This is a genomic window from Pseudarthrobacter oxydans, assembly GCF_030812335.1.
GTDB lineage: Bacteria > Actinomycetota > Actinomycetes > Actinomycetales > Micrococcaceae > Arthrobacter > Arthrobacter oxydans_B.
On sequence record NZ_JAUSSN010000017.1, the window covers coordinates 1 to 54,535 of the forward strand.

General features: G+C 63.1%; 41 protein-coding genes and 6 pseudogenes. 30 read left to right on the forward strand and 17 right to left on the reverse strand.

Translation table 11 applies throughout. From position 1 onward, the window contains the following. On the forward strand, positions 1-285 hold a 285-nt coding region (locus J2W14_RS20250; protein ID WP_307465898.1), incomplete at its 5' end, for an aldehyde dehydrogenase family protein. Between the two features lie 559 nt (positions 286-844). Next, complete coding sequence (locus J2W14_RS20255) at positions 845-1,882, forward strand: LLM class flavin-dependent oxidoreductase (RefSeq protein ID WP_307465900.1); 1,038 nt, start codon at positions 845-847, stop codon at positions 1,880-1,882. 84 nt (positions 1,883-1,966) lie between these two features. Here the strand turns inward: J2W14_RS20255 and J2W14_RS20260 are convergent, their stop codons facing one another. Beyond that, positions 1,967-2,530: a DoxX family protein gene (locus J2W14_RS20260; RefSeq protein ID WP_307465902.1), complete on the reverse strand. Its 564-nt coding sequence runs from the start codon at positions 2,528-2,530 to the stop codon at positions 1,967-1,969. Between the two features lie 366 nt (positions 2,531-2,896). On the opposite strand from J2W14_RS20260, the gene J2W14_RS20265 reads away from it, so the two are divergent. Beyond that, positions 2,897-4,414 (forward strand): CYTH and CHAD domain-containing protein, encoded by a 1,518-nt coding sequence (locus J2W14_RS20265; RefSeq protein WP_307465904.1) that lies wholly within the window; start codon positions 2,897-2,899, stop codon positions 4,412-4,414. Positions 4,415-4,796: 382 nt separating this feature from the next. Here the strand turns inward: J2W14_RS20265 and J2W14_RS20270 are convergent, their stop codons facing one another. From J2W14_RS20270 to J2W14_RS20280, 3 genes are read right to left on the reverse strand one after another with little or no spacing between them, the layout of a single operon-like run. After that, complete coding sequence (locus J2W14_RS20270; RefSeq protein WP_307465905.1) at positions 4,797-5,384, reverse strand: hypothetical protein; 588 nt, start codon at positions 5,382-5,384, stop codon at positions 4,797-4,799. 13 nt (positions 5,385-5,397) lie between these two features. Next, positions 5,398-6,546 carry a zinc-dependent alcohol dehydrogenase gene (locus J2W14_RS20275; RefSeq protein ID WP_307465906.1) on the reverse strand — a complete coding sequence of 383 codons (1,149 nt, stop codon included), beginning with the start codon at positions 6,544-6,546 and terminating at the stop codon, positions 5,398-5,400. 59 nt (positions 6,547-6,605) lie between these two features. After that, a complete protein-coding gene (locus J2W14_RS20280) occupies positions 6,606-7,754 on the reverse strand; it encodes a glutathione-independent formaldehyde dehydrogenase (protein WP_307465908.1) in 1,149 nt (382 codons plus the stop codon). A 628-nt stretch (positions 7,755-8,382) separates the two neighbouring features. Here J2W14_RS20280 and J2W14_RS20285 point away from each other — a divergent pair. The 4 genes and pseudogenes from J2W14_RS20285 to J2W14_RS20300 all read left to right on the forward strand — a co-directional run. Continuing rightward, positions 8,383-8,508, forward strand: a pseudogene (locus tag J2W14_RS20285) (IS21-like element ISMyma9 family transposase); the annotation flags it as partial. 1,487 nt (positions 8,509-9,995) lie between these two features. Next, positions 9,996-11,099, forward strand: coding sequence for an NADH:flavin oxidoreductase (locus J2W14_RS20290; RefSeq protein WP_307465909.1), 1,104 nt, complete (start codon positions 9,996-9,998; stop codon positions 11,097-11,099). 660 nt (positions 11,100-11,759) lie between these two features. Beyond that, positions 11,760-12,050: a hypothetical protein gene (locus tag J2W14_RS20295; protein ID WP_307465911.1), complete on the forward strand. Its 291-nt coding sequence runs from the start codon at positions 11,760-11,762 to the stop codon at positions 12,048-12,050. Between the two features lie 85 nt (positions 12,051-12,135). Next, a complete protein-coding gene (locus J2W14_RS20300; RefSeq protein ID WP_307465913.1) occupies positions 12,136-12,303 on the forward strand; it encodes a hypothetical protein in 168 nt (55 codons plus the stop codon). Between the two features lie 312 nt (positions 12,304-12,615). Here the strand turns inward: J2W14_RS20300 and J2W14_RS20305 are convergent, their stop codons facing one another. Beyond that, positions 12,616-13,419, reverse strand: coding sequence for a gamma-glutamyl-gamma-aminobutyrate hydrolase family protein (locus tag J2W14_RS20305; protein ID WP_307465915.1), 804 nt, complete (start codon positions 13,417-13,419; stop codon positions 12,616-12,618). 1,322 nt (positions 13,420-14,741) lie between these two features. Between J2W14_RS20305 and J2W14_RS21270 the strand changes: the two genes are divergently transcribed. Continuing rightward, on the forward strand, positions 14,742-14,972 hold the full coding sequence (locus J2W14_RS21270; protein WP_370871363.1) for a SpvB/TcaC N-terminal domain-containing protein: 231 nt from the start codon (positions 14,742-14,744) through the stop codon (positions 14,970-14,972). A gap of 234 nt (positions 14,973-15,206) precedes the next feature. Here the strand turns inward: J2W14_RS21270 and J2W14_RS20310 are convergent, their stop codons facing one another. Both J2W14_RS20310 and J2W14_RS20315 read right to left on the reverse strand, forming a co-directional pair. Continuing rightward, a complete protein-coding gene (locus J2W14_RS20310; RefSeq protein WP_307465917.1) occupies positions 15,207-15,926 on the reverse strand; it encodes a pentapeptide repeat-containing protein in 720 nt (239 codons plus the stop codon). A 302-nt stretch (positions 15,927-16,228) separates the two neighbouring features. Next, a complete protein-coding gene (locus J2W14_RS20315) occupies positions 16,229-16,693 on the reverse strand; it encodes a hypothetical protein (protein WP_307465920.1) in 465 nt (154 codons plus the stop codon). A 19-nt stretch (positions 16,694-16,712) separates the two neighbouring features. Between J2W14_RS20315 and J2W14_RS20320 the strand changes: the two genes are divergently transcribed. The 3 genes from J2W14_RS20320 to J2W14_RS20330 all read left to right on the forward strand — a co-directional run bounded on the left by J2W14_RS20320 (position 16,713) and on the right by J2W14_RS20330 (position 19,116). Then, entirely contained in the window at positions 16,713-16,991 is a 279-nt protein-coding gene (locus J2W14_RS20320; RefSeq protein WP_307465922.1) for a hypothetical protein, read from the forward strand. A 685-nt stretch (positions 16,992-17,676) separates the two neighbouring features. Next, on the forward strand, positions 17,677-17,910 hold the full coding sequence (locus J2W14_RS20325) for a hypothetical protein (RefSeq protein WP_307465924.1): 234 nt from the start codon (positions 17,677-17,679) through the stop codon (positions 17,908-17,910). Between the two features lie 51 nt (positions 17,911-17,961). Next, on the forward strand, positions 17,962-19,116 hold the full coding sequence (locus J2W14_RS20330; protein WP_307465926.1) for an aminotransferase class V-fold PLP-dependent enzyme: 1,155 nt from the start codon (positions 17,962-17,964) through the stop codon (positions 19,114-19,116). 238 nt (positions 19,117-19,354) lie between these two features. Here J2W14_RS20330 and J2W14_RS20335 read toward each other — a convergent pair whose 3' ends face one another. Then, the gene (locus J2W14_RS20335) at positions 19,355-19,903 is read right to left on the reverse strand and encodes an AMIN-like domain-containing (lipo)protein (protein ID WP_307465927.1); all 549 of its coding nucleotides are present in this window, start codon (positions 19,901-19,903) and stop codon (positions 19,355-19,357) included. 775 nt (positions 19,904-20,678) lie between these two features. Between J2W14_RS20335 and J2W14_RS20340 the strand changes: the two genes are divergently transcribed. The 10 genes from J2W14_RS20340 (at position 20,679) to J2W14_RS20385 (ending at position 34,375) form a co-directional block, all read left to right on the forward strand. Next, positions 20,679-22,247, forward strand: a complete 1,569-nt coding sequence (locus J2W14_RS20340; protein ID WP_307465929.1) for a TIGR02677 family protein — start codon at positions 20,679-20,681, stop codon at positions 22,245-22,247. Beyond that, positions 22,244-23,461, forward strand: a complete 1,218-nt coding sequence (locus J2W14_RS20345; RefSeq protein WP_307465930.1) for a TIGR02678 family protein — start codon at positions 22,244-22,246, stop codon at positions 23,459-23,461. Before J2W14_RS20340 ends, J2W14_RS20345 begins: the two co-directional genes overlap by 4 nt. Then, entirely contained in the window at positions 23,458-27,534 is a 4,077-nt protein-coding gene (locus J2W14_RS20350; protein ID WP_307465932.1) for a TIGR02680 family protein, read from the forward strand. The genes J2W14_RS20345 and J2W14_RS20350 overlap by 4 nt, the downstream gene beginning before the upstream one ends. Further along, positions 27,531-28,760 carry a TIGR02679 family protein gene (locus tag J2W14_RS20355; protein ID WP_307465935.1) on the forward strand — a complete coding sequence of 410 codons (1,230 nt, stop codon included), beginning with the start codon at positions 27,531-27,533 and terminating at the stop codon, positions 28,758-28,760. Before J2W14_RS20350 ends, J2W14_RS20355 begins: the two co-directional genes overlap by 4 nt. Positions 28,761-28,986: 226 nt before the next feature. Then, positions 28,987-29,838, forward strand: a complete 852-nt coding sequence (locus J2W14_RS20360; protein WP_307465937.1) for an AAA family ATPase — start codon at positions 28,987-28,989, stop codon at positions 29,836-29,838. Positions 29,839-30,056: 218 nt separating this feature from the next. Next, positions 30,057-30,446 carry a hypothetical protein gene (locus J2W14_RS20365; RefSeq protein ID WP_307465939.1) on the forward strand — a complete coding sequence of 130 codons (390 nt, stop codon included), beginning with the start codon at positions 30,057-30,059 and terminating at the stop codon, positions 30,444-30,446. Further along, entirely contained in the window at positions 30,431-30,835 is a 405-nt protein-coding gene (locus tag J2W14_RS20370) for a hypothetical protein (RefSeq protein WP_307465940.1), read from the forward strand. The genes J2W14_RS20365 and J2W14_RS20370 overlap by 16 nt, the downstream gene beginning before the upstream one ends. Before the next feature lie 1,036 nt (positions 30,836-31,871). After that, entirely contained in the window at positions 31,872-32,330 is a 459-nt protein-coding gene (locus J2W14_RS20375; RefSeq protein WP_307465942.1) for a hypothetical protein, read from the forward strand. 1,137 nt (positions 32,331-33,467) lie between these two features. After that, positions 33,468-33,680: a YegP family protein gene (locus J2W14_RS20380; protein ID WP_307465944.1), complete on the forward strand. Its 213-nt coding sequence runs from the start codon at positions 33,468-33,470 to the stop codon at positions 33,678-33,680. A 5-nt stretch (positions 33,681-33,685) separates the two neighbouring features. After that, positions 33,686-34,375 carry a PAS and ANTAR domain-containing protein gene (locus tag J2W14_RS20385; RefSeq protein ID WP_307465946.1) on the forward strand — a complete coding sequence of 230 codons (690 nt, stop codon included), beginning with the start codon at positions 33,686-33,688 and terminating at the stop codon, positions 34,373-34,375. Positions 34,376-34,545: 170 nt separating this feature from the next. Here J2W14_RS20385 and J2W14_RS20390 read toward each other — a convergent pair whose 3' ends face one another. Together J2W14_RS20390 and J2W14_RS20395 are read right to left on the reverse strand one after the other, a co-directional pair. Continuing rightward, complete coding sequence (locus J2W14_RS20390; RefSeq protein WP_307465948.1) at positions 34,546-34,926, reverse strand: hypothetical protein; 381 nt, start codon at positions 34,924-34,926, stop codon at positions 34,546-34,548. 157 nt (positions 34,927-35,083) lie between these two features. After that, a pseudogene (locus tag J2W14_RS20395) lies at positions 35,084-36,006 on the reverse strand (transposase); the annotation flags it as partial. Between the two features lie 125 nt (positions 36,007-36,131). On the opposite strand from J2W14_RS20395, the pseudogene J2W14_RS20400 reads away from it, so the two are divergent. Continuing rightward, positions 36,132-36,483: pseudogene (locus J2W14_RS20400) on the forward strand (recombinase family protein); the annotation flags it as partial. A 9-nt stretch (positions 36,484-36,492) separates the two neighbouring features. Continuing rightward, positions 36,493-36,681 (forward strand): helix-turn-helix domain-containing protein, encoded by a 189-nt coding sequence (locus J2W14_RS21275; protein ID WP_370871364.1) that lies wholly within the window; start codon positions 36,493-36,495, stop codon positions 36,679-36,681. A gap of 2 nt (positions 36,682-36,683) precedes the next feature. Here J2W14_RS21275 and J2W14_RS20410 read toward each other — a convergent pair whose 3' ends face one another. The 4 genes from J2W14_RS20410 to J2W14_RS20425 all read right to left on the reverse strand — a co-directional run bounded on the left by J2W14_RS20410 (position 36,684) and on the right by J2W14_RS20425 (position 40,922). Then, complete coding sequence (locus tag J2W14_RS20410) at positions 36,684-37,472, reverse strand: hypothetical protein (RefSeq protein ID WP_307465950.1); 789 nt, start codon at positions 37,470-37,472, stop codon at positions 36,684-36,686. A 1,301-nt stretch (positions 37,473-38,773) separates the two neighbouring features. Beyond that, the gene (locus J2W14_RS20415) at positions 38,774-39,040 is read right to left on the reverse strand and encodes a GlsB/YeaQ/YmgE family stress response membrane protein (RefSeq protein WP_307465952.1); all 267 of its coding nucleotides are present in this window, start codon (positions 39,038-39,040) and stop codon (positions 38,774-38,776) included. Positions 39,041-39,132: 92 nt separating this feature from the next. Beyond that, a complete protein-coding gene (locus J2W14_RS20420; protein ID WP_307465955.1) occupies positions 39,133-39,666 on the reverse strand; it encodes a hypothetical protein in 534 nt (177 codons plus the stop codon). Then, on the reverse strand, positions 39,663-40,922 hold the full coding sequence (locus J2W14_RS20425) for a serine/threonine-protein kinase (protein WP_307465957.1): 1,260 nt from the start codon (positions 40,920-40,922) through the stop codon (positions 39,663-39,665). Before J2W14_RS20425 ends, J2W14_RS20420 begins: the two co-directional genes overlap by 4 nt. 302 nt (positions 40,923-41,224) lie before the next feature. On the opposite strand from J2W14_RS20425, the gene J2W14_RS20430 reads away from it, so the two are divergent. The 4 genes and pseudogenes from J2W14_RS20430 (at position 41,225) to J2W14_RS20445 (ending at position 47,527) form a co-directional block, all read left to right on the forward strand. Then, positions 41,225-41,407, forward strand: coding sequence for a hypothetical protein (locus J2W14_RS20430; protein WP_307465960.1), 183 nt, complete (start codon positions 41,225-41,227; stop codon positions 41,405-41,407). Positions 41,408-42,414: 1,007 nt separating this feature from the next. Continuing rightward, positions 42,415-42,876, forward strand: a complete 462-nt coding sequence (locus J2W14_RS20435) for an ester cyclase (protein WP_307465963.1) — start codon at positions 42,415-42,417, stop codon at positions 42,874-42,876. Between the two features lie 2,143 nt (positions 42,877-45,019). Beyond that, positions 45,020-45,990, forward strand: a pseudogene (locus J2W14_RS20440) (IS3 family transposase). An 865-nt stretch (positions 45,991-46,855) separates the two neighbouring features. Then, positions 46,856-47,527: a response regulator transcription factor gene (locus J2W14_RS20445; RefSeq protein WP_307465964.1), complete on the forward strand. Its 672-nt coding sequence runs from the start codon at positions 46,856-46,858 to the stop codon at positions 47,525-47,527. Here the strand turns inward: J2W14_RS20445 and J2W14_RS20450 are convergent. After that, positions 47,524-48,885: a sensor histidine kinase gene (locus tag J2W14_RS20450; protein ID WP_307465967.1), complete on the reverse strand. Its 1,362-nt coding sequence runs from the start codon at positions 48,883-48,885 to the stop codon at positions 47,524-47,526. The two genes, J2W14_RS20445 and J2W14_RS20450, sit on opposite strands and share 4 nt — an antisense overlap. A 797-nt stretch (positions 48,886-49,682) precedes the next feature. Between J2W14_RS20450 and J2W14_RS20455 the strand changes: the two are divergent. Beyond that, positions 49,683-49,820 (forward strand): annotated as a pseudogene (locus J2W14_RS20455) (IS3-like element ISMysp3 family transposase); the annotation flags it as partial. Between the two features lie 145 nt (positions 49,821-49,965). Here the strand turns inward: J2W14_RS20455 and J2W14_RS20460 are convergent. Beyond that, positions 49,966-50,672 (reverse strand): annotated as a pseudogene (locus J2W14_RS20460) (DDE-type integrase/transposase/recombinase); the annotation flags it as partial. Positions 50,673-51,303: 631 nt separating this feature from the next. Here J2W14_RS20460 and J2W14_RS20465 point away from each other — a divergent pair. Together J2W14_RS20465 and J2W14_RS20470 are read left to right on the forward strand one after the other, a co-directional pair. After that, positions 51,304-52,473: a CBM96 family carbohydrate-binding protein gene (locus J2W14_RS20465; RefSeq protein WP_307465969.1), complete on the forward strand. Its 1,170-nt coding sequence runs from the start codon at positions 51,304-51,306 to the stop codon at positions 52,471-52,473. 295 nt (positions 52,474-52,768) lie between these two features. Then, positions 52,769-53,671, forward strand: coding sequence for a metallophosphoesterase (locus J2W14_RS20470; RefSeq protein WP_307465971.1), 903 nt, complete (start codon positions 52,769-52,771; stop codon positions 53,669-53,671). Between the two features lie 393 nt (positions 53,672-54,064). Here the strand turns inward: J2W14_RS20470 and J2W14_RS20475 are convergent. Further along, positions 54,065-54,535 (reverse strand): hypothetical protein (locus tag J2W14_RS20475; RefSeq protein WP_307465973.1); only part of this gene is annotated, 471 nt, incomplete at its 5' end.

The window sequence follows — 54,535 nt, forward strand, 5'->3', positions numbered from 1 at the left end:
CCGATCATCACCTTCGACACCGAGGACGAGGCCATCCGGCTGGCGAACAACACCGAGTACGGGCTGGTCGCCTATGTCTTCACCCGGGACCTGAACCGTGGCATCCGGATGGGCGAACGCCTGGAGACCGGCATGCTGGGCCTGAACGCCGGCGTGGTCTCCAACGCCGCAGCCCCGTTCGGCGGGGTCAAGCAGTCCGGCCTGGACCGTGAAGGCGGCCTCGAAGGCATCGAGGAATACCTCTACACCCAGTACATCGGCATCGCCGACCCGTACGCCGGCTAACAGCGGCGGCCGACTTACACCCCAACACCGCAAGGGCTTCCCGTCCTCGCAGAAATGGCAGTCCTGTGTTGCGCCGACAATTCTGGCCATCGAGTGCGGGCCACAAATATTCTGGAATAGAGAAGAAGGTCGCGCAATATACAGAGTCTTCGGCTCAACGAGCCGCACGCGTCCACCAATTACCATGCGTGTGCGTCCCCCGCCGGATCCTGCTCTTACGTACATCGGGCTCAAAATGGAGATTGAAGGTGGAAGGGAACTGATTTGTGAAGGCAACGTGGCCATCGTCAAGACGGAGTTCGAAAATATCCGGCTTTGAGGATTGAAGGATCCAAGTCCGCTGCATGGAACCCCCACGATGGCGTCGTAGACCGGCAGACCTATGACGAGTCAGGTGGGGTGGTCTTAGTTGGGGACATTTCCGTGCAGACGACTCGCCCCTGTGCGACCGGCAAGGGAGTCGACGGACGTGCCGCATCTCCGGCCCTGGCGGAGGCGGCCCGTGCCACGGGAGGGGGTGCCAGGCTGAGACCCCGAGGGAATAAGGACTCCCGCCAACATGTTGGTCTTTGGTGTGAAAAACATCGGATTCCTGTCTTTCGGCCATTGGACCGACCACCCGGAGTCTGGCACGCGCAACGCGTCGGATGCGCTGCTGCAGGCGATCGACCTCGCGGTCGCGGCCGAGGAGTTGGGGGCGGACGGCGCCTACTTCCGCGTCCACCACTTCGCGCGGCAATACGCCTCCCCGTTCCCGCTGCTCGCTGCGATCGGGGCACGGACAAGCCGCATTGAGATCGGTACCGCCGTGATCGACATGCGCTACGAGAACCCGCTCTACATGGCGGAGGAGGCTGGCGCCGCCGACCTGATCTCGGGCGGCCGGCTGCAGCTGGGCATCAGTAGGGGTTCACCCGAGCAGGTCATCGACGGGTGGCGTCACTTTGGCTTCGCCCCCGCCGAGGGCGAGTCGGACGCCGACATGGGCCGCAGGCACACCGAGCGTCTGCTCGGGGTGCTCACTGGCGAGGGCTTCGCGGCGCCGAGCCCCCGCCCAATGTTCCCGAACCCCCCGGGCCTGCTGCGCGTGGAGCCGCACTCGGAGGGCCTGCGCGAGCGCATCTGGTGGGGTTCCGGCTCGAACGCCACGGCCATCTGGGCGGCGAAGCTCGGCATGAACCTGCAGAGCTCCACCCTCAAGGATGACGAGAGCGGCAAGCCCTTTCACGTCCAGCAGGCCGAGCAGATCGAGCTCTACCGGCAGGCCTGGAAGGAGGCAGGGCACAATCGGGAGCCGCGCGTCTCGGTCAGCCGCAGCATCTTCGCACTGACGGACGAGCGGGACTGGCAATACTTCGGACGCGACCGCCACAGCTCCGACCAGGTGGGCAACATCGACGAGAAAACGCGCGCGGTCTTTGGCCGGTCCTACGCAGGTGCCCCAGAGGAGCTGGCCGCGGAGCTGGCCGAGGACGAGGCGATCGCCACGGCAGACACCCTACTGCTCACGGTCCCGAACCAGCTCGGCGTCGACTACAACGCCCACGTCATCGAGTCGATCCTGAAGTATGTGGCGCCGCAGCTCGGCTGGCGCTGACCCCGCGTGGCAGATTCCCCCTAGAGGACTGCTGAATTGGTGGCTTGGTTGGCCCATGGGTGGCTAAGGCGTGTCGGCATGGCCTCAGCTTTCTTCCACCGGGGATCCGGTATCCGGTGCCACCGTGTCGTTGGCCAGCGCTTTACGCCGGCGGTAGATCTGGATCCCGATGGCTGCCGGTATCACGGCTAAGGCAGCCGCCCGCATCCAGGGCCGGTCCAGGACATGACCAGTGATCGAGTCCAGGGAGAAGGGTCCGGGTCCCCCGATGGTGAACGATGCCGCCGCCAGGCCCAGCACCGCGGGGTACTCAAGGCCGCCCTCTGTGGCGAAGAAGCCGTTAGGGGCGTGGACGCTGGCCGCGACGCCCATCGTGGTGGCAGCGGCGGCGCCGGCGGCCGGAGTGGCGAGTCCCAGGGCCAAGGCGACACCGGCTCCTGCTTCACCCACGCCTGCGAGGATGGCACTGGGTTTTGCTGGGCGGAAGCCCATGGCGTGCATGCCCTTGCTGGTTCCTTCGATGCCCCCTCCGCCGAACCACCCGAAGAGTTTCTGGGATCCGTGGGCGATGAGCACGCCCCCGAGTGCGACCCGGAACAGGGTCTGTGCGGCGGCGGCAGCCTCTGGGCTGGTCGATGCATGGCTCATAGGGGTCCTCCTTAGGATGGGCCGTGGCGCTGCGCCGGCCGGCGCTCCTTGTCCAGCACGATTCTACGTCGGCGGGACCAGCCAGTCACGGGCGTCCTCGGCGGTCAGTTGTTCCAGATCGAGGTCGGAGCCCAACTGGGGTTAGCGCGGCCTTTTAGGTGCCGCTCCGCCCTGCGCCCAAGACTGGACGAATCGCTCTGGCCCCTTAGCCGTCGCCGCCCTAGAATCAGTACACGACCGCGGCAGCATTCACCCGGGCCGCTGCCACTTCCCGTTGCCCAGGCGAGGACCTGCCATGACGAACACCCCTATTTCCGGTGCCGACCTCGCAGCTGGTTGCCCGGCCACGTCGGCGGTCTGAGCGTCATGGCATCCCGGGACAGTACTGAATCCGAGCGTAAGTACGCCCCCCGCCACACCGCAAAGGTCCCCGTGTTCGCGGACATTGCCGGGGTGGAACAGCCCGGAGAACCCACAGAAACATTCCTGGAGGCGGTCTACTACGACACCGCAAGGCTCGAACTCGCTGCCCGGGGCATCGTTCTGCGCCGCCGCACCGGCGGAGCAGACCACGGCTGGCATCTGAAACTGCCGATTGGACCGGACAGCCGCCGGGAAGTCCAGACGCCTCTCGGCCAGCCTGACCGTGTCCCTGTGGAACTGCTCGACCAACTGGCCGCATTCACCCGAGGTCACAACCTCTCACCCGTGGCCCGCCTGACAACCCGGCGCAGCACCTATCAGCTGCACGGGGCCGATCGAGAACATCTCGCCGACTTCACCGACGACCGCGTCCATGCCGTCATCCTCCGCGGGTTGGGCCCCGAAAAGCACTGGCGCGAATGGGAACTCGAGCTCGTCCACGCCACATCCGAATTCTTCACCGCCGCGCAGCCGGCGCTGGAGGCTGCCGGGGCCGTACCGTCCACCCACATTTCCAAGCTCGCACGCGCCCTCGGCCCGTCCTGGCCCGAGGCCGCTACCGTGGAACCCAGGCCGGCGCGGAAGAAGGGCCCCGTCCGCGACGTCGTGACCGCCTACGTGAGCGTGCAAATCAACAAACTCCTCGCCCAGGACGCCGGCGTCAGGCAAGGCGTACCGGACTCCGTGCACCAAATGCGCTCCGCCGCCCGCAGGATCCGGTCCGTGCTGGGAACCTACCGGACCCTGTTCACGAAAGGCGCCCTCGTCGAGCTGGAAAGGGACCTGCAGTGGCTGGGACGGATCCTGAGCCGTCCACACGACGCAGAAGATATGAGAGGAAGGATTCTCGCGACCCTGCACGACCTGCCCGAATCACAGGCCTTCGGGCCCGCTCTTGGACAGCTCGAACACGAACTCGGCACCGCCTACAACACCGGATATCAGAGCGCTCTCGCAACGCTCAACTCGCCTCGGTACTACCGGATCCTGACGGCCCTGGAACACTTCCGCGACAACCCGCCCGCGAATTCCAAGGCCTCCAAGCCGGCCCGCAAGACCAGCGCACGGCTGGTCAACAAAGCCGCTCGCCGTCTGGACCGCGCCCATCGTGCCGCCGGAAAAGCAGCCGGAACCGCCAACTACGACACCGCGCTCCATCGGGTCCGCGAAGACGCCACACGACTGCGTCACGCCGCAGAATCAGTCACCGCCGTCCACGGGAAGCAGGCACGTGCCCTGGAAAAAACCGGCCGCCGGATCCAAGGCGTTCTCGGCGACCACCAGGACACCGTCGCCGCCCGCGAACTCCTCCACCGGCTCGCCACGGCACCAGACGTGCCTCCGGGCACGGCCGCCGTCTACACGGCCCTGACCAGACAGGAAGCCGAAACCGCCGCTAAAACCGAGGCAGCCTACCGAAAACTGCGCAAGAAGACCCGCGGCCGTCGGCTGGGACGCTAACTTCAGCACCGGCCTCAAGAATGATGTTTTTCCTGGCAGCCTGAACTGAACTCCAGGGCGTCAGCGGTGCGCATCCCGCGCTGCGACCGCTGACGCCTTCATCTAGGCAGAATCGGGCAGATCCGCATCGTCTTGGTCGGGCATCATGTCAGAGTCAGTGGCATTGGAGGCAACCCAAAAACTTTGCGGATCGGCGTCCCATCGATGGCTTCCGTCATTGCGTCAGGTGTCGATGCGCGCCGCCATCAACCAATAACCCAATACCCCGCCCGCGGACTCCAGCGTCGCGGTGCCGACGAGTGGAGGGCACCGCGACGGGAATCGCCAAGCGCTGGCGTGCTGTTGACGCGCCCGCGGTCCGCCGTGCTGGGGTCAACCGGTGTCAGGCTGCGCCACGCTTTCGCAGGGTCCTAAGCGTGGCGGCTGCGACTCCGCCGGCCGCCAGCGCCCAGGGGGCGCCGACGATGACGGGATCGATCCACTGATGGCTCAGGTCGGCGCGCTTCTTACCGAAGCGGGAGGAGATCCCGTGGCGGGAAAACTCGCTGAGCACCCCGGTCTCGGTGACCGGATTGTCCGGGCGCAAAGTGGCGAACGAGCTTAGGTGGTGTTCCCACGCATCAACCCGGTCCGCCGCGATGAGCAGCAGCCAGTGTGCGGCCCGACCCTCGCTGTACTTATAGGCGTACTTCCTGATGGACCCGGAGACCCCTTTGGGCGGGGTGGATGTCCCGAAAACGGGCGTAAGGAAAGCGTGTTCGACGGACCGCTCCCGGGGCCACTTCTCCGGTTGGCGATCAGGAAAGTCCCAGTGTGCGCCGGTTTCGATGCCGGGTTGTTCCCGGGGGTAGGCGGGCCTGTCCGCCGGGTCAAGGTCTGCGCCCCATCCCGGGATCCGTGTCCGCAGGTCCTCCGCGGACTTCTTTAGGGCAGGTTTGCCGGCCGTGTAAGGAGTGGGTATCTCAGGCATGATGCTCTTCCTTTCACGCCGCGGTGGGAACGATGAGGGGCTTGATGCAGTCATCGAGCTTCGCGGAGAAGATGTGGTACCCCTCAGCGATGTGCTCCAGCGGAATGCGGTGGGTGACAATGTCGCTTGGCTTCAGGTAACCGTTCCGGATGTGTTCGAACAACCGCGGCCACTGACGCTTGACCGGGCACTGATTCATTCGCAGCGTCAGCCCCTTATTCATGGCATCGCCGAACTTCACGGCGCTGAAGATGGGCCCGTAGGCGCCCACCACCGAGACGGTGCCGCCTTTGCGGACGGTGTCGATCGCCCAGTTGAGGGCGATGGGGGATCCGCCCTGCAGCTTCAGTTTGCTGCTGGTGACGTGCTGAAGGAAGTTGCCGTCCGCCTCGGCCCCCACGGCGTCGATGACGACGTCGGCACCCAGATAGTCGGTGGCCTTCTTCAGGTGCACCACAATGTCGTCGTGCTCCACAAAGTTGTACGTTTCGGCGTGTGCGAAGGTGCGGGCCTTCTCGAGCCGGTACTCCAGGTGGTCGATCACAATCACCCGTCCGGCGCCCATCAGCCAGGCGGACTTGGCGGCGAACAGGCCCACCGGCCCGGCACCGAACACCACCACGGTGTCGCCCTCAGCGATGTCGCCCAACTGGGCGCCGAAGTAGCCGGTGGGCAGTGCGTCGGTGAGCAGCACTGCGTCCTCCTCATCCAGCCAGTCCGGGATCAAACCTGGCCCGACGTCAGCGAAGGGTACCCGCACAAACTCAGCCTGGCCGCCGTCGTAACCGCCGCACGTGTGCGAGTAGCCGTAGATGCCGCCCACCGCCGTCGCGTTCGGATTCACGTTGTGGCAGTTCGAGTAAAGGCCACGGGAGCAGAAGTAGCAGGAGCCGCAGTACACATTGAACGGAACCATCACACGGTCGCCGGCTTTGAGCTGCTCAACTGACGAGCCGACCTGCTCCACCACCCCCACGAACTCGTGCCCGAACGTCATCCCCACCCGCGTGTCCGGCATCATGCCGTGGTAGAGGTGCAGGTCAGATCCGCAGATCGCCGCCCTTGTCACGCGCACGATCGCATCATTGGGATGCTCGATCGGCGGCATATCCTTTTCTTCCACGCGGACCTTGTAGGGCCCGCGATACACCATAGACCGCATTAGTACCACCTCCGGGAAACTGCTGGCTCCTGCATCGGGAAAGTCCTGTCCGGGCTACTTCAGGCGCTGGCCGGGTGGAGGACGACTTTGGTCCAGCCGTCTTCACGGTTATCGAAGTTCTTGTAGCCCTCGGGGGCCTGGCCCAGCGGCAGCTCGTGGCTGACAAGGAAGGAGGGGCTGGCCTTTCCGCCGGCGATGAGGTCGCGCAGCGCCCGGTTGTATTTCTTGACCGGGCACTGTCCCGAACCCATCGTCTGTCCCTTGAACCAGTAGTTCCCGTAGTCGAAGGCGACCTGGCCCTGCTGGGCGAGTTTGTCGGGGCCCCCGGGGTCCTGGGGCAGGAACACCCCTACGACGCCGATGCCGCCGACGAACCGGACGGAGTCCACGAGCCGGTTCAGGGTCAGGTTGGGCTGTTCGTTTCCGGCCGGGTCGTGCGCCTGGTAGCCGACGCATTCGCAGCCCCGGTCGGCGCCGAATCCCATGGTCTGGTCTTTGACGAACTCGACAGGGTCTACTTTTGAATCATCCACAGGGATGGCGCCGATCTGTTCCGCCAGCTTCAGGCGGTCGCTTTGGCGGTCCACGACCATGACTTTGCCGGCGCCTTTGATAATGGCCGAGTAGGCTGCCATGAGCCCGACGGGTCCTGCACCGTAAATGACGACGGAGTCGCCCGGATATACCCCGGCCATTTCGGTGGCATGCCAGCCCGTGGGGAAAATATCGGCGACCATGACGTAGTCGAGTTGTTTCTCCACGGCGTCCTCGCCCAGGAGCAGGCAGTTGAAGTCCCCGTACGGCACGCGCAGGTACTCGGCCTGGCCGCCCTGGTACGGGCCCATGTCCGCGAACCCGTAGGCCGCGCCGGCGAGCTTGGGCTCGGGCTGCATGGTCAGGCAGTAGTTGGTGAAACCACGGTTGCAGTTTTTACAGAATCCGCAGGCGATGTTGAACGGCAGCACGACATGGTCGCCCACCTTCACCTTGCTTACCGCCGGGCCGATCTCGACCACTTCACCAAGGTTCTCGTGCCCGAAGGTACGTCCGGGTTCGAAGCTGGTGCGGCCTTCGTACATGTGCAAGTCCGAGCCGCAGATGTTAGTTGTAGTGATCCGCACCAGCACGTCGGCGGGATGTTCAATTTTGGCATCCGGCACGTCCTCGACGCTGACGTCTTTCGGTCCTTTGTAAACTACTGCTTTCATTGTTCCGCTCTTTTCTAAATCCCATGCCCATCAGGCCAAGCGGGAGCAACGCTCGAGGCGTTACAAAGCGTTAGAGGGAGGCGCTGGAAGGCGGCACTGAGTCACTAAAACGCCTGACTTGGGCGGTCGAGCAAACGGGGTACAAGGGTTTGTATGAGGCCCGCCCGAAAGAGTTGGGAAGGCGAAGGATTTCAGCCGACTGGCTGCCCGGGAAACCGCAGTTGGTCGGTCTGTACGCGAACGAGAAACTCGCTGAGCAACAATGCTAAGCATGCTGCGCAAAGATGTCGAGGGGTAAACCCAAAAACATGTACCGATGAGACAGCGTTGCGCATGGTGGTCATTGGCGCATGTCGGAAGGAAAAGCCTCTAAGACGGTCATCGAGGCGCACGTGGACCCATCGCCCATACCTTCCGGGAACGGTACGCGTAACAGCGGGTTGGGAGTGATGCGGAACCTTCCCGCCACAGCCGCAGAACTGCCGGACCAGGACTGTAGGCCGTATCCGGGCTGGACCAGCCAAAGGCTCTTGCGGTGTCCCAGCCAGGAAGGGCTGGGACACGGGCACGGACAAGCCGCATTGAGATCGGTACCGGCGTGATCGACATGCGCTACGAGAATTCCTAGCCCAGGATGCCGGCGACGGTGATCGCCGAGCGGGTGGGCTGGTCCGGTTCCCCGGCGTGGTTTCGGGAGAACGTGGCACGGATCCGCCGGCCCGAGTACGCGCCGGCGGATCCTGCCGACCGGATCAGCTTGTGAGTTGTGGTGGCTGGACGCGTCGGGCTCCGTAGCGCCGTTGGTGTTGCGTGCTCACGTCGCGGAAGGCCTGGCTGTCGGTTGGTCATGTAAGTTGCGGTTCTTTTCGCCATGAGATGTTCGGAAAGGAGGAAACCGCCGCCATGATGGACGTCGACTTCCAGCATGAGATCCGCCCCTTAGCAGTGGTTGTTCCGGGCTGGCCCGGTTCGGGCGGTCGACTCTTCATATCGGGGCGCAACCGGGTGCAAGACACACCTGTCCAGCCCGGACGGCAGCTCAAACAATCCGGTTTGGGGCACCGAAGTGGGCGAATGGTGGGTGTGCACAATGTGCACACCCTGGGCTTCGGATCGGGTCGTACTGGTGTCCGACGGGGCCGGATTGCGGAGGTTTTCGGGGGAGTGGCGGAATTGCAGGGGCAGGAGTCCGGTTCGAGTCCCACCTCGGGCACAGTGTTTTCCCTGTTCAGGGGCTTGTGGGCCTCTGAGTGTGGACAAATGTTCACTTATGGCCCCTTGGGGGCCCCTTTTTTGTTGGTGGCCGGCTGTCTCCTTTCGGGGTTGGGTGGGTTGTCGCTGGCCATCTGTTCATGGTGGGGATGGCCGCTCACTGCATCACCTGACGCTCGCTGGGGGAGCGGTGCTGCGTTGGCTGGTTTGTATTTCTTGGTGTCACGACTGTTCATGGCGACGTTGCCGGGTAAGTACATGACCGTGTGCGTCTTGTTTACGGGTTCTGCGGGGCGTGGGGTGGCGGAACCTGGCCGATCCGGTCCAGGTCGGTCAGCCAATCCGGAGGATCCCATGTCGCAACTGGCAATAGAGATGCTCGCGCTCTTCGGCCAAATGGAACGAACCTTCGCCATTGAACGCCCTGCCATGCGCGTGCCTCTGCTGCTGCTAAGGGTGAAAGGATCGGCCGGCCCAGCGTCGTTGATCCAGCAAATCTCGCCTACGCCGTGCGCCTTCGCGGCGAGGAGAATCAGTCCATCGCCGAAATCGGCCCATCCACGGGCATCACCCGCTCAGCCTCTACCGTCACCTGCCGCCCCGGCCACCGGAGACACTGACCCCCTGGGGTTTCCTGACCTGCGCTGGTAACGATCACTTTTCTGCGGATTTTGCCGTTCAGTGGGTGCCCCCATATCCCTCAGCATTGAGAGTTGGTCAGGTTCCCCCGGGTTTCCGAATGCAAGTCGTGCGCGGTGATAAATTGGTAAGCGTGCCACTGCCGAGAACGAAGAATGGGCTGAGCCTCGCCGGCAAGTGCCGATTCCCCAGAGCACGCGCGCTCCACCGCTGTCCCTGCGTGAGGTGCAAAAACAGGCGACCCGCGAGAGGCTTATCGAGGCGGCAGCGGAAGAATTTCGGAACCGTCTGCATAATCCACTCGTTGACCAGGCCATTCCTCCTTACGCAATCGATTGGGTATGCGCCATCAAGATCCGCCGCGTCAACAAAAAATGTAAGGAAATTATCATGACGAACCTCAGCCCGCTCTGGTCACCCCTGCAGATCGGTTCCACACAGTTGCCCAGCCGCGTGGCCTTGGCCCCGATGACTCGCATCAGTGCAACTGAGGATGGGCTGGTGACCGAGAAGATGGTCTCCTACTACGAGGCTTTTGCCCGGGGCGGCTTCGCCCTGCTGATCACTGAAGGGATCTACCCCGACACCGCTTACAGCCAGGGCTACTTGTACCAGCCGGGCCTTGCCACGGATGAACAGGCCCGGTCCTGGGCTACGGTTGTCGACGCCGTCCATGCAGCCGGGTCCACGATATTCGCCCAGCTCATGCACGCCGGGTCCCAGGCGCAGGGTAACCGCTTCAAAGACAGCACGATCGGTCCCTCCGCGGTCGCCCCTAAGGGGGAGCAGCTGGACTTCTACCGTGGCGAGGGCCCCTACCGGGTACCCTCGGAAATCACCCGGGAGCAGATGGAGGAAGTTCGCAAGGGCTTCGTAGCCGCCGCGCTGCGCGCCAAGGAGGCCGGTTTCGACGGTGTGGAAATCCACGGAGCCAACGGCTACCTGCTGGACCAGTTCCTCACGGACTACCTCAATCTCCGCACCGACGAGTACGGAGGATCCGCCCGGAACCGCGTGCGCTTCCCCGCGGAAATCGCCCGCGCTGTGCGCGAGGCCGTCGGGCCGGACATGACGGTCGGCATCCGGATTTCCCAGTCCAAGGTCAGTGACCACGACCACCGGTGGGCTGGCGGGGCCGAGGAAGCGGAACTCATCTTCTCCACCCTGGCCGCCACGGGCGTCGACTTCCTCCACACCACCGAGTACAAGGCCTACGCCCCGGCCTTTGGCGACCATGGGCCCTCGCTGGCCGCCCTGGCCAAGCAGCACTCCGGGCTGCCGGTGATCGCTAACGGCCATCTGGATGACCCCGAGACTGCCGTATCAATGCTGGTTGACCATGCCGCCGATGTGGTGGCCCTGGGCAAGGCGGCACTGGGCAACAGGGACTGGCCCGACCGGGTCAAGAACGGCCGACCCCTTGATGAGCTGGACGCGAGCCTGTTTGCCCCGGTGGCCGACGTCAAGGACTGGGAGTTGGAACTGCTCTCCTGACCCTCCGCAGTGCCCCTGTCTCCTCGACCGTTGAGTCCAGCACGACCGGTCAAGGGCAGGGCACTTACGAGATGTTGCCAATCACTTTTCTCTGCCGGCACAGAGCTCCCGGGATTACCATCCAGCTTGAAGTCAGCATCATCGTGCCCGAGGAAGTGAGTCATGCTCGACGATACGGACCTCCTGCAGGCGCTGCGGCGTCACTGGGAGTTCTCAGGCAAGGACGAGGACATCGCCCACGAGAGTTGAAAACCTGATCAGCTACGACGGAGCGCCATGGATGTTCGCCCTCAGCCTGATGGAGTTCAGGGGCGACCCTGTTGCTCACGAGCGGATCTACATCATGGATGGGGCTGGGATGCAGCAGAGTGGCGCTCCCCCTGGCGCGCCAAGGAGCCTGCAGACCCGCCCCCGCCGCACCCCTGACTCAACAGTTGTGCTCGCTCTCTGACGCACACCGAGGACCATTGGGCCAAGCCGGAAGCGTGATGCCGGCAGTATCGATGAAACCGTCTGGGCACCCAACGAAGCGCGCCGCCCAGACTGGCCATTGCTCTCGATCAGATAAATGCGCCGTTCTGGAGAAAACCGACCGCCAGGTTTACGACACGCGCACCGCTTTCCCAGACATCACCAGCGGCCGGTGCCACCATCGAAGGTATGAGCGCTCCAACGGTGGAAGCAGCGATCAATGACCTCCTGGACTGGGCCTGGCAGGCAGTCGAAGAGCTCCTCGGGAAGCGTGGCCTCCTGGGCGCCGGGCTCGTCGTTGAGGACTACACCGGCATCATGTCCTGGCTTGAACGAGCGACCAGATACACCGTGGTGCATTCACCGTCGGTGGCGGTGCTGTTTGTGGACACCTTCCCGGTCGATGCCATCCTCTTCCACCGCGACCTCCTCGGTTCCGACGATCCGAAGTCCTACTTCACCCTCCAGCCGCGGACGTAGAGTGCGAGACCCAGCGCCGACCGGTGCGTGGCCTGCAGCGCGTCGACTGGCACACAAACCCGGCCGTGCCGTATGAATGATGGCTATGACGACCATGATCGAAGATCCGCCTCTCCACGCGCCCGACGACAGTGATGCCGCGCGGGCCCACCGTGCGCTTTTCTCGGACCCCGACGTCGCGGAGGCACCAGCCGCGCGCGACTTTGACACAGCCCTGGCCGCCCAGGCTCCGGTTTTCTCCAGCCCCTCCTGATCCCCGGCGCCGCGGGAGTATTCTGACCGCCATCGGCGGCGAAGAACAATCGCCACCCCGGAAACACGTCCACGAAGGCGTCTCCTTCTACACCGGCGGCAGGTCATCACGTCGCACCTAACGGATCTTCTGTCCGCTGTGGCAGAGGGCGCCTGATACCGGCTGGGCGGGGGAATTCCGTTCCGCAAGGTTTCTGGCGCAGAATACAGAGCTGCCGCGGCCCCCGCTTTGGGGAGCACGGCTGAAATGCTCTGGACTGGTGAAAAGTGGTGTGTGCATTTGCGCCCTATGGCTCAGGGGGTCAGGTAGGAGTTAGCTAGCAGCCATTTCGTTGGCGAACTCCAGGGACTGGACAGCAGCCGGGCGAAGCCGCGACAGCATCTTGGCGCTGGCTGCCTCCACGAATCCGTGGAACAGCGCTTTCTCTTCCGCGAGCTGTTCCGGGTGCCACTGCACCCCCACGCAGAAGCGTGTGCCGGGATGCTCAATTGCTTCGACTATCTTGTCTTGACTCCACGCGGTGGCGATGAGCCCTTCGCCAAGGCGGTCCACGGCCTGGTGGTGTGAGACTGGAACGGCATCCAGTGCGTCAGTCCCCAGGAGCCGGCCAAGCAGGGAATCGGGCCGGATGTCGACACGGATGCCATTGAACTGGTAGCCGCCCAGCTGGTAATGCCCGGTTCCCAGGGCGTCGGGAAGGTGCTGGTGCAGGGTGCCGCCGAGGGTGACGTTGAGTACCTGTTCACCCCTGCAGATGCAGAGAAGAGGGACGTCCTGGCGGATCGCTTCAAGGATCAGGGCGGCTTCCCACTCGTCGCGTTCCAGCCGGGGAGAGTCCGTTTCCGGGTGCGGCTCCTGGCCGTATCGGGTCGGATCCACGTCCCAGCCACCGGGAATGACCAGCCCGTCCAGCCTGCTGACCAGGTGCTCGATCATGTCCCCGGCCGTGGGCTGCGGCGGGAGAAGGATCGGAACGGCGCCGGCGTCAAGGATAGGCGTGAGATATTTTTCGGGGAGGAATGCGGCGCGCACGTTGCCGCAGCCGTCGGTGCCGGCCTGCTCAAGATATGTGGTCAGGCCAATGATCGGTTTGATTGCGGTGTCTGCGGCATCCATGCACATGTCCTTTCGGGAGAACTCCTACTGCAAGGCTACGAAGGGCATGTGTACTCCGTGTTACAGAGCCGTCACTATTGCGTGTCCATGCCAGGACGCCCACCAGTTCATGGCCGCGGCAGGTACTAACAGCATCCTGTTCCCGCTCAACCCGACGCTGGCTGGGTTAAATCAGATCGGTCTACAGGGACCCACAGAATCTTTGAAATCGCAGGCGGGTCATGCGATTTTCCGATTTCAGTCGATGAAAGGGTCTGAAGGGAGAGTGAACGGCCAGTGACAGATCTTGAATCCGCGCATGTGCTGCAACATCAGGGTCCGCAGCCGGGTGCCGGGCAGACGCGTGCGCAAGTCTCGTTGGCACACACAGAGCTGCCGCACCCCAGGTTGGGGAGCGCGGCGGTCGCTCTGCGTTACTCAAAATCTGTCAGAAAGGGGTGTGGACAATGTCCACAGTTTCAGCGTCGGATCGGGTCGTACATCGATCGGATCGGGCCGGATTCCGTTTGTTTCCGAGGGAACCCAGTGTTCTCAAGGGCTGGAATGCGGTTCGAGTCCCACCTCGGGCACAGTGTTTCCGCAGGTCAGAGGCCATTTTGGTGTTTTTCCGTGTGCACATTGTGCACACTCTCGCCCTCTGATCTGATGTTCCGGGTGTGTGGGGTCCCGGAACGGCCTATTCGGTTGTGTGGGGGAGCGGCTGCCTACGGCGGACCGGGTACCGCCCTGTGGGGTCTCTTCTGGGTGTTCATCCTCGTTCGTCCTTCGGTCGGGTTTTCGCTTTCACCCACTTCATGGTGGCTGGGGCCGCGTACAACATGATTTGCTGATTATTCTTTAGATCGACCGAGTGTTGCGGCCGGTCCAGCATTCCCGCTCTGATACCTGTTCATGCAGGAATGCGGGGGGAACGGCATGACATGGCCACTGATCTGTCCGTGCCGCCGAGTATCCGCTCCAAGCCGAAACACGCCTGGCAAGGCTCAAGACCACTGCCGCGGCGATTTCCCGGGCGTCGCACTTATGGGCGATGTACGTAATGCCTTTCCAGAACCTACGGACCCCGGAGTAGGGCACGGGTCACATGTGACCGGAATCCTTGCTGCGAGGTATGTCGTCGGGAGGACAGGGGAGCGGGGTACCCACCGGACGCCGCCAACCATTTCGGCGTCTGCGTCCAAGGCCGCAGTACGCGACGGCAGGAGGCGGGATGCAGAGCTCTTCGGCATGGTGGCAGAAGGGACACCCGCCGGCGGATACCGAGGCGGAGGGCTCGCTAGCCGCCGGTCAGAGTCGGGCGCCCTCGATCCAGTTGCCGAAGGGTGGCGGAGCGATCAGGGAATTGGCGAGAAGTTCGGGGCGAATCCCGTGACCGGGACGGGGTCGATGACAGTTGCCGATTGCAGCGATCCCGTGACGTTCGGGATTCGGGCCGCAGCTCTCATTACTCCGGGGCCGGCAACGGACCGTTTGGCTTCGGGTGGAGCTTGTCGTTGCCGACGGTCGTCCGAAAGACGGAGCGGGGGTTGCCGCAATACCCGGGACGCCGATGAGTCCGACGTGTACGTCGCCTCGGGCGCCGAGGAGCTGGTGCCCTTCCGGCAGTATGATGCCGGCGCGGATGCCGTGACCTGCGCGCGGATTGCCTTCACAATCGCCCGAACCCGCGGTGCCCCCTCCATCACCGGGCTTACCGGGGACTTGGCAACGCGTAGGAAGGACGACTTCCGTCTACCCGGAAGGTGCGTCCGGAGGGGATCCCGCGCCCGGAGGTGGAGTCACCTGCCCTAGCCTGCATAGGCGGGGATGAACAGGAACGGCCGAGGGTGGGGGAAGGAATCCCTGAGGCCACTTAGTGCGCGAGTCATAGCAAACACACCATTGAGGTTGGCGGTCTCCAGCCCCCGCGCGGCGGTCAAGTCCACGTTCTTGAGGAAAGCTCCCTCCAGGTTGGCCCTATCCATGTTGGCTTCGACCAGGATGGCGTCCTCTATCTTGGCATCCACGAGGACCGCCTCGGCGAAGTTCGCCTTTTCCGCCCGGAATGACACGAACCCTGATTGCCACAAATAGGCCCTGCTGAAATTCGCCTCCTTCGCGGCCACGTTGTCGAATGAGCCATGCTGGATGTCGGCTCCGACGAACTGCGCCTTGCTCAGGTTTGAGGCCGCAAAATCGGCTTTTGAAAGCCTCAGTAAGGAGAGGTTCATTCCTCGCAGATCAAGTCCCCCGAAGGGTTTCAAGAGATCCTCGTTGAGTTCGGAATGCTCCCTCACAAATCTGAGACTTTCGAGACGCTGCTCACGGTCAGAGCGCTGGTTGTCAACCCCGAGCTGTATCCCCGTGAAAAGCAGACCAAGCACTGCCACGGTGACGACGTCCCGGATGATCCAGTGCGGCTCACGGGTTCCGTGACTGGCTGCCTCTTGCACGCGCCTAGCCCTACCCCGGATAGCCCAGAGCGGTTCACGGGGCCTGGTGCGGGCCGTTCCCACGCGCCTGGACATGCCCGGAGCATAGCCCCGAACGTTCCGCAGGTGAAGGGCCACAACTCCGGCGCGGCGTCGACGGACTGAATATGTCAACCGTTTTTGGCCCAGGAGGACGGCCATCCTTGGCCCCACCAGCCTGTGACTTTGCGTTGGAAATGGCGGTTTCGGTGTGAAATGCGACGAACCCTCAACGGACATTGCGAACGTTTACCGATGTCGTTCGCGTGCGCGGCGTTTTGCGTCGGTCGGCGGCTGGTCCGTTGTCCCGATTATTGAACCGGTCAGGTGTATCGCGGTTTTCGGCCATCATTGGCTGCCTACGATGTCGGCCGCAACGAGGTGATCATCCGTTTGATATCCAGGTACTCGAGTGTGCCCATGTATAGCTTGGCCTTTTCGAGGTACGGCAGCGACGGATCGCCGGGAGTCTCATTGTTCACTGGGTCATAGCCCGCGCCGAAGCTCGCGGACGTTGGCGGCCATGTGAAGAAGTGAAAGATGGGGCACGCTACTTCTCCTGTGGGTGCGGTGGCTGTCTCGATGCCGTACGCAGCTACGGTGTTGATAGTCGGATATGGCGCCGTGACGTCTCCGCGGGTTTCAAAGACATACCGCGGTGTGGAGCCGCCTTGGGTCAGGGCGGCCATCGGCTGGGTTTCCAATACCGAATATGGGAACCGCTCCACGCAGGCGGACCCCACGGCCATGTTGGTCCGGAGTGTTGCCATCGGCTTCCCGGCCTGGTTGGTAACTTCCGCGAAGGCGCCACCACCTTCAGGCAAGTCCCCGGCGGGATCCCTAATGCTCCAGGCCATAGGCAAATCGAAGGTTAACTGGCCGTCGGCCGTGGTGTATTTAGTCCAGACTGCCGATGCGGTAAGACTGGGGGTTGGGGTCGACGACGCCGGCCGGCTCGGCGTCGAGCTGGAGCTGGATTCGGCAGGAGCCGTCGTCGTCGAGGTCGGCGGGGGCGCTGCCGGCTGGCCGCAGCCCGCGAGCAGCAAGGCGACGAGAAATGCCGCGGAAACCGCGACGCCGGACGTTGCTGATCTGCTCATGTCACCCTCCAAGGATCGATGAATCTCCCTTAAGTCTGGAGCCGACCGCGCCTTTGGGATCCGCTCCCGAGGCGATTGGCCCCGAATCGTAGCGGGGTATAACGATCGATCTGGCGATTTCATATAACGACGCTAGGTGCCGTAGCGCCCGCTACCGGAAGACCCACTCCACGCTGCAAGGGGCCGTAGGGAGTGCCGATCCCCAGTTCTTCGACCCTTTCGCTACGCCGATAACGGATCTTTCCTCGGGTCGCAGGGTCAGGGTCGACCCACGAGCGTTCGGACGTCGGCCAAGCGCTGCCGCACGTATCAGAACCCGAAGCTGCGCGGGCCCATCGTGCGCTCTTCTCGGACCCGTATGCGGCAAAGGAAACCGCTGCGGGTGACCTCGACATTTCAAGATTCGTTGCTCAGGCGCCCGTGTTCTCCAACCCCGAATGACACCAGCGCCGCGGGTATCTTGACGCCCATCCTGACCTTCACCCCTCGGACCTGCGCGCGCGGCCGGCTCTTGAGATGGCGAAACCTGTGGCGCGTGTTCCCAAGCCGGAAGTCCTTCCCTGCCGCGGCCTGTACGAGCCCAAATGGGACGACTTCAGGGCAGTGGACCCGCAGGCGAACGAGCCATGGAGGAGCAAAGTCCTTGACCGGCTCGCACGCGATATGCGGGCAGAGTTCCCGCATATGAGGGGTTTTCCCGGACCAACATGCACGCCCTCGCCGCGGCATGGAACGGCCCGGAACCAATTGTCCAGACGCCGTCTGGACAATTGACCTGGAGCCACAACGTTGTGCTCGTGGACAAGCTGGCCGACCACGAGCTGCGTCAATGGTATGGGTCAATCGCGCCAAACGTTCGGACGCCTGACACGCCAGCGGGAGCGGCGCCAGCCCGGTGTCCGTCAGTACTTGTGTCCGCGGCCAGGCTGGGCCAGCATTGAACCGGACCGGTGGCCAGTGTGGCGCCGGCGCTCCGGAGGAGGTGCGGCAGCATGTCCCAACGGATACACGGTGATCCCGACCCGAGGTTGCCGCCGCTAGTCAGCCCGGCCGATTTCGCCGGCCTGCCGGGGCTGTGCCACCTGGCGGCCGCGGGTGAGACGCCCATGCTCGCCTCCCAGGCGGCACTCTTCAGCGAATTCATGAACGACAAGGCCAAGGGGATGGGCGGGCGGGAACGCATCTACGCCAAGGTTACGCGGACTGCTGACTCGCTGGCCGCCCTGCTTGGCTGCCAGCCGGAAGAGCTGGGATTCCCCCAAAACGTGGCGCAGGCCGTGAACATGGTGGCGCGCAGCATCGACGTTTCCGGCGGCAACGTCGTCATGCCGCAGTGGGAATACCCGTCAGACATGTATCCGTGGCGGACCGGCACCACCATGGAAATCCGTCTGGTCCGGAGCTCGGACCACCTGATGGATCCCCAGAGGTTCGGCGACGCTGTGGACAGTTCGACCCGGGCCATCATGGCCAGTCTGGTCTCCTACTACACCGGCGAGCTGATCGATTTGAAGGACTACCGCGTGATTGCCGATTCCTGCGGCGCGGTGCTGATCGTGGACGTCTCCCAGGCCCTGGGTGTTGCGGGTTTCGACGTTTCGCTGGCTGATTTCGCCGTCGCGTGCGGTTACAAGTGGGCCCTGGGCACGCACGGCGCAGGAATCGCCTACTGCAATTCTGCCCGACAGCCTGGCTGGCAGCCGCGGGAATCCGGCTGGACCTCTGCGGTGTGGGTGGATGCGGACATCCGGGACACCTCGGTCACTCCGGTCCTGGACGGGCGGCGCTTCGAGCTCGGAAACCCCGCCGCGCTGTGCGTGCAGATGCTGGGAGCCGGCATCGACTACCTGCGCGCCAGCGGACTGGCCCGAATTGAGGCCCATGTGCGGGCACTGACCGACGTCTTGTGGACCGAGCTCGACGGCCTGGGGATGCGGATGCTCACCCCCGGCGACTCCGCCAGACGGGCGGGTATCGTCGCGTTCGAGGTCGACGACGAGGGCGTCTGGCGCCGCGGCCTCGAAGCCCGAGGTGTGCTTGCCTGGACCGGAGACAAACGGGTGCGAATTTCGCCCCACCTGTACAACGGGATGGCTGATATCCGGCAGGCCATCGAGGCCGTCGACGCTCTACGGAGGGCCAGCTAAGACGGCCAACTGGGCGGCAGCGGTATGCCTGGGATATAGTTTTTCGCTCCACCTTTGACCAAGTCTGGCCCACCCCTGCACCTAGTTAGGGTCGGCTTCAGCGAGCCTGTTCTCAGGAGAGTCCGCGGAGGCAACGACTTTGCGTGGTGAGTGGTGGTCAATAGCCCCTGGACAGCCGGGCCGGACAGAAAAGGTGCCGCACGCCGGATCAGGGGCGTGCGGCACCTTCTGGATTCCGTCACCAGAAGTGGGCAACGTCCACTATCAGCCGGGAACCGGACCCTGGCCCCTCGAGGGTGAAGACCCGGAAGGGCAGTCGGGCGCGAACGCCCAGGCCGATGCTGGTGGAACCCTCGAAGCTTCCGGCGTAAACCAGTTGCCGGAAGGTCTGGTAGCTGGCCACGTTGGACAGCTCAGCCTTTGCGGCCGGGTTGTAGGTGACGTTGCCAACGCTGTCATAGGAGGGTGCATTCACGGTGACCTGCAGGCGTGCCTTGCCGTACACCGGGATCGTGAAGCCGGAGCCGTCCTGGATGATCTCCGGGACGTACCCCACCGTGTAGCCCTTGACGGGGCCATTGAGGTCAACCACCATCCGGTCGAAGCAGTACTGCTGCCCCGTCCGTACGTTGGTAACGGATGCTGAGCTCATCTCGGGCGCGGCCTTATCCTGAGATCCCCATTCGAGACCGCAATACGAAGTGGCTGCCGACGCGGGCCCCGGCGCCAGGATGCCCAGCCCAACGGCCGCGAGGAGCGCGATGAGCCAGAGTAGGAGTTTTTTCATGAGGGTGCCATTCAGAGAGGTGGTGCGGTGGATAGCTCAAGATTAAGGAAGCCAAGCCCTCAAAACGAGGGCTGTTGCCGCTTCGGGGCGGAACCGTAACGAACACCGCATCCGGGTCACGCGCCAGTAAATCCCGGGCCTATTTGTCGGCCTTATTAACCGGACCCTTGTTGAATTGCGCTGGCCGGGATCTATTATCCGCGAGGCGCAATCGCCGATTTTGCGCAGCTGCATCGGCCAGCGACGGTCAATCCTGCAATGAGTGGTGATGCCGTCACGGTGAGGGCGAGACCGCCCAGGTCGTGGAAGGCCCTCTGCGGGTGGGTACCCGAAACCTCGGGCGACCCACCGGCGTGGTCGCATGCGAGCCTTCAAATGAAGGTTGGGTTTAGGGGTGCTGAAGGTTGTGTCTTATATCCTAAGTTTGGACAATAGTCAAGGATGCCCCTTGGATTTTCTTCGGATCTGTGCTTAGCTCTCTCCACTGACCCCGCACCACAGAGAGGTGGTAAACCGATGGGCACGATGGAAGGAATCCCGCCGACGACTTCGCTGGCGGCGGTTCGGTCATACTTGCTGGCCGAGTGCAACTACCAATCAAACGAGCCGGACCCGGGGTTTTTTCGACCATCGGTCCCGCAAATGGCTTCCAACTACCCCAATATCCCGAGGCGATTAAGCCAATACGAACCGACGCTGGACTTGCGGCGGGCGGCCAACGCCTCTGCTCGAATGCGCGCCAGAAAATGTCAGACCTCGTTGGTACGGTGCTCGCATGACCGGTGAATCAGTAGATCCGCGACAGCGCCAGACGCTAGGCGCCTTGCGCTACGCCGTCAACGAGGATGCGGCGACTTACCTGGCTATCATGCGCCTCTTCACGAGTGGAATGAGTGGCTTCTTGTCCGACCAGTCCGCGGACGACGTGACCGAGCGTCTCGCCGAGCTGGGACTCGTCCTCGACCGGGATACGGTCGACCTGCGGCTCTCGTACTTGGTGGAACACGGCAACCTTGCCCGGAGCCCGCGCGAGACCGAAGCGCGCAGCGTTCGGGACTACCTCTCCAACCGCGCGCGCTATCAATTGACACCGCGTGGGGAGCTGGTTCATCGCCAAGTGGAGGAGCTCCTCGCCCACACCGATAGGGTTCGGGAGGTCTCCAGCGAGATGCTTCCCGGAATTCTCGCCGGCATCGAGGAGCTTGCGCGGCTTGCGTCCCATAGGCTCGAGGCCGTTGATCCCCGCGACGTGGCCAGGCGCATCACCACCCTGTTCGCCCAGTTCGAGGTGCTGGTCTCATCCACCCGCCAGTTTTACTCCTACCTGACCCAGGTGCTGACTCGCTTCGACCTCGGCCGCGATGAGTTCGTGATGTTCAAGGGAGCACTGATCGACTATCTCCAACGCTTCGTCGACGAGATCTCGCGACACATGCCCCAGGTCGGCGACCGGCTGGGCCACCTTGAGACATTGGTCCCGGCTCTCTGTGCACGAGCCAACGCTGATGCGCGGCTGGTGGGACTCGATGGCGTTCAGGCCCGACGCGCCACCGGACTCGAGGCAGGTGACTGGGAGAGCCTGCATACCTGGTTCGTCGGGTCCCAGGGCCGCCGATCCGATGCCGAGAATGTCAGACGGCTTGCCACCGACGCGATGCGATCGCTGCTGACCAACCTGCGGCGGATCGCAGCTGGGGCCGACCGTCAGCAGAGCCGGTACGCCGATCTAATTCGCCTTGCTCGATGGTTTGACTCTGCTGACGACGACCGGGCCCATGAAATCTGGGCGGCGGCTTTCGGTCTATATTCGGCCCGGCACCTCTCGTTCGCGGCAGACCCCGACGGTGACCCGGTGCCAGCGACGCAGAGTTGGTGGATGGCCCCGGTCGCCGAAGTTCCGATCGGGCTTCGGACCCATGGTGAACGTAAGACAGGCGGCAGGGCCGGTGCCCGAGTCGACTACTCCGTCGCCAAGCAGGCACGACTGGCTGAGCGTGAGCTGGAGCAGCGCCGCAATACCGAGGCCATCCGCGAGCTTGCCTCCCATGCCGGGCCGCTGCGAGAGGCCCGGCTCAGCGACGACGCACGTGCCGCTCTCCTGGATCTCTATGCCCAGGCGCTTAGTCGCCACAGCCGCCCGCTGTCGACTGAGACCCCGACCTGGAGTGAGGCACGCGTCGATGACGCCGTACTTCGCCTTGAGCTGCGCGCGGCGCCCGGGACTTCGGTAAGCATCAAGAGTCCATCGGGCGCGCTAATCCTCCGCGACCTGGCTATCGACCTCACCACAACCAGTGCAGAGCGGCCGAGCGCCGCAATGGCCGAGCGGCGGGCCGAAGCATGAGCCATGATTTCGAGCGAGCTGCTGCCGCTACGGACCTGTTAGCCGAGGCAGACGTCCGCAACGCTGCACGGTCGATGCTGCGCACACCGTTGCTCCATGCAGACGCTCACCCCGACGAACTTGTCCTGGTTCGTCGTCACCAGGACGAGTTGATACGTCTCTTCGCCGACAGCCTGGGCTACCGCTTGGTCGTGGAGCCAGGACTCGCAAGGCTCTACAAGAGCGGACTGGGACCAGACGCGAGTCGAGGCCTGCGGCGCCGCAACGACGCAATATTCACACCGCGCCGTTACGCAATGCTCGCACTTACCCTTGCCGCGCTCACTCAGTCTCGCCACCAGATGATGGTCGACGAGTTGGTCGCTGCTGTTCGTTCGGCAGCAGCCGACGCAGGCATTGACGTCGATCTCGACAGCATCCATGAGCGCCGTGCGCTCCACTCGGCCCTTATTGCGCTCGTCGAACTCGGCGTGCTGAGTGAACGCGACGGCGATCTGGAGCACTGGGCCGAACGTCGTACCGAGTCACTCCTCGACGTCCACCGCGACCGGCTCGCCGTACTCGTCGCGGCTCCACTCGGGGGCTGCGAACGCCCTGAGGAGCTGCTCGCTGTGGCGGCGGTGCCCTCGTCCGCCGGTGGTGCCCGGGTCGCGATCCGGCGGCGTCTGACCGAACAGCCGGTGCTCTCAATCGAAGACCTGACCGAGGAACAGCTCGGCTGGTGGCGGCGCAACCGTGAGCGGGAGCGCGAGTGGTACCGCCGCTATCTCGGCCTCGACCTGGAGCTGCGAGCCGAGGGTGCCGTCGCGATTGACCCAGGCGGAGAATTCAGTGATTTCGGCTTTCCAGGATTGGGCTCGGCCAAGCATTTCGCTCTCCTTCTGCTCGACGAGCTAGTCGACGTGCTGCGCTGGGACAACGGCTCGGAACTGTACGGCATGACGTGGGCGCGCGTGGCTGCCTCGACCGCACGGCAGGCTGGCGACCGGGTCTTTGCCGCCTGGCAGCGGGGACTGCGCAAGGCACACCGGGATGACCCCGACTCTGTCTATGACGAGGCCCTTGCCGTGCCCACTGCAGCTGGCTTGGTCCGCCGCGACGAGGGCGGGCTGTTCGTGCACGCTGCCGCCGCTCGCTATGCACCACGACCAGAGCTACTCAGGGCGGAAGGGCCGTCCGGCGAGCGCTCCCTGTTTGAGGAGGACAACCCATGACCATCGCCTTATCCCAGCCGACTCACACAACGTCGCCGTGGGGCTCCCAGCGGTTCAGGCTTAACCGCGCCGGGATCCTCAACGTATGGCAGTACGACGATCAGGAGTTCGGCTTCGCCGACGGCCGGCTCCTGTTGCGCGGCGCCAACGGTGCAGGCAAATCCAAGACTCTGGAGATGCTGCTGCCCTTCGCACTCGACGGCGATAAGGCGCGCATTACCGCTTCGGCCAAGCATCACACCAGCCTGCTGTGGTTGATGACCGACGGCTATGAGGGCCAGGCGCGGGTGGGTTACATCTGGGTGGAATTCCTGCGGACGGCCGCCGAAGGTACAGAGGAGGTGTTCACCTGCGGTGTCGGCATACGCGCGACAGCGTCGGCACGGACTGCCACTGCTTGGCACTTCGCCACCAGCCGCCGGATCGGTCACGATCTCACCCTCGAGGACGACGGCGGTCCTCTCTCCCGGCCGCGGCTCGAGGAGATCCTCGGCAGCGACGGACAGGTCTTCGAGAAAGCGGCCGCCTACAAGGAGTATGTCGGACGCACCCTGTTCGGTCTCGACTCCGCGCAGTACGACGAGGTACTAAGGTTGCTCTACTGGCTGCGTCAGCCCCAGGTCGGCGAGGACATCGAGCCGGCGAAGCTGGCCCAACAGCTCTCGCAGGCACTGCCGCAACTCGACGAGCAGGCCGTCCGCGCCGCCGGTGAGACTTTCGATGAACTCACCGCCTTCGGCGAGCAAATCGAGCGACGGGCGGCCGCCGCTGAGGCGCTTGGTCTACTTGCCGGCGCCTATGCCAGCTATGCCCGGGCCGTAGTGGCCGAGCGGGCCCGCGACGTCGTGGAGGTATTGCAGGCCGAGCGCCGATTGCGCAACGAGGTCCGGCGCACCCAGAAAGGTATGGAAGCAGTCAGCGTCCAGCAGGCCGGTGCTGAAGGCGTGCGGGAAGCGGCCCGCAGAGGGATTCAAGACGATGCCGCGCGGCTCCGAACACTCGAGGCAAGCCCCGAGTTTCGCAACCAGGTCCGGCTGGGCGAACTGGAGGAAGTTTCCGCCCGGGACGCGGAATTTGCCGAGCAGGCGCTGCACCGCCTCACCCGCCAGACCGATGAGGTCAAGCGACGCTCCAACGCGCTTCGGAGCCGCGGCAATGATGCCCAGAAAGAGCTGCGGGATCACGGTGCAAGACTCCGGGAACTGGATCGGCGCCAACGCGAGACCGTCCCCGGTTCCAGCGTGCCAGTGCCGGCCGTACTCGACGGTGTGGTTCTCGACCGAATCGAGCAGTTCGATGTGCTCAGAGCTGCCTTGGACCAGGGCCTCGGGTCGGTGCAGCACGCACGCTCCTCCGTGAGCCGACGCACGGCAGGTGTAGGGGTCGTCCGCGGTGCCCTCGCGGACGCGGACATCGCGCTGGCCTCGCAGCGCCAGGCGGAGCGCGAGGCCGCCACCTCTGAGGTCCGCTGGGAAGACGCACGCGAGGCCCGGGTCAAAGCCGAGCTCAGCGCGGGGGCCGAAGCCGAGGCGCTCACCACCGCGCTGGCTGCTTGGATCAAAACGCCGCCCGCGCCTGATATCGTCCAGCTCGAAGAGCTGACCGAGGAGTCCGTGCTCGGCCTTGCCCCGTTGGCCAAGGCCAGCGCGGCACCGCTGCTGGAGACGTTGCATGAAGATCAGGGCAAGGCCGCTGCTCGCCGAGACAGCGCTGAGGCCGAAATCAAGCGACTGACGGAGGAACGGGCTAGGGCTAAGGCCGAGCGCGACCCGGCTCCGCCACCGCCCATCCTGGCCCGCACCGAGCGCATCGATGGCTGCGCGCTGTGGCAGGTCATCGACTTTGAATCAGGGCTTGACGCCGACGCCCGCGCAGGGCTGGAAGCCGCCCTTCAGGCCTCCGGACTCCTCGACGCTTGGGTGCGTCCCGGCGGGCTGCTGCTCAATCCGGGGCGCTTTGACATGGTCCTCTCCGCGACAGCATCGATTAGCCCCGCTGGCGACACACTCGCGGGGATGTTGGTCCCGGACCTCCCGGTCGCGTGTGACTTGACTGCCGACGACGTAGGGCAGGTGCTGGCCGTGATCGGCACCGGTAGCGACCCTGATGCCTTCGTCTGGATGAGGCCCGACGGTGCATGGCGGCTGGGGCCCACCCACGGCCGCGCCGCCAAACAGCGGGCCCAGTTCATCGGAGCCACCGCGAGGGCTCAGGAGCGGGCGCGGCGCCTCGCTATCCTCGATGCTTTGATCGCCGAGCAGAGGACAGTGCGGGATGCGGCGGCAAAAGGCCACGCCGGCTTCTCCACCGCCATAGCTGAGCTCGAGCATTGGGTGGCGGCCGTTCCGCCCGGGCAAGCCCTACTGAGAGCGTGGACCCGCCTGGAGGAACGCCGCGAGGTCGGGGAGCGCGAGGAACGTGAGAACCGCTCCGCTCAGGCTTCTGCACACGCGGCGCGAACGGCCGCGGCCCATGCCCACGAGACGCTGGAGCGCCGTGCAGCCGAGCAGGAACTGCCCGCCGACGGAGCTGGCCTCGAAGCCGTCGAGCAGGAGCTGCGGGGTCTCGACGCGGAGCTACAAGAGGCGGTGCGCCAGGATAGGTCCATCCGCGGCGGCCTGGCGCTGTGGAGAGAAGCCCTCGGCGAGGTTGAAATTGCCAAGGCTGCCCTGGCGGAGGAGCAAAGGGCAGAATTGGCGGCCTCACGCAATGCAAGCGCGTCGCGGGCGGCTCTGGAGACGTTGCGGGCCTCCGTCGGCGACTCAGTCCAGGAGTTGGAGCGCAAGATCCGCGGCGTGCGAAAGTCCCGGCAGGCCCATGAGGCGACTGAGGAGAATGCAACGAAGAAGGTCGAGGCGCTCATCAAGGCCTACGGCGAAGCCGCAGCCGATGCGCGAAACGCAAGGGAGCGTCTGATCGAGCACCTCGATGCGCGCTCTACCGTATTCGCAAACCTGGTCGCCGTCGGATCGGTCCCGGCAATGTTCGAGGCTGCCGGGGCGACGCGGGAGGATGCTGCGGTGGTGTCCGGGCTCAAAGGGCACCCGTCGGGTGAACCGGTGCCACGGCCGGTCGCTGCAGCCGCCGATGCGCTGGTCGGATTAAGTCAGGAGGATGTTAGCACGGCATTCACTCGCGTATGGCGAGCTCATAACGAGGCTGCCAGTGGCCCGGCCGCCGACCACCAGCCGGTCGTGTCTGAGTTCGGCGCCCTGCTCGCCGTCACCGGTCGCGACGACGTAGGCGAGGCGCCGGTCGTGGTATTGGCTCAGCGCGTGGGCGCGTCGGTCGAGCGCGACCGCGGCCTGCTCACGGATCGGGAGAAGCAACAGTTCGAACAGCACATCCTGGGCGAGCTCGGCGATGCGATCCGAAAGTGCCGTCGCGACGCCGACGAGCTCGTGGTCGCCATGAACGACCAGCTGGGCAACGTCGCCACGTCCCAAGGCATCCGGGTCAAGCTGGACTGGAAGCTGCGGGATGACGTCCCCGTGGAGGCGCGTGCCGCCGTCGGGCTGCTCACACAGCCTGTAGGCGCGCTGATCCCGGAGGAGCGGGCAAAGCTCCGTGACGTACTCCACCGCCTCATTGAGGCGTCGCGGGCGGAGCGACCGGAGCTGTCGTACGGGGAGCATCTCGCCGCAGCACTGGACTATCGCACCTGGTCGGAGTTCACCATCCGCTATAACCGCCCGGAGAAGCCCGGCCACTGGGAGCGGCTCCACCGGCGGTCGGCGCTGTCCCAGGGTGAGCAGAAAGTGCTCTGCTATCTGCCGCTCTTCGCCGCCGCCGCTGCCCACTTCACGTCGCTTGCCGGTGCTGCTCCGCACGCGCCGCGGCTGGTGCTGCTCGATGACGCCTTTCCGAAGATCGACGCGCGCACGCACCCGCTACTCTTCGGGTTGCTGGTCCAGCTCGACCTTGACTTCGTGATTACCAGTGAGCGGTTGTGGGGGGACTACCAGACCGTGCCGGCGCTGGCCATCTACGAAGCGCTGCGTGACCCGAGCCAGCGCGGGATCGCACAGTATGAGTATCGCTGGGACGGCCGAACCCTCCAAGCACTCGGATGACCGTGCTGCCGGGGTGGATTGCCGATCCTGTGCTGAGATCAGCGTGGGATCTCATCCGGACACGCTTTGAGCAGGCTGGACTCAATGTTCGCGGGAAGGTGCTCGTGCGACCGGCGACCCGCGACGAGCGTCATGCCATCGGGGCGTTGCTGGGTCGAACGATCACAAGTGACGCCGTTCGGGTAGACCTCGCGGTGCTCGACACGAGATTGAACGAACGCTCCGGTGTGGGAGGGCTGGAAGCCGTACTCGCGGCGTTGTACGGTACACCGCCCGAGGACCGGCCTGCCGTTCGCGCTGCGAGAGACGAGTCACGCGAACGCCCGCTCCAACTCGCCGCCGAGCTGGTGACGGCGCCCTGGTCATCGCAGTGGATTGCTGGCCTCCGGCGCACAGGGCTGCTCACCAATCGAGGAGACTCGGAGCAGACGATTCGAGAGGCTGCGACGGTGCTCGGCGAGCTGACCGACACGGAAGGAGCGCCGCTCGCGCAGTCGAGGGTGGAGCTCGGCGCGAGACTCCTCGGCGACGCACACGCACTCGACCGTGACCGACTGCTACACCAGGTCGTTATGCGTGGTTTGGCAGCTACTGCGGGTGTCCCTATCCCGGACGGGGCCCGCGAACGAGAGGACCTGTGGGCAAAACATGGCGTTGAGCCGGACCTGCTCTCACGGACCTGTCTCGTCTGGGGGCTTCGCGTCGGCACTGGTGAACCCACCGCGCGCCGACTGAGCGACGCGGCCGACGCGGGTGATCCGGTGCACGTGACGGAGTGGGACCTCAGGAGGGTAGGCTCCTTCGCGGTGGCCGCCGGAACGCGGATTCTCGTCTGTGAGAACCCACGAGTTGTCGAGGGTCTGGCCGAGCGGAGGGTGGACGGATGGGCAGCGGTCTGTACAGCTGGCGAGCCGAACCTGATCGTGGGCCAGGTACTCGGAAACCTCTCGGGTGCGGGAGCCGACCTGTACTACCACGGCGACTTCGATTGGCCTGGGATCGCCATCGCCAACCGAGTGATCACAAGGTTCAGCGCTCGCCCGTGGCAGATGACCTGCGATGACTACCTGCAGGAAGTGCGATCAGATGGACCTGCCCTTGCCGGCAACCAAGTCGAACCCGTGTGGGATCACGAGCTGGGGGCAGCTATGCGAAGCCACGGTCGTGCGTTGCACGAGGAGACGGTGCTTGCACTGATTCTCGACGGTCTAGCTGCGAGTCGGTAATTTAGGTCGACATCCAGCGCAAGAGTCGGCGAAGCTTATTGCCCGATGACGTAATCAAAGGGCTGCCTAAAGGCCAGTACATCGTGGGACCTCATTTGAGGCAGCGGTCCAGGGGCGTGGACGCGCCGGGGCCGGATGGGCCGGGGTTCCGTAATGTGAGTTGTTGTCGCTGGGCGCGGCGGGCTGCGCTGCCGTTGGTAGGGCGTGCTCATTTTCTGGAGGAAAAGTGGTTGCGTTCATCGATGGAAGGTCGGTGGAGGCGGAGGAGTTGCCGCGCCCGGGCGCCGTGGTCGCCGCGACGGCAAGCGCTTTCGACAAGTTCCACCTGCCTCGAGAGGCTCGATTGCTTGATCCCAACTTAACCCAGTCGAGCTATCGATATCTGGGTTTGCGAGATGCGAGAGGGCGCGTGTCCGCACGCGCAGGCATCTACAGGGCACTAGAGCAACTGTTCGACGTCAGAGATGAGAAGCAATCCCGTCGCCAACGCGTCTCTGAGGTCTTCCGATATCTCGGCTACAGCCCGACCGTGGAGGTCACCTACACCTGGACGCATCGCGGAAGGGACCTCGCGAGGGAAACCGGGATCGATTCGACGCGTGCGGTCGAGCGGTATCTTGAGGATGCGAAAAGTCGAGGGATAGGTCTGGTCCGAGACGCTATCCCGAAATACTTCTTTGGGGACGCGCGGGTCGCGCGGGAACTCGCAGCATCTGTTGACTTGTTACGGGGGTTCAGCGATGGTCGCGAAGTGCGATTGGTGGCCGATTTTAGGAGGCCGAACCCCGGGGGCGAAGACCAGCTAAGAATGGCGAGGCAGCTCACGCGCGCAGGAATCATCCAAATGTCGGAGGTGACTTTGTGGCGAGAAACTTCACGTCGCCGCGTTGAGATCACCGACGCCAGCTCCGGCGAATTGTCCTTGGTCGTCACGCTACTCGGCATCGCTTCATCGATCGAGGATGGCAGCCTGATCCTCATCGACGAGCCTGAGATCAGCCTCCATCCTCAATGGCAGTCTGAGTACCTTGGTCGACTGACGGGAGCATTCTCAGCTTTCGAGGCTGCCATTTCATAATCGCGACGCACTCTCCAACACTCGTGGCTGGCGCGGGCCATGGTCTGACAAATATTGTCAATCTTGAAAGGCCCGCCGCAGCTTCGAGCGAACCCTAGTCTGGTCGGTCGGTCGATGAAGTGCTTTTCAGCACCTTTGGGGTCGTAACGAAAAATAGTCTGCACCTCCGAGACCTCCTTGTAGCGGCGTTGCGGGGTGCCGAGGACGGCGAGCTCGCCATGGCCAAGTACGACGAAGAAATGGCCGCACTGCAAACAGCCCGACCGGAACTGCCCTCGGACGATCCGGCTGGCGAACTCATCGACAGCCTTGTCCGCATCCGAACTCAACTCGTGGATAAGGGCGTGTCGTGTGAACCCAATAGTGTACTGCGAAACATCTTCGCACTCGTGGCGCGGTACGACGCCGAGCCAGACAAGGCCTCGAAGTACTGGAGTGATGAAGAGGTGACCCCCGTCCGCTTGGAGATCAAGGCGTACTACACAAGGAGCAACAGCATCTTTGTTGCTACTGCGGTATCCCAGACCCGTCAACTCACGGGCTCGATTGGGACGTCGAACACGTCGTGTCGCAGAAGCGGCGCCCGGAGTTCTTGTTCACGCAGGTGAACCTCGGAGTCGCTTGCAAAGAATGCAACGGAATTAAGCGCGACAAAGAAACTCTCGTAGATCCTTCGGCACTCGGATATCCATCGACGTCTGATGCATTCCTTGTCGTCCACCCGCACTTTGATGAGTGGTCCGATCACATCCTGCGTGACCATCTCACATACGCTTCGTTCACAGATAAAGGGAAATGGACGATTAAGGAATGCAGGCTCACCCGCTTCGACGAGCGAGTGATCGGGCTACGGTATGCGATCTCGGACAGTCGCTACGAAGACGAGGTGCGAAGTCTCCTCGCTGGCGGTTCGACCCTGCAACAGATCGCCAACCTCATCCGGCTCTCTGTTCCCACCGAAAGTGCCGCGGGTTCTGACGACCGCGTCGCAAGCTGACTTAGACCCGTCTGAACTATCTTCACACCCGACGAAAGTCAGCAGCTCCCTCAAGTGCTGCTTAAATTGGTGACTGCCAACCCGTAGTCAGGATGCCTGCTCGGGCCCCGACGTTCGAGGCGGCGATGTGCACTCGTCCCGATAGAGGATCCCTTCCGGGCCGCACCCGGCGCCAACGCCGCAAAAAGACTTCCATTTGCCGCCGAAAGTCACAGGCGAGGGTTCCCGCACGAGGCCGGGAATGCCAAAGGCGAATGCACGAAGCTATAGGGTCTCTGCTGTAAAGAAGTTGGCCAGCTCAGCGTCAGTTGGTTCTCTCAGTTCGACCGGAATTATCGCCGGGATTGGGGTGAGATAGTCATTGATGGATGTCTGACCATCAAGTTGGGTGAGTAGTTGGTGCACTGCATCTGGGTGCATAACGGCCTTCCGGGTTCGTTGTTCAAAAATACCGTAGCCCCGGTGGCAGACAGTTGTGCTGCAACGCCGCCGGCAAGGGGCGCGCTGGGCTGCGGAGTCAGAGAGCCAGGGGTGCAGCGTCCCGAAAGTTCCAGCCGTGACGGGTCTTCGGCTCGGGACTTGTGGGACAACTTGCGGGACAGCCAGGTTACGCGGCACGCCGCCAAGTCTTGTACTGGGGGAGCATCCCACTTTGAATTTCCCGGTTCCAAGGAAATGGGACCCCCTTCGTCACAGGCGAACTGGTCAGCGTTATCCTCTGGGTCTTTGTCATCGAGGTTTGGCGCCTTGGATGGAGACTTATCTGCGAAGCTTCTTCCTCTGCTGGCCGCCAGGGCATGCGCGGCCGCGAGGTTGTCCTTCCATCGTTGTCCATCGTGGGAGCAGGCATGCAGGTCTACTACGCCTGGTTCCTGCGCGGCCTCGAAGAGTTCCGCCTGCGCCTTGCGCGCCTGTGGGCACCTGTCGTATCAGCCTATGTCAGCCGAAGTTAGGGGCACTTGGCCGTAGCCTTGTCTTGGCTATTCGGAGTATGGTTCACGAACCGCTGGGGGAACCACTTCAAAGGAGATGCGAAATGTTTCATCGACGCTCAGCCGCTACAGTGACCGGACTGACCCTGGGACTAGCAATGTTCTTTGCAGTGCCCGCCACGGCGGTTACGGAACAGACGCAAGAACTAAAACTGAGCGGCGATCCTCATGTCACGGCAAGCAGCCCGCTCACATTGAAAGCTAAGAAGATAGCATCGGGCACGCTTACCCTTGCCTGCTTCGATTTCACCTTCACCGGCGATCTGGTGGATCCCGGCGACGAGCTTATTCTCTCTCCAGACGGCGTGGGGGACTATGGTGGCGGCTTCTCTGCGGGCAGTGAACCGATCGCGACACGCACCATTTGTTTCAACGACCCGGTGTTCCTAGCGGATGTCGCGGACGGCAACAGTTCGGAGCAATTCACTGTGAGGGCCAACCCTTCGGTTGGTAGCGGCCCTTTCACCGTGTCGTCAGTGACAATGAGGCTGACATACGCCTAAAGCTCATCTGATACCGCCGCCCCGCACACTCCATCGCCACAGTCCCACGGCCGAGCTGTTGAGAAAGGCGACAAATAGATCGCCGACAGCAGGCCGCTCAACGATTAGGTCTACGGATACCAGCACCACCGATCCGACTGCGGCAACAGTGAACACCACTGCCAGGACCCGGCGGACCAGTGGTGACTCCCACGCACTACCGCGCCGAGCCTCCCTGCCGCGACCGTATGACTTCTTAGAGCCGCCGGAGGATTTGGTTGTACGACCAGCCTCCCAAAATGTGGAGTCCGCGGGATTCGGATGGCTATAATCGATCTGCCTCCCGCTGGGGAGGGCTGTGGACTCGATATTTTGGAGGCTGATGTGGACGAGAGTGTGACACGTGTTTGGGTTGCTTCCGCAGACAGTGAGTCCGCGGACTTTGCGGCTGATCAGGCGAGAATGGACCTACACGACGCAATGACGGAGGCCTTGGATGGCGGTGCGGATCCGCAGAGCGTTTGGGCTGCTTCCAATGCCACTGACTCTGACATGATGCGCGACCATGAGGATGCGGATCTGCCCGATTCCGCATAGCCGAAGGCCCCAGCGGTCGCACCGTGGAATGCGGCCGCTGACGCCTCAAAGTTAGGTTCAGGCTCAGGTCAGCGCACAGTGTTGGTGCCCCGATCGTCTTGGGATGGGATTTCGTGCGCCCGGATCAAGGGGCTCTGCCCGTCTGGTCGGAAGCGTTTGCGCTTCCTGCCGGTCCGGATGCCCCGATAGAGGATCGATCAGGGCGACACGTCACCGATACACCGTCGAGCATCTCAAATACGATCGATTACTGAGATGGGCGCGCCGCTTTTCAACGGCTCTCAGGAGTGTCGGGATTTGTCATTTTCAGAAGCTGACTGGGCAAACCTTCCCCGTGGCATTGGAGGAACCTGGACGAGTTGTCCGAACCCATCCGCCGGTCTTCCTGGTTGGCCGCCGCCTACTCGCCCGTACGCGGGTTCGTCCGTACCGTAGAAGTGGGTGTGGCTGGGGTCGCAGGGGGTTCGCCCTCTCCCGTTACCGGGCCAGCGCGGCACAGTGTTGCCTTTCGGATTTGATGAGGTCGCCTGGGTTTTCCGCCGGGCGTCCGGAGGGGTAACTATGATCGGAGCGTTCGAGCTCTTTCACGACGGGAACCTGTCTTTCGGGTTTACGTTGAAGGCTCCCGATGGGACGGTCGTGGCGGTATCCGGCCCGTTCCCGGACAAGGTGTCGGCTGTCGAGGGTATCCGTGTCGTCCGTGAGTGTGCCGGAATGGGTTTGGTCACCGATCTTTGCCCCATGCCGGGGGATTCCCACGGAGGACTGGTGTGAAGGGTATGAGTACTTTGGACAGCATGTTCACGTACTCCAGCGTGCTGGAGGCCAGTGATTGGACCGCGGGGGCGTTTCTCATCGATGCCGTGACCGGGGTGGTGGTGTGGTCCGATGTGCTGTACCGGATCCACGGATACCAACGCGGGGAGGTCGTGCCCACCGTTGAGCTCGTCCTGGCGCACAAGCACCCGGGCGACAGGGCAAAAATACGGGAATTGCACACCGACCTGGCCGAGGTAGGGGGGTACTTCTCCAGCTACCACCGCCTGATTGACTCCCGCCAGCGCGAACGCAGGGTACTGACTACCGGGGAGGCCGTCCTCGACGCGAACGGCAGGCTCTTTTCCATCACGGGAATCATGGTCGACTTGACCTCAACTGTTCGCGCCGAAACTGAACGGGCCGCCAGGGATGCCGTCGCCGGAGCCGTCCGCGCCCGCGCCGTCATCGAAAGAGCCGTGGGCATTCTTATGGGACGGCTCAGCATCGGTGCCGATGCAGCTTTCGCTCTGCTCTGTGTCCACAGCAACCACACCAACAAAAAACTGGCCGCTATCGCCTCTCAGCTTGTCGGCCTCGCCGAAGACGCCCGCAACGCGGCGGTGCTCACTGCGTTCATCCATGACCTTCAACGCCACACAGCTCATGCCGCTGCGGAACGCCGGGGCAGGCCCAGCGAGGGTTTGGCATAGGTATCGGAACCACCGCCTAGTGGTTAGTGCAGAAGGCTTCTAGTGGGAAGATGACACATTCCGTCTCAAATACGATCCCCTAGTGGACCGTGTCGCAGAGGGTTTCCCTCAACGTAACCCCGGAATGGTGCCAGTCTGTCGTGCTGCCAGCAACCCATTGGGTCACAACTCTAATGAGGTGCGACAACGATCTGGACGTCGTCTTCGTAGAGAACTTTTCCTGGATCATTCGAATAGAGCACCCGCCAGCCGACGCCATAGCGATGTAGAAGATCCGTGTAGAACTCCACTCCAGTCACCAGATGCGCAGCCGTACGCTTGAACCAGGACTGGGCTGCCGGGTTGATTGCACGGTCGTAGACGGATCCGTCCACCGTCGAGGGGTCCGCGTATGCGGCGTCGTAGTGATCGTTCGCGCTACGCCAGGATGCCCAGTCCTCGGCGCTAAGTCTCCCGTCCTTGGCCAAGCCGTTGGCGAGAGCGAAGACGCCTGGGTGGAATCCGCGGCCGTTGGGCATGCTTGCCTCATAGCGCACAAACTTCTCTTCCATGCAGCCCAGCCAATCACCTGCCCTCGTGTTTACGGCCGGATGTGGCTTAGTGTCGCGCGAACGTCCCATTCAAGGTTCGCCCTACGGACGTGTAGTGAGTCGTGCAGACGAGTGTGGACATTCCGTGCAGACGACAGAGAACCTTTTATGGTTGGTGTCAAGCAGCAAGTTGTTGCAGCTGCCGGAAAACGGCCCGGGCGAGGTACCGTTTCAGGACGCGCTTGATTTCCCGGTAGCTCAGTCCTTCGGCGGTGCGCCGTTGCACGTATTCTTTGGTTGTTTCGTCGAATCGCATGCGGGATTTGATGACCACGTCCAAGGCCATGTTCAGATGACGGTCTCCGTGGCGGTTGAGCCGGTGCCTGGTGGTGTTCCCGGAGGAGGCCTGCAGGGGCGCCACTCCGGCCAGGGACGCGAACGCGGCTTCGTTCCTGAACCTGCCGTGGTGTGAGTATGCGGTGAGGATGGTTCCGGTGGTCACCGGCCCCAGTCCTGGCTGGGCTTGCAGCCCGGGTGCCAGTTGTTCGTTGAGATCTGCAAGCCGGGCCTTGTTCTGCTTCAGACGGGCCTGTGCCGCGACGATGGTCCTGGCCAAGTCGATTGCTTCTTCGCGGGCGACCTGCTGCTCGATGCTGTCGGTGGCGCGGGCCCGCCAGCTGCTGATTTCGGCCACCTGCCGGTCAGTAAGGGCGGTGCGGGAGTCTATGCCCAAGTCGATGGTTCTTGCCAGCGCGTTCAGGGCATTGCACTGGCTGTCCGCGGCTGATCGACTCTGCGCCGGCTGGCCAGCAGTACGCTGACCGCGGCCCGCACCCCGTCCGAGCGTGGTTGCAGCAGCTGTTCCAGGTCCTTGCCCAGGATGCCCATGGCTGCCGCTGTGGCGTCGATTTCATCGGTCTTCCCGACCCCGGCACGGGCCTCCTTACGAGGTGGCTTGACCTCGACCACCATGATGTTCTCCTTGCCTAGGGTACGGGTCAGGGACGCACCATAGGATCCTGTGCCTTCTACCGCCGCGAGCACGGCCCCGGTGGTGTTGCGGCCGATCCATGCCACCGCGCGCTTCATGCCGGCGGTGGAGACATTAGAGGAAACTGACACGAATTTCGCGGTTCGACACGGACCGTCCCTATCTCAAAACCCGTCCAACAACACGTAGTCTCACAACCCCAAATGGATCGGCATTAAGAGAACACGGGGACCCCATGGCTGTAATCGGATGCGCGAGGGTTTACACCGCGGAACAGAACCTTGAGCTGCAGCTCACTGCACTCAAGTCCGCCGGCGCATCCCGGACCTTTGCCGACAATGGAGTCAGCGGATCCACGGTCGAACGCCCGCAGTTGTCCAAGACCCTGGACCGGCTGGAGACCGGTGACGTACTCACCGTATGGAAGCTCGACCGTTTGGGTCGCAACACCCGCCACGTCCTGGACCTCATCGAGGACATCCGGGAACGGGGAGCAGGTTTCCGTTCCCTGACCGAAGGGCTCGACACGACCGGACCCCATGGGCACCGCCATGCTCACGATCATGGCCGCATTCGCGCAGCTGGAGCGCGCCACGATGATCGAATGCACAAAAGCCGGGCTCGCTGCGGCCGCGGCCAACAACCGCCACGGCGGAAGACCCCGCAAAGTAGATGACGCTGCCGCTGCCCGGGCCAAGGAACTCAAAGTCAAAGGAATCAGTGCCTCCGACATCGGCAGGATGCTCGGAGTCTCCCGCGCCACCGTCTACCGGTACCTCATTTAGGCCTAGGGCTGGTAGTACTCCTCTGTCGGAGTAAAGCCCGCACGGTCCACTTTCCGGTGGTAGTGAACTCCGGTGAGCCCGCCCAGCACGGCGCCTATCAGGGCTGTGGTGGCCACCGCGATGGCCGCAATGATGCCGATTATACTCAGTTGGCCCTCGAGCAGTGGAAGGCGAAGGAAGCTGTTGAGGATGGTCAGGACATTGTGTTGGCCCGTGATCGCCAGCAGTGCCATCGCTGCGGCTCCGATGACGCCCCACAGCCACACCATGAGTCCCTGGCCGACGCCGTTGAACCGCGCCATCCGCCCGGCCACGTAACCACCCGAAAAGTAGGCGAGGAGCTGGAGCGACAGGAGCACGATCATGCCGGTTATGCCGCCTGATGATTCTTGGCCAGGTGGGGGGAGCGGGTCCGTGCCGGGCAGAATGCCGGCACTGGCGGCTGCCGCCACTAGAGCAACCAGCAAAACGGTCATTGCGGTCGAGACCAGCCAGCCGAAGAAGGCCGAGCCGATCTTGATGCCGCCGAACCGCTCCTCTTCTCGGGCAATCACGGTTTCGCGGAGAGCGGCGGCCTGGTCTCCTGGCAGAATATCGTCGCCCGGGCCGTCTGTGTCATCGAAGTACCTGGTGTTCTCGCGATAGGGGAGAACACTGTCAGTCTCTTCGTAGATGCGGTCGTCAGGACTGTGGTCAGAAGCGCGGTTTTCCGTTTGATTCAGGGGTTCCGGAGTGCCGTCACGGTCTGCGTCGAGTCCGCGCGCTTCGTCAGGACCGCTTGCGCTGCCCATCAGGCGTCCTGCCTTTCAATGATCTGCCGGGCTCGCTTCGGCGGGGCCCGGGCCGGACATATTACTAAAATTATTCGCACTCAGCCTGGTTCACGAGGGGCTTTGGGCCCGACTTTTGACTCTTGCCTGGACGCCATGCGAGAGCGCGGACGCGTCAGGTGATCCGGGTGGGACAACATCCGGGTTCCGCCACGCGACCCCCGACGACAGTCCGGAGAAGAAGTTGGCCGTTGCAACATCGCAGGAAGCAATTGAGCAGCTATTCCGTGGGCTGGGAGGGGCTTACTAAGCAATTGGAGGTGATCACTGGATTAGACCGGGTCGCATGAGAATGTCAATCTGTTTTGAGCCCAGGTTGGCGGTAAATCGCAGTCCTATCTGGACCCATGTGGCGGCCGGAGTCGCTAAGAGGAACGGTTGAAATGCCGCCGTCGGGGCTTTGAATGCTGGCGGGCACCGGTTTCGGCGATGAACATCGTGTCGCCAATGATGCATCTGGACCGGGGGCCAGGTGCCTGGCGAATCAGAGGACTTAGTGGCGGCGGTTCGGGGGCATCATGACCGATTTTTCATTTGACGACGGGAGCTCGGGCCCCACGCCGGCTTTGGGGCGATCCATATGGGGCCGGAGGGCCAACAAGTGTTTGGCCAAAGCGACTTCCGGTTGCTCGGGGTGCTCTTCCACGTGCGTCCTAAGTTGTTCCCGTTCGCCCGCACTCTCAGGATCGGTCAGTGACATCAACGCCGCGATGGCGGCTATGGCCTGCCGGCGTATGTCTGGAATTTTCTTCCCATCGCGTGATTCGACCCCGCTGGGGGGCACCAGGCGAAGAGGCGACGGGGCGGGCCCGCTCAGGCTCGGTTCCGGACGCGAAAATGGTCTGGTCGACATCTGGTGTCCCTTATTCCTGTTCCAGTTGAACCTGAAACGGATCCACGGCCATACGCGCTCCCAAGAGCGGGCGCTCAACGCGGAGGACTATAACATCAGTGTACGCAGGGGACTTCAGTTTACGCCCGGGCCGTAAGGCCTACTCCGGCTTGCCCTTGCCGACATGTCCGGGCCGCAGCTCCATGCGCCCTCGCCGCGCTCGCCATCCCGCTCACCGGCAGCGTTGGCGGCGGCGCAGGACGTTTCCCTCGTGGACTTCTCGGAGACGGCGATTGATGGTCCGCCGGGATTTTGCGGTTTTGTTCATTGTCATAGCCTCGTCGGCTGCCGCAGGACGGAGTTGCCTCAATCCGCTATGGGTCCGCTGGCTGGACCTCATGTCGGAGAGGTCCGGCCAGCAGTCTGTCCTCTATGCCCTGCTTCTGCGGCCGGCAACGGCGCCATAGATCAGGAGCACGATGACGGCACCCAGGATGGAGAGCAGCCACGTCCGAAGATCGAAGAAATCACCAAGGCCGCCGCCGAAGATTAGTGAACCGATCCAGCCTCCGAGGATTGCGCCCACGACGCCGAGAACGAGCGTGATCACCCAGCCGCCTCCCTGGGTGCCGGGAAGGATCGCCTTGGCGATGGCGCCGGCGATGAGACCAAGGATGAGAAACGCGAGAAAACCCATAACTGCACGTCCTTTCGAGTCACGGTCGTGGAAGGCGGCCGTTACCACGGTTCTATCAGCATGCTTAGTACCGCGCAATGACCCGGGCCCGGTCAGCCGTTCTTGTTTTGGCCCTTGCCCTCATTGCCCTTTCCCTCGTTACCTTTCTTCCGTTCCGGCGCAGGTATCGGGGCTACCGGTGCCGTGTATTCCTGGGCCGCTCTCGTCACCGCCTGCGCATCGGCCATGGCCGTCTCCCCTTCTGCGGCAGCAGCGGCTGCTGCTGTTTCCTCAGCCGCCTTTGCTGATGCGGCAGCGTCAATGGCGGCATTGATGTCGGCCCTGACGGCGGTGATGCTGGTCATGATGCTGCGGCGACGTTCCTCGGAGACGTTACCGCCGGCGGCAGACGTTGCCACGTCCGTTTCCAGAGAGTCGAGGCTTTTGAGTGCGGCTGCATGGTCATTGGCGGCCGCCGACTGGCTCACGCCCAGCACCAGTTCCTGGAAGTGCCGGGCCGAGTCGTGCGGCAGAGCGGTCTGGGCCGGTGCACAGCCGGCGAGCGAAGCCGCCAGCAGCAGGACGACGGCAAGCGTAAGCCCCCGGGCTCGAGGGCGCGGGCCATGGGAGGCCTGAAAGCGGATCATGGTTCCACACTCTTCTGAAGTTCCTGAAGGTGGTCACCGAGCGCGCCGGTGACCGTCGGGTAGGGGACAACAACTGAGGGGGAGGAGGGCGCCACGCCGGCTGTGAGCGCGATCGCACCGCCCCCCAGCGCAAGAAAGGTCAGGAGGGCGGCGCCCAGGAGCCGGCCCTTGCGTCCTCGACGGGATGATCGCGGTGCCGGGTGCGTTCCCGGGTTCCTGGTCTGGTCATTACCGGTGGCCGGCGACGGCTGCCGGGTGTGGAGGAAAAAACCCGCGCTGCCGTAGTCCTGGCCGCGGGTTTCTTCGATGGCTGAGGCGGCGGAGAGGCCGGGGGTAGTGAAGGGTGCTCTGGCGGGCAGGGCCGGCAGCACAGGCGCGGTTTCCGGCGGCAGTTCGCCGGGAGTGGATGCCGGTGAAACTAGTGCCTTGCGCAGCGCGGTCTCAACTTCGGGGGCTGTCGGGCGTTCCAGCGGCTCGAATGATGTCATCGACCGGAGCAGGTCCGCCCACTGTGCCGGGAGGTCCTCGGGAATGGTGGGCGCGCGGTGCAGCCTGGCCACCGCGGACTCCACTGCGCTGCCGGGGTACTCCATGGCCTGCTTGATGCACTCGAGCAGAACCAGTCCCAGCGAATACACGTCCGTGGCAGGGCTGAGTGGAGAGCCCATGGCTTGTTCAGGGCTGAGGTAGGCCGCGGTCCCCACCATCGCCCCGGTGGCCGTCAGACGTGTTGAATCGGCGATCCTTGCGATGCCGAAGTCTGTGACCTTTGCCCTGAGCGGCTCCCCGGGGCGGGTCTGCACGAGGAGAATATTGGCCGGCTTGATGTCCCGGTGGATGATGCCCAGGCTGTGGACGTACGCCAAGGCGTCCGCGCTCCCGGCTCCGATGACCGCGAGCTCGTCCAGCGGGACAGCGCTGTGCCGGATGCGGCTGCGCAGATCCTGTCCCTCTACGAGTTCCATCGTCAGGAAGGGGCGGGGTTCGTTCGGGATGCGGGCGTCGAGGCCGGCATCGAACAGTGTCACGAGGTTGGGATGGTTCAGTGTCGCCAGTAGCTGAATCTCAGCTTCCTGGCGTTTGAGCTCGTCCACATCCGGCGCCTGAGGAGCGAAGAGCTTCACCGCCACGTCCCGGCCCAGATTCTCGTCCCTTGCCCGGTAGACGGACGACGTGCCGCCACGGCCGATAACGTCGCCCAACCGGTAACGTTCGCCGACCACTTCAAGTCTGATGCTCGGCGATTCCGCCACCATATCCGTTCCTTCCGGTGCGCTTCGGCACAGTTTACCCCAAATCATAAGCCAACTTACTATGTTGCCGTGCCGGGCGCCCGCCAACCGCAGGGTTCGAGCTGGAAGTCGCCGCACCGGGTCCCGGTTGCATTACAGTTCCGGCACCACCGGAGGGCGCATCGGAGCTTCAGCCATAAACCAGCGACTAAATCAGCGACGTTGTGGACATAGGTAACCAGCGGGTCTAGCCTCTTGCCCCAAGGGCGGCCTTCCGACCGTCCGGTGCCCGTGAAGTGCCAGTGAGGCTTGACCCGGAGGACCAAATGGAAGCCATCGAAGAGATGGTCATCGTTGCCGTTCCGGTCAGCTGCGCTTATGCGGCTGGGCAGAATTTCAGTCTGTGTTCCTTTACATATCGGGCAGGAAGCCCACAAACCCTGCCGCGGGAAGTCATCACAGCGAAGGACGCGCACCGCGGCAGCTCCGTGGCGCTATTGGCCCGGTGAGTGAGCGGTGCATCTCATGGTCCGCCGTGTTCGCCGGGAACAGCCATACGGGCATCGCGGTGTTCTCCCCGCTTGATGAGGGCAACACCCGCGTCTCGGCACGCTTTGCGTGGCCTTCCAGTGCCTTGGGCCCGGACATCACTGGCGTAGAAGCCACATGTCATCGCGCTGCTCACCGCCAGCTTTCTCGCCTTAACGTCGCCCGCGACCGCGGCTGCTCCCTTCGACCGGGCCACGGGTGGTGGCACGATCCGCTTCGGGGACGGCACGGCCCACATCACCGTCAGCGCCCACGTGCCGTCCGCCGGAGACCGGCTCGAAGCCAGCGGCAACATCACCTTCAAGCTGCCCAGGGAGCCTGCCGTGCACGGAACCGTAGACTGCCTCCGCGTGGAGGGGATTGACGCTTATCTGAGCGGCCAACTGGACGACGGACGCTTTTTCCGGATCGGCATCCGCGACACTCCGAGCGTCGGCCCGGACGAGGCCACGATCGATCTCACCGAGAACCCTGTCGAGTGCGATGTTGAGCGGGTCCGCCAACGGATACTCAACGGAAACTTCCGCGTCGATGACAACTGTTCGGATGGGCCGAGAAAGGACTTCGAATGGGCCAGGGGAAGACTCGGTGTACTGGGCGTGACAGGCCCGGTTCAGGCACTCAGTCGCCGGTCGTGGCCGCCAGAATCGGCCGGACTGCTACTCACCCACGCGATGGGACCACCTCTGAGTGTTTTGTTACCATGGCCGACCTCCTTGGATTCGTCAATGAGCACCCGCTCGCTAGGTCAAGGACCGGGGTCAGTCCCGACCAGGGCCAGAAGGAATGAGGCGCTGGGTCGTGCGGATACCGATTCGGTCTGTTACCGCCGCAAACATGGCCTAGCTCAAGATCGTGCCCTTGCCGATTGGGGCGTCCGCCTCTGTGCCAAGGAGTTTCCTGTTGTGGCACGTGCGTGTTCGGAGGACGATTGTCATCGTCGGAGTCCCATTGAAAGGAGCCAATTGTGACCACTTCACAGAGCGATTCCGCCCCAGCTGGGGCGGCTGCTGCCAGCGTGCGGGTCCTCGAGGATCAGGTCGCCGCCATCAATGCGCACGATGTTGCACGGTTCGCTCCCTTTTACAGCGACGATGCCGTCGTCCGCGACCCGCAATACGCCGATCCGCTGCGCGGGCGAGCCGCGGTGGAGAATGATTTCTCGGCCTTCCTTGCCGCTTTCCCGGACCTGCGGGCGGAGGTGACGTGCAGCGTGGTCACCGGGTCGACTGTCGCGGCGGAGATGACCCTTGCGGGCACGCACAGAGGCCCGTTGACGCTCCCGTCCGGGGAGGTCCCACCTACAGGCCGATCCGTCAGGTTCGAGATGTCGTTCTTCGATCGCATCGATGATCAAGGCCTGATCGTCAACGAGCGCCGCTACTATGACGTCCTGAACCAGCTCGAGCAGTTGGGCCTCAACGGGTAAGCCTCTCCGGACGAATTGTCTCTGGCAGGCTGGGAGGCACGCCCGGCGGCCGCCGCCACATCAAGCAGCTTCAGGGGATGTGGCATGCGGGTAATTGGACTCTGTCCGCGGTCCACTTATCGGCGGTAAATATGGACAGAGCCGCCTTCTCGTGGCGGGTCGCCGGGTGTATCCCATGGATATGGTCCGGTCGTGCTGCACGCATGCTCAGGCCGGACCCCGGACGCCGGACGCGACGCCGGGGACCCGCGGCCGAGGCGCCCGTCCCGGGTCAGGGACTCGCCGCGCACCGAACGGGAAACACGGAATTATGGGTAAATCTCGCCCGGCAGCCGTGGTGGTCCTGGCCTTCCGCAAGTATTCGGCTTCGCCTAATCCGCTGCCCAGGCTTTGGGAGAACGCATCGCAGAGCCGTCGTACTCTCTTGCCCAAATTCCCCACCACCAGCGAGTAAGTCGCCGGCTCCGGGCGCGGCTGGACAGCGAGGAAAGTCTCATCGCCGATGTCCAGCTCCGGGGACGGCCACGTGATGTCGAACGCCAGGAGGCAAGACAACGCCGCATTAAGGAACTGCTAAGCGACCTTGACGAGGACCTAGCTCCACATGGTAGCGGTGCCTGTGACCGCTCACAACGAACCCAAGCCAGTGATCTGGACCGCGACCGCCCACCGTCCTCAAAAGTAGCCCGCGGCAGCGTTGCCCTCGAAAACCAATCAAACAAAACTGAGACAGACCACTAGAAAAGTCGGCTGAGTGACCTCACCCTCCTGTCGGCCCTACCCACGGGCTGAAGTCGCCGCCTCTTCCTTTGCTGCGTTCGTCGTCATCCTTGCCACATCGACGGCAGCGCCTATACACGCTTCCGTCATCGGCATGCTCGACGTGCCATTCGTGCCGCATGTTCAGCTTGCACAGCAGGGCCTGGATCATGGCTGCCTCCGATACAAATCGCAACGCTCTGTACCTCCAATGATGGCCTTCGCGCCTACAGGACGAAACAAACAAACCACGCCTAAATGCGAAGGGCCGGTTATGTGTGGGAGACGGCTGACCGACGTTTCACCTCAGGGTATGCGTCCGTCAAGCCAGGGGTAGAAGATCTGTAACCTCGTCTCACGTCGATCTACGTTCAGCTGAATGCTTGCACTCTTCGAGGGGTCCGCGGCGATCGACCTGGCCTATGGATCCGCTACTCGCTGGTGACTGCACGGGTTCCAAACTCTGCACAAACGCCGACACTTCTTCGCTTAAAACGCCTCCGGTCCTGTACCAGCACAGCCACTCGTACGTGCTGGTCAGACAGAAAAAGCCTCGCAGGCCAGCACATACGAGTGGAATGGCTCCCCATTACTGGTGGCGAACCTTTCTCATATGTGTATTCTCCTGAGAAACGTGACTGGCTCGGTCCGGAAGTCGGTAGCGGCAGGGCTTGTACGGTGTGAAACTCGCCCGTTCCCGGCAACGCATTTTCGGAGGCTGTACACAGCCTCCGCTCATCCAGGGTGAGATATCTGACCCGAGGCGACGCGGTGGTTGTGTGCAGCTGGTCGGGTGGGTCCCGTCGTCCAGATGTGTGCGGGAAAGGAGCGATTGGGCTTTTGCCGTGCCCATGACGCTCCTATGGTCGTCAAAATTATGAAGAGGGGACTCGAACGAGGCTCGGGAGCGAGCTCGGAGCGCTGGACTGTTACCGAAAGGTGAAGCTGCCTTGTCACTGGTTGTGGTGGCGCGCCCAGCGCCTTGACTGCGACAGGTTTGGGTGGCCCGGGTAGGACGGTCATGTCTGGCCCTACTTCGTGACTCGCCCGGAATCGTGTGACGGTTATTTGTGGCACCACCTTCAACGCTGACTCCATCAGTGGATGGATTCAGCGGAGGGTAGGTCTGGATGGAGTCGAGAGTGGAGTTGTTCGCGCGGATCCGAAGGGACGCCCGGTGCCCTCCGCTCACGTCCCATTGCGAGCTATCCCAGCAGCTGTGAGCTGTAGGCAGACACTGCTCTCAACTGCGAGGATCAATATCTCCCCAGCAGGAACCACGCGAAGATCCCTGCCATTACGGCAATGACGGCCACGATCCCGGCTAAACCCCACTTAGTGCTCATGATTTCTCCCAATCCCAGGAGGGCCCACATGCCCTCCTATCCAGCTTGGCGTGAGTGGGGGTAGTCCATCAAGAGCTGGCGATAAGGTGGCGCAGCTTGCGAAGGACTTCGGGCTTTCGGTCACGACGTTAAAGCGTTGGATGGCCATCGCCGAACGTAAGCACTCCGGGGCCGGCCCGGCAGCGGCCGAGTCAGCGGAGATCCGGGAGCTGAGGAAGCGGAACCGCCTGTTGGAGCAGGAGAACGAGATTCTTCGCCGGGCTGCTGCTTATTTGGCGAGGGACATCAACCCAAAATGATCTACCCTCTAGTCACTGATCTTGCCGCCGACGGTGTTCCCGTGGCGGATGAGCTTCCCGAGAAAGGGATCACGGCGGGCGGGAACAGAGTGCAGCGCCTGTGCCGAGACCACGGCATCTGGTCCGTATTCTCCAAGAAGCGTGGCCTGAACCGGAAGCCGGGACCACCGGTCCACGATGACCTGGTGGAGCGGGACTTCACCGCCGCGGCACCGAACGAGCTGTGGCTGACCGATATCACCGAGCACCCCAGTGCCGAGGGGAAGCTCTACCTCTGCGCCATCAAGGACGTCTATTCCGGGAGGATCGTCGGCTACTCGATGGACTCTCGGATGAAATCCTCGCTGGCGGTGGCCGCACTGGAGAACGCGGTGCGCTCACGCCGTCCGGCAGGGACCGTGGTGCATTCGGACCGTGGGTCCCAGTTCCGGTCTCGCCGGTTCGTTGGATCGCTCCGGCACCACGGGCTGACCGGATCGATGGGCCGGGTGGGTGCGTGCGCGGACAACGCCGCAATGGAGTCCTTCTTCTCGCTGCTTCAGAAGAACGTCCTGGACCGTCACCGGTGGCTCACACGCCAGGAACTCCGGCTGGCGATCACGACCTGGATCGAGCGGACCTACCACCGCCGGCGACGGCAAAGACGGCTGCGAAAACTCATGACAATCGAATATGAAACAATCAACCGGACCGCGCTCACAGCGGCCTAAGACCCCGAGTCAACAAAAGCCGGGGCAGTCCCGTCCTTCCGTTGGGTTTCGTGTTCACCAGTTCATGGTGGCTAGGGCCGCGCGAGGGTTGCGGCCGGTCCGGAATTTCCGCTCTGATACCTGTTCATGCAGGAATGCGGGGGAACGGCATGACACGGAAACTGATCTGGATCAGATCATTTGGTCGCTTAGCCTGGCCAGTGAGTAGGCGGAGCCGGCCTCGAGGGCGATTTCCAGGAACGGGTGGGGCCTGCTGCCATCGCCTTCCCGTCAGTTAGCCCGCCGCCGCCACCATTTTCCCGTCACCGCCGCATCCGGCTTCTGGTATCCGGCGTCGCTGCCCTCGCTGCCCTCGCTGGTTTGGCGGGGAGCTGGCCACGTTGCCCTCAATCAGATCCGACGAGCTCTGCCTCCCCGGCGTCAAAGGCTGCTGGTCGAGCAGCGCGGCCACGACATAGACCGGATCTTTACTGCTCGCAAGTACGTTCGCGGCGGTCGTTCGTGGACACGAGGGCGTATCGCATGAGGAGTCCGGTCGTGGTGTTGGATGCAGCGTTTAGCCGCCCCCCGTCACCGGGCATTTTGCGGGCGGGTCTTACGGGAATCGACCGACCGCGGAAACGCGGAGATCGTGATCTGGAATTTTTGGGTGGCGTTTTCGCCGGTGGGGTTCCGGCTTACGGGATGGACTGAGGGCTATATACGGGGTGCCCCTTACCGGACGGTTCGGCCGGTCGGGCCTTGACCCGCGGCGATACAAGGAGTGTGATCTCTTCGGGAGGCTTAGTCCGGCAACCTTCTGGAGTCGTCGTTCGTTCAACAGCACACTGATGCTTGTCGCAGTGCAGGTGAGAGGATGTCAACTGTGCGGGTTCTGCTTGTGGAAGACGAGGTCCTGCTGGCTGAGACGATCCGGCAGGGGCTGACGGCCGCCGGCTTCGTCGTGGACGTTTCCCATGACGGTGTTGATGGTTTGTGGGCCGCCACGGAGAATCTCTATGACGTCGTCGTACTGGATGTGATGCTTCCGGGGATGCATGGTTACGCGGTTCTGAAGCAGCTGCGGGAGCGGCTGAACTGGGTGCCGGTGATCATGCTGACGGCCAAGGACGGTGAATACGACCAAACCGACGCGTTCGATTTGGGGGCGGATGACTACCTGACCAAGCCATTCAGCTTCCTGGTGCTGGTCGCGCGGCTGCGGGCACTCATTCGCAGAGGGGCTCCGGAACGGCCGGTGACTTTGGCAGTGGGTTCGCTGAGGCTGGACCCGACAACGCGGCAGGTGACGCGGAACGGGCAGGAAATCTCCCTGACGGCCCGGGAGTTCGGTCTGCTGGTTTATCTGATGCGCAAGCCGGACGAGGTTTTGTCGAAGGCTCAGATCCTCGACAACGTCTGGGACCCGGAGTTCCGAGGCGGGGACAATGTCGTTGAGGTGTATATCGGGTACTTGCGGAGGAAAATTGATGAGCCGTTCGGTTGTAACTCGCTCAGGACTGTACGGGGCATGGGGTACAGACTCAGCGCCGATTAGAGTCCGATGGGCAGATCGGCATGGGGCGCGGCGGCCGGCCGGGCCATTTGCGGGAAACTGACCTCGAAGCGACACCAGCCCTGTGTCGTCTCGGTTGCAATAACGCGACCATCGTGGGCCTCCACGATGCCACGGGCGATCGCCAGACCGAGGCCGCTTCCGCCCCGGTGGCGTGACCGGCTCTCATCAAGGCGGACGAATCGCCCGAAGATCCTTTCCCTGTCGGCCACCGGTACGGGGGTTCCATCGTCATCGATGGTCACAACCACTGTCTGAACCATGACCGACAGCTTCACGGCGATGGTCCCTGCGGCATGGCGGTCGGCGTTGTCGAGCACATTCCGAAAGGCCTGACTCAGCCGGGCCGGGTCTCCCGCAATCCTGGCCGGAACCAGGTCAGCGACGATGCGGTGCTTGCTTGTGGCGTTCACCCTGCGCAATTCAGTGGCCAGAACATCGTCGAGGTCGACATCCTCACGGCGGACGGCCAGTCCTTCGTCGTCGGCCTTGGACAAGGTTAGGAGGTCTTCCACGAGGTCCTGCAACCGTTGCGTCTCTTCGGCAAGGATCGGCTGCATGCCCCGCCATGTCTTTCCGGAGGCGTCAGCGATGGAGATGTCCAAGCCTGTGCGGATTGTCGTGAGCGGGCTCCGCAGTTCGTGGCTGGCATTGGAGACGAACTGGCGTTGCCTTTGATCGGCTGTTTCGATCCGGTCCAACATGGAGTTCATTGTGGCGGCTAGGGCCTGCAGCTCGTCGCCCGTCCGGGGGACGTCGACCCGCTCGCTTAACCTTGAAGCGTCTATGTGGCTGACTTGTGTACGGATCGTGTCCACCTGGCGCAGTGAACGCCCGACGAGGAAATGCACGGACAGGCCCACCACGGCCAGCAGTAGCGGCATGGCAATCAGTAAGAATCCGGTGACAATCCGGACCGTGTCTGATTGGGGCTGAATGGTCCGGCCAGCCAGAACCCAGTACTTGCTGCCTTCGTCTTCGACGCCCAACACCACAAGGTAGCGCTCGTCGGCGTCCCCTAGGAGTCCTGGCGCCGATACGTTTTCGGTCGCGATCTGCTCCGCAGCCGGTCTGAGAGAACTCAGCGGAGCCTCCAATAGCCTGGGCTCGGACGCCGCGACAACAGTTCCCCTCCTATTGAGGATTTGCACCAAGGGGTCTTTATTTACGGTGCCGGCGACCGCCCGGTTGGCATCTTCGGCATGGTCATTTTGAATCAGGACCGCTACGTCCTGGACCTTGGACCGTAGCAGGCTGTCAGTACTGGAGACGAGCGCCGACTCCAGTGTCTGGAGCAGCAGTAGCCCTCCGGTCAGCATGGCGACGGCGACGACGGCCATGGCCGCGACAGTGGACTGCCATCGGAGTCCACGCCGCACGCCACGCTTTCGCCGTGGTTGCTTCAGTCCCCTCCCCGGAAGCGCGGCGGCGGGCGACGGATTCGGTTGAACCATAGTCCAAGGATTCAGCCTGAACCGTCCCGATGCAATGGGAGCCTATGCCGGTCTCAGGTTCCTCTCAGGAGCCCGGCCGCATTATGGAAGGGAACTGGATGTGGAATGACCAAATGCGACACGAGAGAGCGCCGGACGATGAATGTTCCATCAATGAAAATTCATGAAGTACCCGCAAGAGAGGAACTATGGAAATGAACACTTCGAATCAGTGTCCCGTTGCTGGCTGCGGTGAGACAGGCGTGAAGTTATCGCCTCATCACGACCCGTTTGGACCAATTACCTTTGACCAGCTAGCGGCTCGACCGATGGAACTCGCCTGTCCGCTTCATAGTGAAATTTTGTGGGAGCGATATAGGAAGGAAGTAAGTGCAGCCATGATGAGTGCCTCCCGACGTGGAACTGCTGCTGCGCCTACTGATTCCGTGGCTAGGGTTTCCTGGCGTCTGAACTCCCACAATGACCCCACATCAAAAGCAATCGCGTCCTTACTGGCACTGGGAGAGAGCGATGAATACTCGTCACCCCTGGAGCGGTGAAACTGAGGCAGACGCCGGCGGAGAAGTGTGGGGAAACCGAAATCCAAGGGTCCCGGTGTAGACCAAGCTGGACACATCGCCGGCCTTTAGTCGCCGGGATAATGCAAACAGGGCAGCGGAGGTCTGGCCCGCCCGCCTCGGCAAGGTATGGTCCATCACAGTGACGCCGGATCCCAATACACCTCGATCCGATTCGGAGAGGCACTTCTGCTCGAAGGCCTGGCGGCTTCCGTCGGCAGCATCGGCGACGCGTACGACAACGCCCTCGCCGAATCCACGATCGTCGGGTATTCGATAATTCTTGACGGGGGCGCTTCGGACACGAACGAGTGACTATCCACAGCGGGCATCTCTTATGACCGACGATCCATGCCGACGCCTGTTGCCGACAGGGGAAGCGGCTGGCCCAAGGGACTGGGGCTGCAACATCAGCCATGGTGTCCATGATTTCTCCGGTGAGTGTTCCCTTCTGAATCGGGCGTTGAAGGATTCGATGAAGCCGCTCAGCCAGGGTGATCCCGGGTCGATGAATGCTGTGTCGACGCCGGCGGAGTTGCACCATTCGATCAGTGCTGCGGCGGTGAATTCCGGCCCCGTTGTCACACCGGACGTAGGCAGGTGCGGTGCCGGTTTCGGCGATGATGTTCTCCAGCACGGCAACCACGTCGGCGGCTTTGAACGACCTGCGCGGGGATGATCGCTAGCGCGGGGCGGGTGTATTCGTCGATGACGTTGAAGAACCGGATGTGCCGGGAAGGCGGAGCGGTTCTGGCCCAGAAGAGCACAGGCGAAGCGTTCGGATGCCCCGAATTTCTCTACGGCCATGCGCACGGCACGGCGGCGGGGTTCGGGGCTCAGAATTTTCCCTTGGCCACGTCGTTGAGGATGTCGATGGCGAGTTCCTTTTCCGCCAGCAGGCGCTTGAGTCGGGCGTTCTCCTTCTCCAGCTCCTTGGTCCGTTTGGACGTCTCGGCGTTCTTCTCGGACCCGTACTGGTTCAGCCAGCGGTACCAAGTCGCCTCGGTGACCTGGAGCTCCTTGATGACCTCGACCCATCGGGCGTCCGTCATTGAGCATCTTCTGGCCCTGCCGGACTTTGGCGATGACCTGCTCGGGGGTGTGCCTGCGGGCCATGACTCGTGAATTTCCTCCTGCGTCCATTCCTTTCTCGGACACGAAACTCACATAAGCACTGGACTCCAACGCGGGGACCCAACCATCGCTAAAGTCGCAGCCCTGGGATATGAGCATTCGCACTGCGTCTGTCAGCAGCAGTAAAGATGACACCCAGGGATGGGGTGCAGGCTCAGGGACGATCGAGCGCTATGGAGTCCCTTTGCCCCTGCGAAGAGGGAAAGGTCATCGAAGAAAATGACAGAACGCCCGGCTTCCGGGAACACGATCACTGGATCAGCTGTGACAGGCAAGATCACCCACAACGTCATCGCGACCGGCCTGCTGCATCAACCACTCATCCCCGATCGAGTGTTACCACTGGGTTTGCTACTAGCTACTACTTGTCTTACGTCCGCCCTCTTGTTGGCGTCAGCGGATCCCCGGTACAGTTCGACCACCATCCTTCTTAGCGATGTCACCCGCTTTTCTCGGTCGAGGCTGGCTCCGGGGAGCCGGATACATCAAATACCTAGTAGAAACAGCGATAAAGATGAAGGCTACGAGTGTTCCGGCGTTGCCAACTCAGCAGAACCGACGTGGCATGAAGTTCCGGCGTAAATGCGTAGCGGCTGCATCGTCCATTCTGATTATGTTTGCAATCATCACTCCGACAACCGCAAGCGCCGCAGCGACAACCTCGTTGCTCATGGACACTTACGTGCAGGCGGACAGGGCGACTTCGAACTTTGGGGCCAGCATTCGTTTATCTACAGAAGGCCGTGCGTATATCTGGCGGAACTCGCTTCTACGGTTCTCCGTGCAAGTTCCCGCTGGCGAACATGTTGTTTCAGCCAAACTTCGGGCGTATTCCGAGACATCTACAAGTTTTACTGAGTTCGTGGATGTCTTTACTACATCTGGCGGCTGGACGGAGAGGGGCGTCACTTGGAATAACGCACCGGCACGCGGGACATGGCTCGGGAAGGCTGGCGGATTCGCCACCGGCTCCTGGGTTGAATGGGATGTAACCAAGGGCATCAATGCGAAAGGCGGCGAGCAGAACTTCAAGCTGGAAAGCAACGCACGGAAGTGGATCGGGTTCAAGTCTAAGGAATCGTCGAACTCCGCCCTGCGCCCAAGACTCGTGGTGACGACTGCGCCTGACACGGTGACCTCCATGGAGGCTGCCGTAGTCCATGGGTGGGGCGCGCGCGTAGCTGGGGACGAGTTCAATTATTCTCGCGCGCCCGATGCCACGAAGTGGAATGTCTACAACAGTGCCGGCCACGCGGGCAACGGTTTCCGGAGTCTTCAGCAGGTTACCGTGGATGGTTCCAAAATGGTCATGACTGGAACTCAGGATGGCACGACTGCTGGGATGGGTGCGAAGTTTGCAAACCAGAAGTACGGGCGGTGGGAAGTCCGGGCGGCCGGGTCCGGTGATAACGAATACCATATGGTGTCCATCCTGTGGCCCGATAGTGAAAATTGGCCGTGTGACGGCGAGATTGACTACGCGGAGACGACTGGCGACTGGAACGTCATTAAGTTCTTCCACCACTATGGGTGCTCGAACTTGCAGACGTCATCGTCCAAGCCTCTGGACGTTACGCAGTTGCACAACTACGCGCTTGACTGGTCTCCGCGCGGAATCGTGGGCTACGTTGATGGCGTGAAGTGGTTTGAAGACACCGACCCCGCGCATCAGCCTCCCGGTCCGATGCACCAGACCTTACAACTGGACTGGTTCCCTGACAGCACTGCCAACGGCGCCGGCGAGATGCGGGTGGATTGGGTCCGCGTGTACGCTGCGGGCTGAACATCCACCATTTCAAAGACCCGTCCTAGTCGCCCAGGTACTTCGACAGGAGGCCGTGATGACGTCATCGCCGTGGTCTTTACCAGGTGATTCGGTTACCCGGGCCAGAGGCATGGCGAGGTAAACAGCGTCCGGGGTTGTTCTACACTCGAAAAACGAACATACAGGGCGGACCCCCCCGATATGCCCGAAGTGGTACACACCGCACCCCCCAACGAAGGGAGGCCCCATGCGCCGCAACCGTGTTATCGCTGGGGTTTCCGCGTTCCTCTTAGGCGTCACTTGCCTTTGGGCCGTGTCCCTCTCCATCGGCGGTCGGATCACTGATGTTCGGATCGCTGCTGTCGGTGACATGAACGGCGTCAGGAACTACGCGCCTGATAGCCCGTCCGGTCGGAACGGTGCGGCGATCACCCGGCTCGTGCAGAACAACGAGATTGACGCGTTCCTAGGGCTCGGGGACTTCCAATACGACACCGCGTACTGCGCTGACTACGTGAAGTACTGGACGCCGCTGTGGGGTGGCACGAAGCCCAAGTTGTACTGGGTGTCCGCACCCAACCACGACTGGAAACCCGGCCGCAACGAAGACCTCGGCAATTTCATGAATGGCCAATGCCCGGGGTCTACGGCGAAGGCTGCGATCAACCAGCAGCGTGGGTTCATCAGGAACGGGAAACCGTACTCGAAGGACTTCGGGAACTGGCACTTCGCGTTCCTGTCGTCCGCGCACTGGCGGTACAACCCCTCGCAGGCTCGGGCGTTGACGACGTGGCTGGACAACGACCTCGCTGCTGCTAAAGCGGCGGGTAAGCACCTGGCAGTCGTGCACCACGAACCGTACTTCACGTCGAACACGAGGGAGCATGACCGGGCCTCTGACCACAAGCCGTGGATCGACGTGATGTGGAAGCACCGGGTCCGTCTGACCCTGTCAGGGTCACAACACAACTACGAACGCTCATGTCCGGTGAACAACGCCGACCAGTGCGTCAGTGACGGGATGACCGCGTTCCAGGTTTCCACGGGAGGTGTCGATCTGCGCCCCTTCACCAGCAGTCCGTCGTACATCGTGAAGCGGTTCAGCGACACCCACGGGTTCCTTCGGATGACACTCCGAGACAACGGGTCTTTCGACTGGAACTTCGTTCCAACGTCGGGGTCGGGCACGGACGCAGGCACGCGTTCCGCACCGTAGTAAAGGCCACCGCCAAGCCCTCTCAGACCCAGGGGCAACATAACTAAGCGACCGGGCGGCCACCGTCCTCAGAGGCGTGGGCCGGCGCGTCAGCTTCAGCCATGGGCATGGGCATGGGCATGGGCCTGGGAGTGGCAGGCATGGCTTCCGCGACTACTGGTCCCGCCCCCGCTCCAGATACGAGCTCCAGCGCTGCAACCGACACACCGGACAACGGCCGGGGGGGGCGGCGCCAACGGCGGGAACCGGGGCCGCCTGGCTGCAGGCCTTTCCACGAAGCTCGGCATCGACCAGGCCAACGTCACAGCCGCAGGCAAGAGCGTCCATTGTGGGGGAGTCCCCGTTGGGGAAATACCGTTACCGCCGTGCCGGTGCCTGCACGGCGGCGTCGGTCTAGTGCAGGTAGTAGCCGGAGACGTCGGCGATGAAGTTGGTGGTGCCGGTGGAGCGGTTGAAGAGGGCGACTTTCCCGTCGGCGCCGACGGGGACGGTGACGGAGTTCGGGACGGTCTGTCCGGCGTTGAAGTTGACGTTGGAGGAGTTCGGGCGGGTGGTGCCGGAGGCGTAGGCCGCCGCGAACCCGTAGGACTGGGGCCCGGTGACGGTGAGGTTGAATGTCACGGCCGAGACGTTTGCGGGGATCCCGTTGACCCCGCCGACCTGTAAGGACACCGAGGAGTCAGCACCCGCCGGAGCACCCGAACGGGTGTCCAGGGCCCGGAACGGGGCGGTGGGCTGGAACGCTCCCGCCACTGTCGGGGTGCCGGCGAGGTAGTAGCCGGAGACGTCGGCGATGAAGTTGGTGGTGCCGGTGGAGCGGTTGAAGAGGGCGACTTTCCCGTCGGCGCCGACGGGGACGGTGAC

What these genes read in the sequence shown, in the direction of transcription:
- J2W14_RS20255 (WP_307465900.1), top strand. Translation starts at nt 845, where the DNA reads ATGTTGGTCTTTGGTGTGAAAAACATCGGATTCCTGTCTTTCGGCCAT.
- J2W14_RS20260 (WP_307465902.1), bottom strand. Translation starts at nt 2,530, where the DNA reads ATGAGCCATGCATCGACCAGCCCAGAGGCTGCCGCCGCCGCACAGACC.
- J2W14_RS20265 (WP_307465904.1), top strand. Translation starts at nt 2,897, where the DNA reads ATGGCATCCCGGGACAGTACTGAATCCGAGCGTAAGTACGCCCCCCGC.
- J2W14_RS20270 (WP_307465905.1), bottom strand. Translation starts at nt 5,384, where the DNA reads ATGCCTGAGATACCCACTCCTTACACGGCCGGCAAACCTGCCCTAAAG.
- J2W14_RS20275 (WP_307465906.1), bottom strand. Translation starts at nt 6,546, where the DNA reads ATGCGGTCTATGGTGTATCGCGGGCCCTACAAGGTCCGCGTGGAAGAA.
- J2W14_RS20280 (WP_307465908.1), bottom strand. Translation starts at nt 7,754, where the DNA reads ATGAAAGCAGTAGTTTACAAAGGACCGAAAGACGTCAGCGTCGAGGAC.
- J2W14_RS20290 (WP_307465909.1), top strand. Translation starts at nt 9,996, where the DNA reads ATGACGAACCTCAGCCCGCTCTGGTCACCCCTGCAGATCGGTTCCACA.
- J2W14_RS20295 (WP_307465911.1), top strand. Translation starts at nt 11,760, where the DNA reads ATGAGCGCTCCAACGGTGGAAGCAGCGATCAATGACCTCCTGGACTGG.
- J2W14_RS20300 (WP_307465913.1), top strand. Translation starts at nt 12,136, where the DNA reads ATGACGACCATGATCGAAGATCCGCCTCTCCACGCGCCCGACGACAGT.
- J2W14_RS20305 (WP_307465915.1), bottom strand. Translation starts at nt 13,419, where the DNA reads ATGGATGCCGCAGACACCGCAATCAAACCGATCATTGGCCTGACCACA.
- J2W14_RS20310 (WP_307465917.1), bottom strand. Translation starts at nt 15,926, where the DNA reads ATGTCCAGGCGCGTGGGAACGGCCCGCACCAGGCCCCGTGAACCGCTC.
- J2W14_RS20320 (WP_307465922.1), top strand. Translation starts at nt 16,713, where the DNA reads ATGCTCCAGGCCATAGGCAAATCGAAGGTTAACTGGCCGTCGGCCGTG.
- J2W14_RS20325 (WP_307465924.1), top strand. Translation starts at nt 17,677, where the DNA reads ATGCACGCCCTCGCCGCGGCATGGAACGGCCCGGAACCAATTGTCCAG.
- J2W14_RS20330 (WP_307465926.1), top strand. Translation starts at nt 17,962, where the DNA reads ATGTCCCAACGGATACACGGTGATCCCGACCCGAGGTTGCCGCCGCTA.
- J2W14_RS20335 (WP_307465927.1), bottom strand. Translation starts at nt 19,903, where the DNA reads ATGAAAAAACTCCTACTCTGGCTCATCGCGCTCCTCGCGGCCGTTGGG.
- J2W14_RS20340 (WP_307465929.1), top strand. Translation starts at nt 20,679, where the DNA reads ATGACCGGTGAATCAGTAGATCCGCGACAGCGCCAGACGCTAGGCGCC.
- J2W14_RS20345 (WP_307465930.1), top strand. Translation starts at nt 22,244, where the DNA reads ATGAGCCATGATTTCGAGCGAGCTGCTGCCGCTACGGACCTGTTAGCC.
- J2W14_RS20350 (WP_307465932.1), top strand. Translation starts at nt 23,458, where the DNA reads ATGACCATCGCCTTATCCCAGCCGACTCACACAACGTCGCCGTGGGGC.
- J2W14_RS20355 (WP_307465935.1), top strand. Translation starts at nt 27,531, where the DNA reads ATGACCGTGCTGCCGGGGTGGATTGCCGATCCTGTGCTGAGATCAGCG.
- J2W14_RS20365 (WP_307465939.1), top strand. Translation starts at nt 30,057, where the DNA reads ATGGCCAAGTACGACGAAGAAATGGCCGCACTGCAAACAGCCCGACCG.
- J2W14_RS20375 (WP_307465942.1), top strand. Translation starts at nt 31,872, where the DNA reads ATGTTTCATCGACGCTCAGCCGCTACAGTGACCGGACTGACCCTGGGA.
- J2W14_RS20380 (WP_307465944.1), top strand. Translation starts at nt 33,468, where the DNA reads ATGATCGGAGCGTTCGAGCTCTTTCACGACGGGAACCTGTCTTTCGGG.
- J2W14_RS20385 (WP_307465946.1), top strand. Translation starts at nt 33,686, where the DNA reads ATGAGTACTTTGGACAGCATGTTCACGTACTCCAGCGTGCTGGAGGCC.
- J2W14_RS20390 (WP_307465948.1), bottom strand. Translation starts at nt 34,926, where the DNA reads ATGGAAGAGAAGTTTGTGCGCTATGAGGCAAGCATGCCCAACGGCCGC.
- J2W14_RS21275 (WP_370871364.1), top strand. Translation starts at nt 36,493, where the DNA reads ATGATCGAATGCACAAAAGCCGGGCTCGCTGCGGCCGCGGCCAACAAC.
- J2W14_RS20410 (WP_307465950.1), bottom strand. Translation starts at nt 37,472, where the DNA reads ATGGGCAGCGCAAGCGGTCCTGACGAAGCGCGCGGACTCGACGCAGAC.
- J2W14_RS20415 (WP_307465952.1), bottom strand. Translation starts at nt 39,040, where the DNA reads ATGGGTTTTCTCGCGTTTCTCATCCTTGGTCTCATCGCCGGCGCCATC.
- J2W14_RS20420 (WP_307465955.1), bottom strand. Translation starts at nt 39,666, where the DNA reads ATGATCCGCTTTCAGGCCTCCCATGGCCCGCGCCCTCGAGCCCGGGGG.
- J2W14_RS20425 (WP_307465957.1), bottom strand. Translation starts at nt 40,922, where the DNA reads ATGGTGGCGGAATCGCCGAGCATCAGACTTGAAGTGGTCGGCGAACGT.
- J2W14_RS20430 (WP_307465960.1), top strand. Translation starts at nt 41,225, where the DNA reads ATGGAAGCCATCGAAGAGATGGTCATCGTTGCCGTTCCGGTCAGCTGC.
- J2W14_RS20450 (WP_307465967.1), bottom strand. Translation starts at nt 48,885, where the DNA reads ATGGCCGTCGTCGCCGTCGCCATGCTGACCGGAGGGCTACTGCTGCTC.
- J2W14_RS20465 (WP_307465969.1), top strand. Translation starts at nt 51,304, where the DNA reads ATGTTTGCAATCATCACTCCGACAACCGCAAGCGCCGCAGCGACAACC.